We start from the raw sequence: 57,671 nt of genomic DNA on the forward strand, positions 1-57,671 counted from the left end.
AGGTATAGTACGTGAGGAAATTCAGACAAATTATGCACCTGAAAATATTGCCTTGATCACTGATAAGAAATCCGTCTTACTCGTTGACGACGATGAAGAACTCCGAAATTACCTCAAAGGATTACTCGAACAGCATTACATCGTTTTTCGCGCCGCTAGCGGAGAGGAGGGACTGGTCTTGGCACGCGAGAAAAGACCGGATCTTATTATTTGCGACGTTATGATGAGCGGCATAAGCGGGGTAGAGGTCTGTGAGCAAATTAAATCAACAGAAGCCTTGAGCTACATCCCATTCATATTGCTTACCGCCAGTACCGCTGCTCAGATGAAGCTTGATGGATTAAAAAAAGGCGCCGACGACTATATATACAAGCCATTCGATTCGGAGATCTTATTGGCGCGGGTATCGAATCTGCTGCATACCAGAAGCAATCTGCAAAAATATTTCTACAATGCAATTACTTTGAAAACTGATGAGATAGCCATTTCTGAAGAATATAAATTATTTCTGGAGAAATGCATCGAAGTTGTTGAATCCCACTTGACCGATCCTGACTTTAATGTAGGTGCGCTTTGTAAGGTTTTAGGAATGAGCCACTCTAATTTATTCCGTAAGGTTAAGTCACTTTCAGGATATAGTATCAATAATTTTATACGCTTTATCAGGTTGCGCAAGGCAGCAGAACTGTTGATACAAACCGATATGAATATCAATGAAGTTGTTGTTGAGACCGGATTCAATGACCTGAAATATTTCAGGACGCATTTTGTGAAACTTTTTAACATGACACCATCAGATTTCATGAAGACTAACCGTCCGCTGTTCAAAAAGCGTTTTAATCTTACTAAGTAACGTTTCTCGCAATATAATTAGCAATATAGGCTTTTACATCATAAAAAGGTCTGTTTACACCTACTATTTGACTGGTTTATCCCTGCTGTTTCTTTTATTTTCCGCTCAAATTCGTTGTTGGCGTCCATCCAAAATTTAGCCTGATCAAACTGATGCTTTCCTCAGTGCTATGACGCTTCGTGTCGTAACCAATTGCCAATTATGAATATAGATTTTTACTTAGCTGATCTATGGACTCAAACTATAGCCGGAGATCTCACTGCATATGGGAAAATACATGAGTTCATGTACCCTAAGCTTTATCATTATTTAAAGAAAATAATGGATGATGAAGACCTTGCGGAAGACCTGATCCAGGACCTATTTGTTAAAGTATGGGAACGGAAAGGCATCATAGACCAGATCCACAATGTTCGGTTTTATTTTTTTAAAGCTGCAAGATCAATGGCGCTGAACCATTTCAGATGGGAAAAACAACATGGACGATTATGCGATTATTTGACTGAGTCGGATCATGCAGAGTCATCACGTGAAGAGGTGATCGTTCAACAGGAAGCGTCGAGAGAATTATCTGAGAAGATGTCAAGTGCTCTTAAATCATTGCCTAAGCGGCAGCAGGAAATGATCGTTTTGAAATATTATGAGAATTTTAGCTATGTAGAAATATCTTCAATGACTGGTATCAAATATCAATCTGTTATCAATCATGTACATAGAGGGGTTTTGCAGTTAAGAACATTGTTTCCAAGTAATACCGCTTCCGGCGTTTTTCCAAATCAACAACAAGATTCTCAAATACGATCATTGGTTGTTTCGGAGCTATATTGATATCAATTCCATTATAACTTTTAAATATGATCACTACAAACAACGATCAGGTCTGATCTTAAAGATCATCTTCCTCTAATTTGCTATTTCACTAAAACGATTTTTGTACTCTTACACTATTGAGTAGTGATCTTTATACCAGACTTTTGGGATCACTTCAAATAAGTATGAAATAAATCTGTCAGTTTTCCTTTAACGTGTATATATGTTTGCTTATTAAACTTTCTTAAATTATATGGAAATGCTTAATCGATTTAGTATATATTTGTTTGCCGATATATTATCAACGTTCAATAGTTACGAAGACTTTTTAATCTATGTATCTCAAATCATCACTTATACCTAAAGCGATCGTTAGTTCACTCATTTGCATTGTATTCTTCCACCTTTGTTGTCAAGCTCAACAAATAAGGACTGTGGAAACAAGTATTAAGTATTGCCAGTCACAGGCTATCAAGACGTTGAAGCAAATTCCTGAAGGGGACGAAAACGACATACCCAGAAGTATTCAGCGACCCGAAAACAGCTGGCGTTATGTGAACTATAAAGATTGGTGCAGCGGATTTTGGCCCGGTGAACTTTGGTTGCTTTATGAGGGAACCAAAAATAAAGATTTGGGTATGGAGGCCGATCGGTTCACAAGGCAATTACAGCCCCTGGTTAATCATCCGGGGTACGATCATGATTTAGGGTTTCAGATCTTTAACAGCTATGGAAATGGATACAGGCTGACTAAAAATGAAGCATACAAAAAGATCATTCTGACGGCTGCTGACTCCCTTGCAAAGCTTTTCAACCCGAAAGTTGGGACAATTCTGTCCTGGCCCCAAAATGTAAACAAAATGGGGCCTCATAACACGATAATTGACAATATGATCAATCTTGAATTACTGTTTTGGGCTTCCAGGAATGGTGGTCCAAAACGGTATTATAATATCGCAAAAACTCACGCATCAACAACGATGAGAAATCATTTTCGTCCTGACTTCAGCAGCTATCACGTAGTCATTTATGACACGGTTTCAGGAAGGAAAATTAAAGGAATAACGCACCAGGGATATTCCGATTCCAGTATGTGGGCGAGAGGACAATCATGGGCAATTTACGGTTTTACGATGTGCTACCGGGAAACTAAAGATCCGGCGTTTCTAGACTTTGCGCAAAAGGTCGCCAATATCTACTTGAAAAAACTTCCCAAAGATTATATACCGTATTGGGATTTCGATGCACCTGGTGGACCTCAAAAGCCACGAGACGCCTCCGCAGCATGCGTGACCGCTTCTGCCTTACTGGAGCTTTCTACATTTGTAAAAGATAAAGTACTGGCCCGTAAATACCGAATGGTAGCTGAAAAGATGATCGGATCGTTATCATCACCGCAGTATCAAAGCCGAAGCTTGAACCCCGCAGCTTTAATGCACTCCACCGGTCATTTTCCTAATGGCTCTGAGATCGATGCTTCTATTATTTATGCAGATTACTATTATATGGAAGCCTTGTTGCGGCTTTCCAAACTTCAACGTGGATCCAACTTATATCAACCTTTGAAATGAAGAATGTTTTAATTTTTTTTTTGATGCTATGGTTATTGTTTCCTCAACTGGCTCATGCACAAAAAAATCTTCCGGGAGTTATATCACCGGGAGAAATCTGGAAGGATGACCGTGGTCAGCATATACAGGCACACGGAGGCGGTATAATAAAAATTAAGAACCTTTATTATTGGTACGGTGAGGAGCGTAGAGAGGGACTTGACACTAATTTTCGTTACGTCAGCTGTTATAGTTCCGCTGACCTTACAAATTGGAAACATTTGGGTGATGCCCTTAAACTATCAAAACCTGATACCGTGCTCGGAAAGTGGGTCTTAGAGCGACCAAAGGTATATTACAACCATAGAACGAAAAAGTATGTCATGTATATGCATGTCGACGGAAGCGTTAGGAATTTTAAGTCCAACGAACCTACCGTTACTGGCGGCTATAGTTATGCGAGGGTAGGAGTTGCTGTAAGTGATCTGCCCGAAGGCCCTTTTAAATTCATAAGGACTTTCAGACCATTAAACAGGGAAAGCCGTGACATTGGACAGTTCGTGGACGATGATGGACAAGCCTATTTAATATTTGAAAGCCGTCCAACCAAGGGCTTTTTTATTGCGAAGCTAAGTGATGATTTTTTAGATGTAAAGGAGGAAACCTGCTTTATACAAGCTCCTTTGGAAGGCGGTGCAATTGTTCATTACAAGGGTCTGTATTATGTGATCGGCTCTGAACTGACTGGCTGGCGTCCTAATCCCAATAAGTTTGCTACGGCAAAGTCGTTGTCAGGACCGTGGAGCGAATTCTTAGATTTTGCCCCATCTGAAACAAATACCTACTCTTCTCAATCAACCATGATGATCAAGATCTCGGGTAGCAAAAAGACTACCGTTATATACATGGGGGACCAGTGGAAGCCAAAAACTCAATGGGATTCGAGATATCTGTGGATGCCGTTGGAAATTGGTGACGGTAAACTATGGCTACCGAAACCCGCACCTTTTAAGATAAATGTTAAAACAGGGGAATCAAAGGTGTTTACGAACTAACCAAGGCTCGTTTCCAAGTTAAGTTATGCAACTTATTTAATGAAACGTCTCAGAAATATTTAAAAATACCCGACAGGACATTAGACAATTTCTGATGCGTACGACAATGTAAAATGGGGTAATTCTACAAATTTATAATACTGCAAATAAAAAAACAGCCGTTCGCTTAATAATGAAAACACTCACTTGCATTACCCCAGGACAATTATCTTACAAACAAATTGCTAAACCAGAACCCAGAATTGGTTATTCTATAATTCGTGTAAGACGGATTGGAATTTGCGGAACAGATCTCCATGCGTATCAGGGAACTCAACCATTCTTTAGTTACCCAAGGGTCCTCGGACATGAACTTTCAGGTGAAGTGGTTGATGGTATCGATAATTTTCAGGTTGGAGAGAAAGTAACCGTAGTTCCATATTTCAATTGCGGAAGGTGTATTGCCTGCAGATCTGAAAAGCCCAATTGTTGTACTGATATTGCGGTTTGTGGAGTACACATCGACGGCGGTATGGTAGAATTTCTCCAGGTGCCCTCAGATAAACTTATTTTTGCTTCTGAACTGAGTTTTGATGAACTCGCATTAGTAGAGCCACTGGCAATAGGTGCACACGGTGTCAGGCGCGCAAATGTTAAACCTGGTGAATTTGTAGCCGTGATTGGTGCTGGTCCGATAGGATTAGGAGTCATGGACTTTGCACGGATCGCCGGTGGCCGGGTCATTGCAATAGATATCAATCAACAGCGTCTGAATTTTTGCAAGGAAAGGAGCAATGTGCATCATACCATCAATGTGACAGAGGTCAACGCTTTTGATGAACTGAAGAATATCACCAACGGTGATTTTCCGACTGTTGTTATCGACGCGACCGGTAGTCAACGAGCCATAAATGATGGGTTTAAATACCTTGCTCATGGCGGCCGGTATGTACTGGTAGGACTGCAAAAAAATGAAATTTCAGTTAGCCATCCGGAGTTTCACAAACGGGAAGCAACTTTGATGAGTAGCCGTAACGCTACGCGTGAAGATTTTGAATATGTAATGGCTGCAATGAGAAGAAGAGAGGTGGACCCACTTAACTATATTACTCACCGGGTTAGTTTCGATGAAGTGGCCAATGAATTTCCTACTTGGCTTGACCCTGAAAATGGTGTTATTAAGGCGATGGTAAATCTATAGCCCTGTCAACTGATGAAAAAAAGTAATAGTTTCCTGTTAATTTTACTGACCTGCCTTTTTTTACTTGAGGGATTTTTACGAAACCTGGACCTTATAAACTTCTTTTAGATATTAATATGCAAAGCCTACCTAAAATCATCTTTGGAACAAGCAGCCTTGGAAATTTGTATAAAACGCTTGAACACCAGGAAAAAACTGCTATCATAAAAAGTATATTTAAGTATTCAAATGGCCCGGTAGTTTTAGATTCGGCCGGCAAGTATGGTGCTGGATTGGCATTAGAAAGTATTGGAGACGCTCTCCGTGAACTAAATATTAAACCGGGCCAAGTAACCATAAGCAATAAACTTGGTTGGCTAAGAACGAAGCTATCAACCCCGGAACCTACTTTTGAACCTGGAGTTTGGAAAGGCTTAAAATACGATGCTATACAAAAAATCAGCTATCTTGGTATTCTGGAATGCTTTGAACAGGGCCTCGACCTTTTGGGCGGTTATATGACCCAGATGGTATCTGTGCATGATCCGGATGAATACCTGGCTTCCGCAACAAGTACCGAGGAACAAGCCGAGCGATACCAGGATATTAAGGATGCTTATAGGGCTCTGTTTGATTTAAAAGCGGCAGGTAAGGTGAAATCGGTCGGTATCGGAGCAAAAGATTGGAAATGTGTACGGAATATTACGCGTGATATTAAACTTGATTGGGTGATGATCGCTAACAGTATGACCTTACATAGTCATCCAAAGGAGTTAATTCAATTTATGGAGGTGCTCAAAAGAGAACAAATACCCGTAATTAATTCAGCGATCTTCAACGGTGGATTTTTGCTGGGTGGAGATTTTTACAACTACAAATTTGTAAAGCCTGAAGATGATCAGGGAAAAGAATTATTATCTTGGAGAGAACGCTTTTTCAACATTTGCAAATTGTATGGCATTCAACCGGTAGCAGCTTGTATGCGCTTTGCTTTATCTGTACCAGGTACGCATGCTATTGCCTTAGGAACGAGCAGCCCTGACAAGGTTAGATTGAATCTTGAATACATTGATCAAAATATTCCTGAAAGTTTTTGGAATGACCTTGCGTTGAATCAATTAATAAGTTCCAAACTTTTAATCTAATAGATGAATCCTTTCCGCTTCGAATTCAATTACGCAAATCAAAAATAAAGAGATCATTATCGTAATCATTCCTTATATCTATGTCTAAGCTTATATGAATAGGTCGCATTTCATGATGAGATCAGCTTAGAACTGATTGCCTTAGAGTTTTGCATTTCACCTTATTCTTCTGAGATTTGATATAGAAACTTCTACTATAGTTATCGAAGTCAGGAGTTCATTCTTGTGTTTAATAAGCACGACACCTTCATCCTAAGAGGCTACTATTGATATGGCCAATTGCCATAATATTCTGAGAATTCTTGATCAGGCACGGTCACTATAAAGGGGGGGGAATTGCGACCAGATTTACATAGATAATAGGTGAACCAATAGTAAATAATATAGATGTTTTGAATATTAAAATATCCAGGTTCATGCCATTGTTTTCGATGTTTCGAACACACTCGATCGTACTGGTGATTCACATGCTGATGACCAAAAATAAAGCCATACGGTTCAAAATTGGTATATCATACAAGCCGCCCACCAGGTAAGCGAAACCTGCGCCAGAAAATAAGCTTTCGAAGTTTTATGTGTATCCCGGACAAACTCATTAATGTCAAGATTGCCAGAAGCACATCAAAGTTTTCTTTTTCTGGCTTATGAAGACTCTAAAAGGGATAGACACCTACAGTATTTAGCCTTATTGCCTTGGCCATATTTATTTACGTACGCCATGCAGCCCGGGGCATCCGAGGATAACGTATTGTACCAAACATCATCTAACAGGGATCACCATTCAGTAAAAATTAGGACTCCCCAAAGTGAAGCTATAGTTTAATCCCTGGGCATCTGCCTTAACATATATGATTAGCGGGATATTACTTAAATAAAAAATTTTAGTAAAATTCATGCTGATCAAGTTGGGAAAAAGCGCCTTAACTAATAGTCTAAGATATCATGAACAGGTTATCCTGCTCATGTGCCGAATCAAATTTCAAAAAAACTTACAAGATTGTTGCATCTTCCTCAGGCTACTGGTGTTTCACTTTGTAGAATTTAATGGCAAACAAAAGAATTATAACATAACATATGATCGGCAGATAGTAAGCATGTGCTACGTCCTGATCAGCGATCCTACCCATGAAAATTGGGAAAAAGGCACCACCTACAACCCCCATCGAAATAAATGATGAAGCTTGCTGCGTATGGCTGCCCAGATTTTTTAAACCGAGGCTGAATATTGTGGGAAACATAATGCTGAAAAAGAAGTTGATCATCAGCAGGGCAATGAAAGATGGCCATCCCCAGCTTTGCGCCACAATAATACAACTGATTATACTGCCTATAGTGAAGTAAGCCAGCAATTTATTTGGTGCAATAAACCGCATCAATGCCGTGCCGGCAAACCGACCCACCAGCAGGAGCCCCATAAAGAAAAATCCCATGTAAGTGCTCGCTTCTTTATCAGTCATACCCATCTTTTCATGACAATAGTTAATAAAGAATGCCCATGTTCCAGCTTGCGCAGCCACATTGAAAAGCTGAGCAATAGCTGCCGACACGAAATGTCGGTGATGAAATAACTTTCGTGAAGGTACCGGTAATTCTTCCATCTCAAAACCCTGTTTAACCGATACGTGGGGATCAGTTAAGGCTGGAACTTTTACAAATGAAAAAGAGAGGGCTACCAAGGCAACTAATACCCCAAGTACAATATATAATATTTTGATTGAAGAAAGCCCATCAGTGGTACTGTCCCCGGCTGAGCCGAAAACAAAGAAACCACCTATCAGGGGACCCAGCATGGTTCCTAATGCGTTAAATGACTGTGCGAAGTTAACTCGCTGATCACTGGTTTCCTGATGACCCAGAGAAGCCACAAAAGGATGTGCTACGGTTTCAAGAGTCGATAAGCCGCAGCCCACGATAAATAAAGCAAGCCTAAAAAAACCAAAGGATTCTGCATTAGCTGCGGGCACAAATAGAAACGCGCCGACAGCGAATAGCGATAAGCCAAGCATGACGCCCATTTTGTAGCCATACCGTTTCATAAATAATCCTGCAGGAATACCCATTATAAAGTAAGCTCCAAAAATAGAAAATTGCACCAGCCCTGATTCTGCTTTAGAGACATGCAACACTTGTTGAAAATGTCGGTTGAGTACATCTGCCAGCGAAATAGCGACTCCCCAGAAGAGGAAGAGGGAGGTTACAAAGACAAGGGTTACCAGAAACTTTGGTTCGGTAAAAGTAGGTTTATTATTTATAAGCATCTTATTCAGTTTTTTTTTAAGTCTTTTCAGCCCTTTCGCAACAAAATGCCGCTCCAATAAGCGCTGCATTGTCACCCAAAGTGGCAGGGCGAATCAAAATCTCGGGATAGGATTGCTGGATAGCAGAGACAATTTGGGGCAAAAAGAGATGATGTGATTTGGCAATATTGCCACCGATAACAATACATTCCGGTAGATTGTAACTTATTCGGCTTTTGATAAACGTAGCAAAGTTATCCGCGAATTCATCGAAAATAGCCTCAATTACGGGCCGTGAATGCAATGAGCGGACCATATCCCTGACATTTTCGAAGTCATGGAGGCCTTGCCTGCGGCTTGCCGAAAGAAACCAGCGAGAGGAAAAGTAATCATCTGCAATACTTTGTCTGAAAGGTAAACTTCCCCAGTTTGCATCGGCTGTTTTACCGTTATGGCTGGTTGCAGAGCCCATACCTGTACCTAAGGTAAAACCTACTACACGCTGTTGACCGGCCGCTGCGCCACTAATGACTTCACCATGCAAAAATGCTTCGGCATCATTTACAAAAAATATTTCTTCCTGTAAAAAATTGAGTGCAGTGGCCAGATGCTCCCTAACATTTATCTGATAGAGCGCTTCGTATTTGTCCAGTCCTGTTATAAGGGAAACGCCCGCTTCATAATCAAACGGCCCAGGCATGGCGATCGCCAGATGATCCAGATCGCTGCCGGAAAGTTGTTGAACCATTTGCAGGCACGAGATCCACTGTTCTAAAATTTCGGAATGAGAGGCATGGGAATTCACTGGCGAGCGGATCAAAGTTGATTCCAATACTTGCTTCAAATCCATGTCGATCACAGCAGCTGTTATATGTGAGCCACCTATATCGGCACTTAAAATAAATCGGCCATTTTTTCTCATATTATCATACATGTTTAGCATTTTACTTAACAGGTGTGAGGTACATGGCTTCGCCACCCGAGGCAAGCAACTTGATATTCATCACGGTCGCAGAGGTTACTTTCATCTTCTTTACGCTGACATGGGTATTCGTCTTAACAGTAACATCATCCGAATAAATGGTCGCGAGGTATGTTTTTCCCTTTGGTAGAAAGTTAAGGGATAGCGGAAGCGTCCGTGCATTGTTATTGGTCATAGTGCCCACAAACCATTCATCCCCCCTTCTTCTTGCTGTGCTGATATATTCACCTGGCTCCCCGTGTAATACGCGGGTTTCGTCCCATGATGTGGGGATCTTTTCCCAAAATTCTAATTCCGGCTCTCCTTGGTACTGACTCGGTTTGTCATACCAGAACATCGTCTGGATGGGGCTATAATAAACGGCTGCCATGGCTAATTGATGCGCATGGGTGGTTTGGATCCGTTTATTATAATAGCAGATGGTATAATCAGCGGCCCCGGCTAAATATCGGGTAAATGGTAATATGGTGTTATGTGTGGCATCGGGCATTTCTTCGTTACCCCTAATCCCTTCTGCTGTCATGAGGTTAGGCCAGGTCCGCTGTTCACCTGTAGGCCTCCAGTCATCATGGATGTTAACCATTATCTCGTTCGCAGCTGCTTGTTGAATAGCTTTTTCTAACCATGTTGTCCACCGATGTGAACCGACTTGGACAAAGCCGAATTTTACCCCTTTGATTCCCCATTTATGATAAACGGAGAAGAGGCTGTCACTCTGCGCTACCAGAGCCTGTTGATTTACATAAAGCCAAATCCCAACGCCTTTTTGCTTTGCATATTTTATGATCGACTGCAAATCGAAATTTGGGATACCCACCTTGGTCGCATCGGAAGAAAATGAGAGTGGATCACCATACCAGCAGCAGTCGAATAAGATATATTGCAGATGGTGCTGAACAGCGAAATCAATATTGGCGTAGGCATCTGCACTCGTGAGTGCGGCCACGCGCATGATTTTACCTGGTTTGATCCAGTCAGGTGCTTTTATCTGATTGGGCGTATTTAAATTTAACATCAGGTGGCTATTTTCGATCAGAATACCCGGTTTTTCTGCGATCATTATCACCCGCCATGGTGTTTTACAGGGAGATATAAGATCTGCTTTAGAATCCATGGAAGTGACGATGGTATTTTCCTTTGAAGGGCTTAGCTTGAATTTACCACGTGCAAAGTCGACCATTTGGGCCTCAGCTAAAGCAACATACAAACCGTTTGGCAATTTCAGCGTGAGCGGGCGTTCACTTTCTTCCTTCCAGTTTTTTAACGGCACCAGATGGTAAGGTGCCTGAGCCCAGGCTGCATGCCATCCAAGGGTGCCTGCCGGTAGCGAGAACTCTGTATTCTCCGAAGTTATGCTATAATAACTGCCCTTTGGATTTACCGGAAAATCATAACGGATCGCTACACCTTCATTGTATGCACGGATCTCTACATTGATGTTGTAAATCGTGTTATCATCTTTTTGAAGTTCGACCCGTAGGGCATTAAAATGGTCACGAATAACAGACCGTTCGCCGTAAAGCGGCGTCCATGATGTATCCTTATTCAGGGTAGTGAGCTTTTGCACTGTTAGGTTTTCAAACCATTTCGTATGCTTGTCAACCGGAAGCGCCATAGCCTGCTCTGAAAGACGGTTATTTAATTGTAGATCAAGTTCGGACTCATTGATAACGTTCTTTTGATCGAAGTCCACCTTGTAAAACAATGTTTTCTGACCGGTAGGAGAGGCCTTCTGGTAAAATCTGACAGTAAGCTTTTTGTCAGGCGATTGAATTATTCCCTCACTACCTTTTACAATATTTTGTCCTTTTGATGAAACAGAATGAAAAAGCAGTGCTATGAAAAATATTTTGACGATTCGCATATGGATTTTTATTTAGGTTTTAATAATCTATTCCTTGATTAAGAGTAAACACGTTTACAGGATTTCTAACTGTGATAATTGTTCGAGTACCTTTTGGGGGGGGTAAAAAAATACGTATGGTATGGAGTTTAAACAACTGTTCTAAGTCTGAAAAATAAGCCGTGATTCCATGATCCAACTTCAATTGAAGTCTCTCATGACCTTACTTGATTTCGGAACTGAGATGATCACTTTCCATGGTCAGTAAGAGCTCACTGTTCGAAATTCCATGCATTTAAGGTACTTACCCGGCTTCAGCTTTTAAACATTAATTTGGAATTTATGGGGCTAATAATTTCACCTGTTCTCAGCTGCAGAGATGGATAGTAGTCCATCCACATCTTTTTAAGTTTATGCTGCGCTGGATTTTTGACCGTTTTTGATTGGTGCGTTTTTGAAATTGGCATATGTGAGGAATCGCAATTCATTTTGCGTCTTTAGTAAAAATTAGGTTCTGACCCCTAGCATGATGTTTAAAAAGCTGATAGGCTCCTTGAACATATATTAATGGAATCATGGTTGTTGATATCAAATGTAGTATACTAAATCGATTTATTAAAATTTATGTTAATATTTTGAAGTGCTCCGTATTAACTACGTGGTTCGAGAGGTATCTCCGGCTGCATTGGTGCCCTTGATATTATAAACTTTGGTCTTCTCTTTAAAGTAAAGACGCTGTTGATATGGCCAAAGGAATGTTATTACGGTGCTGTACGGGTAAAGTGTAAGGCTCATATTTCTAAAATTGATCTTAACAAAATGTGCTATCAAACCATATTCATATAAACTCAATATATATGTTACTAAATCGTTTAATAATGAAATTTTAAAGTGTTTCGATAAATGCCACATCCTGTTTGAGAAGCGATAATTGTCTCAATCACCGTTATTAATATAATAGTGACATTATTCGAAAAATGGTTTATTCTTAAGTACACAGCCGGGTAATTGTAAAATTACCCGGCTATGTACTATCCAACGTAAACCGGTTATTTATCAGTTGTTATTTGACTGGGTTATGCCGCTTGCAATGCTATAGTTGAACAAAGAATTGCCGGTGGCTGTATTATTGACTACAGAGCCTGTAGAACCCTGCAATACCTGGATGCCACCTTTTGCGTTGTTGTTCACAATGTTATGATTTAACTCAATGTTCTTGGTGACAAGCCCGGCTTCCTGATTCATGATCAGTCCTACATTTCCATTACCATTAATGGTACAGTCCTTTACTTTGAACCCATCTGAATCTGCAGCCCGTATTCCTCTGAAATAATTATCATTTGCAGTACAATTACTTACAGTCACCGAGGTGCAATAGGAAAAATTCATACCGTTACCCGTAGTGGAATGATTTACCTGAGTTGAGCTGACATTGACGTTTTGGCAAGAGCGAATATAGAGATTGTGAAAGTACATCTCCTTGCCCGGTCCAGCATTGTCATGGAAATTACAATTTGTAATTGTTACTCCGTTTACCCTTTTCAAATGTACGCCCATACCTACCGAGGTAACCTGCACATTGTTTATCGCTACATTGGTGTGAAAAATGTTTAGAGATTCGATCAGAATACCATAGCAACTGATTGACTGTACGCCGGTAACTTTCAAGTTTTGAATAGTTACATTGGTCAAACCTTCGTTATTTTGTTGAATAACATTGAAATTCCCTCCGTTTATGGTAGTAGTGGCGTTGCCGGAACCATTTAGCGTCACATTGCTTTTTATCTTAAGGGGACTGGTAATGTTGTAGGTTCCCGACGCAAGATTTACCGTGCCACCACCACTTGCAGAAACCTGGTCAATTGCGTGCTGAATGTTTCCTCCTAAAGGGACGTTTACAATAGCAGTTGTTTTATACCTGGTCGCTTCTGGTGTTTGTGTGCTTTGCTGCTCAATAGTTCCTTTTTTGCAGGCTATCGAAGCCCATGTAAATAAAAGCACCGATAGATGCATTAATGATTTTCTTTCTCATTTCTTTTCGATTTATTTTGGTTGGTTGGATAATTCAGATTACACTGTATTAAATGAGGGGCAGTTGGTTTAATCAACGTTTCGTCTCCCGGGTTTTCATGATTGTTCAGAGACAAAAAACTGCCCCTGTAAATGTGGCTGACACGAGTTTGCTTGACTTTGATGGAAGAATATTTCTTCTGCTATATAAAAATCTCCTTCGACATTCTTCGATAGGGTCAGAAACCGTTTGTGCAGATGTTTAATTGACGAGATTTCACCTGATGTCGCTTTAGAACAATAATTCAAATGAGCGTAGTTCAATGAATCAGTTCAACAACTTTAGATTGTAAAAAGGCGCTCCTATATGCAGTAAAAAAGGGAATAGCCGATCAGGCTACTCCCCCGACATTAATTATTAATATTCATAGGTAAATATACTTAGGTAACTTTTATCTGGTTACCATCCCGGATTTTGTTGGACACCTTCTTTATTGGTCAAAAGATTGATCCATTGTATGGGCAGAGGACGCAGGTTGAATTTTGCATTGCCTGGTGTCATTAGGGTTTGTACGCCACCTGTTATATGCGTCACATCCCAATTATATTTCAAAACCCGCTCCGAAAGTTTACCAGTTCTCTGCAGATCATTCCACCTTGGCACTTCTCCAAATAATTCCTTTGCCCTTTCGTCAAGTATATCGTCTAAGGTAACAGTTTCGTTTTTTTGTAACGCGCCGGCTACTTTCTCTGCCCGGGCACGTATTCTGTTCAAATAAGTAAGCGCATTTGCATTATCGCCTTTTTTCACTGCAGCTTCAGCCGCAATCAGGTAGGTTTCAGCTAATCTATAGATATAGATGTCACGTGTTCCAGAAGCCGAATTGTTTTCATTATAAACAGTATTCGCATCTTTGAATTTCCATACGGGCAGCCAGGTCCTTGTTGTTGAGTTCGTTGTTTGGTATGCGGATTTATAGTAATCATCCTGCGAGAAATCAGCCGGATCTCCAGTAGGGTAATTGAATACTTTATATCGTACGTTGCTCTTTTGTCCATCGCTCCATATGCGGTACTGGTTATCAGTTGGAGTCGGAAAGTATAAAGCAGTGTCACCAACCGGAATAGGAATTGTCTTTCCGTTTATGACAACCGAAGCAGCAATAGTAGCTTGAAACCAATTTTTACCGGTACTCTTACCGTCAATTGAAGTAGCTGTATTTCCATTTAAAGGACTCATGAACGTTACTTCGGCACGCCTGTCCTTTTGCCAATCAAACAACAGGTATGCCAACTTGGTAGGTATACCGGCGACATTATCATTGCCATAAATGGCACTTTTTGATAACCCCGTGTATCCTTCCCGGTAAGGAAAAAGATACCAGGTTGGCCACGCGTTGGTATTATTATTAGCAGAAGTAGAAAAGCCGACAGAAAAAATGATCTCGTTATTGGTCTCGTTCGTCTGACGATGAACAGCGGCAAAATCAGCTTGCAGGGCGTGTCCTGAAGTATTGATCACGTCAACAGCATCATTATAAGCACTGTTGAAATCATCATTGGAGCCATAGTTTTGATAACCTCTGGTGAGATAAACTAATGCACGTAAATGCTTTGCAGCCGCTGCACTGAATCTGCCATAGTTAGCCCCGCTTTGTTTTTGTGGAAGGACAGCTATGGCTTCTGTCAGATCCTTTATGATTTGGGTATAGAATGCTGCCCCGTCGCTTAAGGTCGCTTCTCTCGTTGGTTCAACGGTTTCCTTAAGTATTAAAGGTGCTTTTCCCCAATTCCTGATGATTTCGAATAGGATCATGGCACGCAACGCCTTTGCTTCACCTACGCGCATTGCAAGCACTGCAGGATCAATGCCCTCCGGGGATGCGGTGTTTAGCATCACATTAGGTGCCCTGTCAAGCACAGCATTAATGTTTTTAAGCGCTACGTACAATGCCGACCAATAACCGTAGATATCCGAATTATTGGAGTCGAAATTAACCGTATATTGGTTTAATGGGTTGACCGCTCCGGAGAAATTCTGGGTAACGATGTCCGTTCCAAGCTCGGTTACGCTTTGATAAGATTTACTGTTATAAATGCTTCTTAAGCCGGAATATGCGCTTATTACCAAGCCTTCAAATCCGCTTTTTGTTGAAGCATATTGTGTAACAGAAAGCCGCGAATAATTGGTTTCGTCAAGGAAGCTTTTTTTGCAGGACGATATGGCGCCTGATAGTACAAGCAATGCTATAATTAAATGTTGATATTTCTTTTTCATAATTCATTAATTAAAATGTCACATCAATGCCGAATAGAAAGTTTCTGGTAATCAGGTCTGTTGATGCAATACTCACATTGGCCTGTTCAGGATCGAATCCCTTCCACGATGAAAACGTGAACGGGTTTTGCACGGTACCATATACCCTCAAATTGCTGATTTTTAATTTGCTCGTGAGCGACGTCGGAAAGTGGTAGCCAAGGTTGATATACTGGACTTTGAAAAAGTCAGTTTTTTGTACTACATGTGACACACTGATCAAGTTGCCATTTGAACTTTGATTAACATCGCGATATATACCCATATTGGATGGCTGCCCCATAGAATTGCTCGGGTTTTCCGGTGTCCAATAATCTTTAACTTGGTTGTTTAATGCACCGTTATTATTTTCTAATTGGTACGATACATAGAACTGGTTCCTGTCTCTTGCGCCTGTTTGAAAATACCCTTGAGCAGATAGGTCAAAACTTTTGTATTGAAGGTTGGTATAAACCCCGCCTGTCCAGTCCGGTGTGCGTTTTCCATCAAGGAATCTGTCCTTGTCTTGGTTGATAACGCCGTCATTGTCAAAATCTCTGACACGAAACTGACCAGGTTTCTGGCCGTATTTGGCTGCTTCCGTGGCCTGGTCCAGTTGCCAGATTCCGATCGTTTGTAAGTTCCAGTTGGAACGGATCGGTTGGCCGATAAACCACTTGTTGCCATAATCTCCCATGATGCCTGCTAATTGAGGGGAATATTTGCCCAGGTCTTCCTTAAACCCAAGATCTACGATTTTATTCCTGTTGTAGGCTGCAGAAAAGGTTGTTGACCATCGAAGATCTTTACCCTGCACATTCACTGTGGTCAATGAAAATTCGATGCCTTTATTTCGTGCAGAGCCTACGTTCGCTGCTGCCAGCGACGAATAACCGGTCGTAATAGGAATAGCGGATGGCATGATCAGGTCCTTGGTCAACCTGTTATAGAGCTCGATGCTACCCGAGATCCTGTTTTTAAAAATTCCAAAATCCAAGCCTAAATTGACTTCATAAGTTTTCTCCCAGCTTAAATTGGGGTTTGGAAGATTGCCCGGAGAATTTCCGATAACATCAGATCCAAAAGAATAATAGGTAGGGGAGGATATCAGTTGCGTAGATTGGTAGGGGTCGACAGAATCGTTGCCAATAACACCATAACCTAAACGCACCTTTAAATTATCCAACCATGAAATACTCTTTAAAAATTTCTCTTCGCTGGCACGCCACGCTAATGCAGCAGACGGAAATAATACCCATTTATGCCCGGCTGCCAATTTCGATGAACCATCATAACGTGCACTAGCTGTTAACAGATATTTACTATTCAGCGTGTAATTGACCCTTCCAAGATAAGATGCTAATTGCGATTGTGTGTAGCTTGAGCCGAAACTGGTCATTGTGCCACCCTGCAAGTTGTAATACAGCGAATTGAAGGTTAGATCTCTTGAAGCAGCATTTAAATTATCTGATTGGTTTCTTTGCAATGAGTATACACCCGTTACCTCCAGTTGATGGATGTCTTTGCTCCATTTATAATTGATAATATTATCAAATACCCAGTTTCCTACATTTGCTTTCGCGTACGAGGCTGTCGCGCCGGCGGCTGTTCCCTGGAGTGCCTTAGAGAATACGCCGGTATAATTGCCGGTCGCCGCATTAGTAAAGTAAGGAGAGAACGTGGATTTGATTTCCAGACCCTTTACCGGCCGTAAGGCAACGTAAATGTTGCCTAAAAGATTATTTGATTTAACGTCATTAAATACGTTTTGACTTGTAACCAGCGCATTAAACAGACCATTCGATGAATATTGAAAGGCCGGTGCGCCGGTTACTAAACTATTGGGAAATTGGGTAGGACGCAGGCGGAACATGTCTTGTAAAAGGTCATTGTTACCCAAAGCACGCTTTTCATTGGTGAAGTACATGCTTCCCCCAAAACTTAAAGCTTGCGTCGCCTTGATGTCTAACGAAGCCCGGAGATTATATCTTGTATAGGATTGTGGATACAGCATACCCTTCTCATAATAGTAGCCACCCGATAAAGTATATCGTATTTCTTCATTGCCACCGGTGGCGGAAAGTGTATGACTTGTCTGAGGTGCAGGGTTTGATACGGCGTTTATCCAATCAAAGCCTTGGTGTGTCTTTACTGCCTGAAGTTCTGATGGGTCAGTGAATACCTGATCGTCTGGCTTGTATACATTATTATTGGTCGCCCGCGCGGCTTCTCTTGCAAGCTGCGCAAACTCATCCACATTCATCATTTGAGGTTTGTTTGTATAGTTCCTCACGCCATAATAGCCGTTATAGGAGATTTTTGGTTTACCGGTTTGCCCTCTTTTAGTTGTCACTATGAACACACCGTTTGCACCTCTCGATCCGTAAATAGCAGTAGCGGAAGCATCTTTAAGTACATCGATCTTTTCAATATCAGCAGGATTGATCTTTTCGAGGTCTGCACCGGGTACTCCATCGATGACGACCAGTGGAGCATTTGATCCGGTAATGGAATGAACCCCTCTGATGTCTACTGTAAAGCCGCCACCGGGTTTATTGTTGTTTCGAATGATATTTGCTCCGGGAACAATGCCCTGCATGGATCCGATGGCGCTACTTTTAGCAGTTTTTGTTAATTGTTCAGTGGAAACACTGGCAACGGCTCCTGTTAAATCCGACCTTTTTTGAGTTCCGTAACCGATCACTACCACGTCGCTCAGATTTTTTGCATCTGTTTCCAGGCTAACATTCGCAGTCGGTCCGTTGATCGTGACCTGCTGACTTAAGTAGCCCACGTAACTGATGATCAAAATCCCACCGTTGCCTGCCTGGATTTTAAATTGACCATTCACGTCTGTTACAGTACCCTGGGTGGAGTCTTTTACCTTAATAACTGCACCGATAATAGCTTCTTTAGTTTTTGCATCAACCACTTTTCCCGTTACCGTTTGTTGCGCTAGCAGCAAAGTAGGGCAAAGGGATAGCAGTAGAAATAAAACGTAGCAACCTAGTTTTTTTTCAGGTCTAAAAATTCTCATGTCTACTAATTTGATTTATGGTGTATGACCGCACACAGGCATTCATTACCTGGTGCCATCTCAAGTTGTCGTCAAAACTATTCAACTTAATCGATTTAGTAAACTTTAAGTTGAAATTTGTTATAATGAGATGATTTTATTAGAATGTTTATGTTTTTTTTACTAAATCGATTATTTTATTATTAAAAATCAATTCTTAATAGTTTGAGAGATGAATTAGGGACTCAGGGAAGCCTTAGTTTATAATATAGATTGGTAGAGTTTTCCTGTGATACACGCTACAGGGTCAGAAAATTCACCTTGTTCAGTGGGTATTGAACTTGTTATTAATATAGAGATGAAAGAGCGGTTTGATCGAAGTCACCAGAGATAAACTCATTACATACATCAATAATTTAGAGACTGTAAATTGGTTAATCTGTTAATTGCAATACCAAAACCTAATAATTATATCTTTAAAAGTCTGTCAATGTAGCCCTACTGGGCACAACTTCTAATCAGTTTTTTTCATGATCAAAGCCCTGTCGAGGTGTACATAGCCACCATCAACATGAATTATCTGTCCGGTAGTGTGGCTTGATTTGTTGGAGAGTAAAAACGCAACCATATTAGCGATTTCCTCGGAGCTCGTCATGCGTTGTTGTAAAGGGATCTTCATGGTAATTTCTTTCAATTTAAGTTCGGGATGGAGCATAGAGTTCAACCAACTCTCGTATTGTGGCGTCCAACATTCGGCTACAACAACTGCATTAACCCTTATATCATATTTGAGCAGCTCAACGGCCCATTCGCGCGTAAGGGCGTTACGGCCGCCATTGGCTGCTGCATAACCTGAAGTTTCACCTTGACCGGTTTCAGCAGTTTTTGAGCCGATGTTAACAATGGAGCCTTTGTTTTTTTTTAATTCGGGTAAGGCATAATGAGCTAACAAGTAATAATGCACAAGGTTATTGTGTAACGAGCTTATAAACCCTTCGTAAGTGCCTTTTTCAAGTCCTACACCATCATTTAAACCGGCATTGTTTACCAGGCCCTCTATACGCCCGAAGCGTTGCAAAATGCTTTCTATAACACTTTTGCAGGATTCAGGCCGGTTCAGTTCGGCAACAACCTGAAAAGCCCTGCCACCTTCAGCCTCTATTTCGGCAATTGTATCGCGGTTATCGACTTCGTTTCTACCTACAATTACGGGTATTGCTCCCTCACCTGCTAAAACCTGGCTTATGCCTTTACCAATGCCCTTAGCTCCCCCGCTGACAATTATTACTTTATTTTCGAGTGATAAATTCATTATCGATAGTTAACTCCTAAAAGGTGAATGATTATTTGCTGTAAGCACGAACCGTTTGTTTCTGGGTTCCTAAAACGTCAATACCCAATTCCACAACATCACCGGGCTTTAAGTAAACGGGCGGGTTAAAGCCCAGCCCAACCCCGGCAGGTGTACCTGTAGATATAATATCGCCGGGTAGTAAGGTCATAAACCGGCTTACGTAAGAAATGAGGTAAGGAATTTTGAAGATGAGGTTAGCGGTTGTACCATCCTGCATCGTTTTCCCGTTAACTCTCAGCCACAAACGCAGATTATTTACATCTGCAATTTCGTCGGGCGTTACCAGGTACGGGCCAAGCGGCGCAAAAGTATCGCAGCCCTTGCCTTTATCCCAGGTTCCGTTACGCTCTAACTGAAACTCGCGTTCGGATACATCATTGTGCAGTAAATATCCGGCTATGCAATGTTCGGCCTGCGCTTCGGTTACGTACGATGCCTTATGACCTATTACCACGGCCAGTTCAACCTCCCAATCGGTTTTTACCGAGTTTTGAGGAATAATGATCTCATCATTGGGGCCGGTAACAGCGGTTGTGCTTTTAAAAAAGATGACCGGCTCGGTGGGTACCGTTGCATTGGTTTCGCGGGCATGATCGGCGTAGTTAAGGCCGATACACACTATTTTTGATGGCCTTGCCACCGGGCAGCCTAACCTTTCGGTTTTACCGATGTGGGCCAGACGATTATGATTAGCTTTAACGTATTCTTTAAGGCGTACCAGGCCATCACTTTCAAAAAATGCTTCATCATAAGTTTTAGCAAATGGAGATGTATCTAAAAGCTTTCCGTTGTGTATAACCCCGGCCCGTTCTTTCCCGGCATTGCCGTATCGTATCAGTTTCATTTAAGATCTATTAATTGTTAAGTTTTATAAAGCCGCCATCAATGGGATAATCGCAACCGGTTATAAATGAGGCTTCGTCCGAACAGAGGTACAGTGCCAGTGAAGCTACTTCATCGGGTTTGGCCATACGGCCAATAGGCTGGCTATGCGATAGTTTTTCGAACATTTCCTGCTCTTTGCCCGCATAGTTTTTAGCTATAAAACCATCCACGAACGGCGTATGCACACGTGCCGGCGAGATAGTGTTACTGCGGATACCATGGTGCAGGTAATCGCGCGCTAACGACATGCTCATGGCGTGTACGGCTCCTTTGCTCATGGAGTACGCAAACCTGTCGGCTATACCCACCCACGATGCAATTGACGCCATGCTCACCATACATCCTTTACCCCGGGCTTTCATAAGCGGTAATGCAGCATAAAAACAGTTGTAGGCTCCCTTAACATTCACATTGTATACACGTTCAAAATCAGCTTCGGTAGTGTTTTCAACGTTGCCCACATGAGCTATTCCGGCATTATTAACCAAAATATCTATATCACCTATCAACTGAAACACATCTGTGATTTGCTGCCGATCGGTAACATCGGCGCTATAGGCAAACGCCCGGCCACCGTTGGCTTCAATTTCGTGTACGGTTTGGGTAGCGGCACCAGCATTCAATTCAATAATATGTACGGTGGCGCCCTGGCGGGCAAACAACAGCGCAATAGCCTTACCTATACCACTGCCGCCGCCTGTAATAACGGCATGTTTTGCTTGTAAACTAAACATTATTGTGTTTGATATTTTTATAGTGAAACACCTCTTTTCCATGGTATAAAATCGTCTTGCCCCAGCAAAACGGCTTTGGGTTTGATATTGCCGCCCGCAACCTCAATTACGTAGTTAAGTATGCGATGTGCGGTTTGTTGAATGGTTTCTTCACCACTGATGATTGGGCCGCAATCAATATCAATAATATCGGGCATGCGGTTCAATAAAGCGGTGTTGGTTGAAAGTTTAATTACCGGCACGATGGGGTTGCCCGTTGGTGTACCCAGGCCCGTCGTGAAAAGCACGATATTTGCCCCTGCGGCTACTTCGGCCGTAGTGCTCTCTACATCGCTGCCCGGGGTGCAAAGTAGGTTGAGGCCGGGTTGGGTTACCTTTTGGGGATAATCGAGCACATCGGTTACGGGCGAGGTGCCGCCTTTTTTGGCCGCCCCTGCCGATTTTATGGCATCGGTTATCAACCCATCCCTGATATTACCGGGCGATGGGTTGGCGTAAAAGCCCGAACCGGCAGCCTCGGCCTGTGCATTATACGTGCGCATAAGGTGCATAAAGCGCTGTGCCATAGGTTCGTTCAGGCAGCGGTCACTCAGGTCCTGCTCTACCCCGCACAGCTCCGGAAATTCGGCCAAAATAATGCTTCCGCCAAGGGCAACCATCACATCAGACAAATAGCCCAACGCCAGGTTGGCCGATATACCCGAAAAGCCATCCGATCCGCCACACTCCAGCCCTATGCAAAGTTTTGATAATGGAGCCGGACTGCGCTGTAACTGGTTGGCCTGCATTAGACCCGCAAAGGTTTGCCTCAGCGCCTCTTTCATCAGCTTGTTTTCGGTGCCCATTTGCTGTTGTTCGAGTACAATGAGCGATTTATTGAACTGCGGGTCGCGCTTTTGTATTTCGGCCCTTAAAATATCGGTCTGTGCATGCTGGCATCCGAGGCTAAGCACGGTAGCCCCCGCAACATTCGGATGGGTAATGTAACCGGCCAGCAGCCCGCAAAGCGCATCCGAATCAGACCGTGTACCGCCGCAGCCCAATTCGTGGTTTAAAAACTTTACCCCATCAATATTGGGGAAAAGTTTAAAACTTTGTTGCTGAGGTGATGACTGTTGCAGTTCGGCCGATAGTATCTCTTCAACAGTTTTACCTGCCTTATACATCTCTATCAGGTCGCTCACCTCCTGTTCATAGCCTTTGGGCTTTTCAAACCCTAAGCGGGTATAAAGGGCTTCTTTAAGCACAGTTACATTGCGGTTTTCGCAAAACACCAGCGGTATAACCAACCAGTAGTTTGCTGTACCTACCTCACCGTTGCTGCGGTGATAGCCCATAAAGGTTTTTTTTGCAAACTCTTCTGTATCGGGCTTTTCCCATGTCGTTTTGCGTTCCCCTAAAGTAAAATCGGTTGAGGCATGATAAACATTGTTAACAGTAATGGCAGCACCACGTGCAATTGGCTGCGATGCCTTACCTACCAATACCCCGTACATGTATATCTCATCGTTCGTGTTGAGGGTACTAATTGTAAACTTATGCTTAGCCTCTACCGGTGTAACCAACTCAAAAACATCATCATTATGCTTAATGAGTGTTCCTCCGGGCAGGTTTTTGAGCGCTACCCATACATTATCAACAGGATGAATTTGCAAATAGCTTGAAGTTTCAGACATCATTATGGTATACAAGGTGAACGCGTGTAGCAACGAGATGCGAAACCGCATTGGCAAACAACGTTTATAATTAGTTTAGTGCAAATAAAGATGATTGCAAGCGCTGTTTTTTTAATACAATTACCATAATATTCAACTTAATTGGCATTATATACTTAAATTAGCACCAATAACTGTAAACCTGGTTTAACAACAAATGTGATATTATGTTAAACTTTCAACCATTCTGGTTTTTAAGCAATGAAACCTCAATTACTTAAGGTAGCTACCGGGCCGGCTCAATCATTTAGCGTACGGCGTGATCTTGTACCTTTTTTTAATAATAAATGGCATTACCATACCGAGCTTGAACTTATACATTTAGAAAAAGGTTCGGGAATGCAATTTGTGGGCGATAGTATTAAGAATTTTGGCAATGGTGATATTGTATTGCTTGGATCGAATCTGCCCCATTACTGGCGATTTGACACACCCCAGCTTATGCAGCACGAGCTAAGCGCCGCCGATATTACGGTTACTCATTTTAATGAAAGTTTTTGGGGCGACAAATTTTTAACCTTGCCCGAAACCAACGCCATTAAAAACCTGCTCGAACGGGCGCAGCGCGGCATACAGGTACTTGGGCACACCCGCAAGCAAGTTGCACTGCTTATGCAGAAAATGTTGGATGCACATACAATTAAGCGCCTGTTGCTGTTACTCGAAATATTGGAACGAATAGCTCAAAGCAAGGAAATAAGCTACCTCTCATCGGTGGCGTTTGTGCCTAACCTGCAAAAAGCCGACAATAACCGCATTAACGCCATTTACGAGCACTCGCTGGCTAACTATCGTAATAAGATAACGCTTAACGAAATTGCATCGGTGGCCAATATAAGCCCGCACTCGTTTTGCCGGTATTTTAAAACGCATACAGGTAAAACTTACTCGGGCTTTTTGCTCGAATATAAGGTGGGGGTTGCCTGCAAGCTACTCATCGAAGACAAACTTTCGATACAGCAAATATGTTACGAGACGGGGTTTAACAACTTTGCCAGTTTTTACAAATCATTCAAAAAGATCACAAAAAAAACTCCGCTTGCATATCAAAAAGATTTTAATAGCAATAGGAAGGATGATTACCTAAACGATAAAATTGTGTAAGTACTTACATCGGTCGCTATAATAATACCTTGCTCAAGTGTTGTACTAAATGAGGAGGCAATTAAAAGTGCTGTATTCAAGCCCTAAGTTCTTTAAGCCGATCCGAAATGGCAGGAGTGTTGATGCTGCCTCTCCTTGGTCATTTCGTTTAACAGGGTAAGAGCTATAGTTTGATCATAGTTCGGTTTAAAAAAGGTAGGTTTCCTACACCTTCAGCAAATCCGATGTAAAGATCTCAGCGTTAGACGCGGGCGGGAAATTACAGATCCTAACCGTCGACTGGGTTACAAAGTATTGCTTTCTTTCATCATGGAGGTCAACCGTTTGTTTGTGATCGAGGAGCGTGCCGGTCACAGCAATCGTTTTATTCATCGAGTGTAAAACCACAATACTCTGCATCATGTTTCATTGCAAGGTAGCCACCGCAAACGGAGCAATGAAAAAGTTATTGGATATTAATTAAATCGTTTTAGATCATCTAATAAACGGTGTTCCTGACACATGATGTATTTTAAGTGAATTTGCTCCAATAACGTTAGTCGAATAGACCGTTACAGGTGAAAAACTCAACTTCCCGGCCGTCGATCATTGCAACCGGAATGCAGTTTTCACACCACGCATTTAATATATAATATATATGGTCATCAACTTCCATGATGCCGAAATACGTCTTAATAGACCAGATATGTTTATCCTGAAATTTGATTAAGCACTGTACCTGCAGAGATCACAGCTCAAAAGTTTGTATTCGCGTTGGATTCTGACCGATTTCGCCTTGCAAATTGAATGAATTACACCCTGCGTATTTTATAAGTAAAATTTAATTTGGAGATCAAATATACCATTAGAATCAAAACATTCGTCGTCCTTGTGTCTTGCTAAGATGATCATAGGATACCGTAATGTGCAAGATCATTCTTTCGGCAGTAGCGCGATACGAATGCAGTAGGAAACTTGAAAAGTAAATATGAGCGAACAATTAAATGTTTATGGGGCACCGAGATCATCAACAATGGGCAGCAGATAATTATAAATACCTGTACAGTTTTGCTCAACGTAAGATCAATGATCCTGACCTTATCCGGGATTTGATACAGGAAACATTTCTTGTTGCGTTGGAAAGTTACCCGAAGTTCGAGCAGCGCAGCAGCGACAAAACCTGGCTCACTGCGATCCTCAAACATAAAATATTTAAGTTTTACCGTCACAAAGCAATAGTAGAAAGAAATCTGGCTGGTAAGCTATGCTTTAACACGACAAGGGAGGACTCCAGGGCAGCGGTGAATTATGAAGGTCATTTACTCAACAAAGAGTTTATTTTGGCTTTGAATAATTTCGTAAATACTTTTCCGGCAACATGGAGGCAGCTGTATTCATTGAAATATGAACAGGATTTCACATCAAAGGAGATCTGTGAAAAACTAAAACTGACCCCAAATAACTATTGGGTCGTCCATCACCGTCTGAAAGCTTCGTTGAGACGATGGTACCTACAGCATTGGAACTGACGATCAATTTTATTTTCTGTTGATGTAATGATTTCCTGTTTAGAATGCTAAATGTGGAATGTTTGTCGCCATCAGTCCAAGGTTATACTCTTGATGATCCGGTCGAAAAGTAATGACACTTCTCTATGTCCTGGTATGATCATCTGTGACAAAAAGAGTTCGATTATTCTATAATGAATATCTTGCTCAAGCAATACCGCCATTCAAAGCGGTGGACGCAATCAAATTAAGATATCAGTCACCTATACAACTGGAATCCCAAAACAACACACGTAGTATGTGTGAGGAACGTTGCGCCGTTATCAGAATAAAAAGATTCGGGAATCTCTACAGTATTTAAGTTGATCGATTATAATACCGTGTAATCCTCTTTAGAAAGGGTTATTTAAAGAGTATCGCTTGAGCTCGTTGATCAAGATTATTCGAATTTTTAATTTTTACATATCTCGTTTCACATTGACATCATTCGTCACATTACCGTTGATTAAAACGATCACCCATTTTATACTAGTAAAAGAATTGATCAGACCTTCATTCCGTACTATTCTTTATAGATCCGGATTTGAGATATTTTGGCAGTTTCAACCCCAGATTTTGGGCTATACGTCCCCCTTTTATCCTCGACTTTATTTATTGATTTGTAATAACGTTAGGTACTGATCTGGTCATTTTTCGGAAGATCAGCCAACCCATGTTTTAAACCAATTTATCAAATTATGAAAAAGATCAGATCCAATCCCAGTCATTGGAGGTGGTGCCCGCGCCTTACATTATTTCGAAGCTGTGAACCCAGATGAAAATTTTTTGTGCCGATCTGACTGAACTGCTTAGATAGGGATCGGGTGAATCTGATCAATTAACAAGTGTTCAGGATCAATCTTTCCGTTCGGTTTATCAAGCTATTATTTGATCTGTTCCGGCGGTTAAATGGCATTAGATACAGCTTTCGAGTATACACGGTCATCATCTGTCAGCAAGTGCCCAAGGCTCTTTTGAATAATTTTATAAATGGGTCTGTGGCCTGTACCAATCTAAACCTATGAACTACGATTAATGAACCAAATGAATCAAAATTTCCAAACAAACTAAAGTGGCATGAGAATTTTTACAATGATAAAGCATTGCAAGACATTGTTTTATGTGTTTCTTATATTTATTCCTATACTTTCCAGCGCACAAACCGTACAGGTGACCGGATTGGTGATCGATTCGCTAACCAATGAAGGGCTACCCGGCGCCAGCGTTTCAGTCAAAGGTAAATCTTTTCAGACCGCAACGACGATAGATGGTAAATTCACCATTTCAGCAAATCTGGAAGATATTCTACAGGTACATTTCATTGGCTATGTCACCAAAGAAGTCAAGGTCAAGGGGAGTGAAGTTTTGACCATAGCACTTAAAAAAACGCAAGGATCACTTGATGAAGTTGTGGTTATGGCCTATAACCCAACTGTTAAGAGAAAGGTAGTCGCATCCGTGACCAATGTGGATGTCAAACAAATCGAAACCTTAGCGGGATATAAAGATCTCGGCACTGCACTTCAAGGGCGGGTTGCTGGCGTGTTGATCACAAACACACAAGGTGGCCCGAATGCAAGCCCCGGCATCTCGATACGCGGCGCGGGAGACCCAATGTATGTTGTAGATGGCATTGTTCAAGACAAAGGATTTTTTCAACGATTGAACCCCCAGGATATAGAATCGCTTACCATAATGAAGGATGCGGCATCATCGGCCGTCTATGGCGCTACGGCGGCCAACGGCGTAATCGTCGTGCAGACCAAACGGGGTAAGACTGGCAGCACCCGGCTCAATTATACCTTAGATAATCAGTTTAACACACCAACTTTGCTGAATAAAAAATTGACGGCTTTGCAGCGCGCGCAGACCGACAATGCCATTTATGATTATATGGGCTCGGTAAAACCTTATTCGGATGATATATTAAATATTATCAGAAATGGCGGAAATAATCAGTACCCCAATAATGATTGGAATGACCTTTTAGTTAAAAAAAACGCTCTGTCGCAGCGCCACACCTTTACGCTCGATGGCGGTAATGAGACTACCCAGTACCGAACTTCGGCGATGATCTATAATCAGGGAACATTGCAGAAAAAGATCGCCGGTGATAATGACCCCATCGATTATAAGACCTACAGTGCCGATATAAATATGACCAGCAATTTCCGCAAAGCAGGGGTAAAGCTCGGATTTGATTTTAAGCCTTATCTGACCGATAACAAGGTATTCGGTGGAGATCCATGGCTTACCTTGCAGTCAGTCAGCGCTTTGGCTAAAGCTTATAACACAAATGGATCCTATGCCCCTAACAGTCCGGTCGCTGCTTTTGCAGATACGAGGGCAGGCTATGTAAAAGTCTTTAACTATGGATCTGATTTCCGTGGGAATCTTGACTGGCAGATTCCTTACATTAAAGGGCTAAAAGCAACTTTTACCGGTAACTTTGGATACGCTTCAGGTCGGACAAAGACCTGGTCAGCTTCTGTGCAGACCTACAATGAAGACGGGTCTGCGGTCACCATTCCTACACCTCAGCTTACCATGCTGAACAGTTATGGCTGGCGATATGAGATCAATACTGGCTTTGCTTATGATACTAAGATTGCAAAAGATCATAGTCTGAGTGCCGGGCTGTATTTTAACCAACGGGAAACTTATGATGAATCTACCACAGCCAAGCGTATCAACTACTTCGATAATCTGGATCAACTAAATGCCGGGCCGGTCGATGGTCAAACTACAGCAGGGAGCGCAGGAGAGTCAGGTCGATTGGGGTATATCGGCGTTCTAAATTATGATTACAAAGGGAAATATTTGTTAAGCTCGACCTTCAGGTATGACGGAACCGATGCCTATGCAGATGGCTCGAGGTGGGGTTTTTTTCCGTCGGCTGCCTTAGGTTATGTCATTTCCGAAGAAGGGTTTTTCAGATCCTTCAGAGACAAAACATCCATGGACCTGCTGAAGATCAGAGGGTCAATAGGTCAGATCGGCGAAACGTCGAGCCGTTTCGCCTACTTGTCCGGCTGGTCGGTCAACCCGACCGGAGCTTACATTGGTGGTGTTACTGTACCCACTATACTGCCTGGCCAGCTTGCCAGTTCAGATCTCACCTGGTATACGACCACCATGTGGAATGCCGGTTTTGACTTTGCTTTTTTCAATAACCGTCTGAGCGGTAGCGCGGATTACTTCTTTCGCCGCACCACAGGTTTTTTGATAAATCCGGTTAATGTCTACAACTCTACCTTAGGTAATCTTACCGGGACCAGTGGTTCCAGCTATGTATACGGGCTACCGAGGGTGAGATCTGACGATGCGTTCCGGAGAGCGGGTGCTGAATTCCAGATAAACTGGCAGGACAGGAAAGGTGCTTGGAACTACAGTATCGGTGCTAATCTGACCATGTACGATGAATTATGGGAAAAATATGCGGCTGTGGATGATGCAACACAAGTACTGAACCCAAAGACACGACAAACCTATCGGACAAAAGGGCTTGGCGGAACGGCTTATGATTATCTCGGCTTATTCAGAAATTCCCATGACCTATTAAACAATGTCATTGCAACTACAGGTGCAACCTTAATGGCCGGAGATGCCTATTACCGGGATATTAACGGAGATGGCCGGATCGATGCCGATGACCTTTCCTACGACAACAAACCACGTGGCGCCATCCTTCAGTATGGTATTCCTTTCAGCATCGGTTATAAAGGAATATTTCTTGAGGGCCTCATTCAGGGCACAGGTCCGCAATACGGCCTGGTGAACCCCAATATCCGGGGGACCGGCGCAGCAAGGCTTCATTTTCAGAATCAACTGGATTTTTACTATCCCGGTAATCCTAACGCACGGCTGCCCCGGGCTGATGATAACTTTGGAGCTTGGAACGGTGAAACGAACCGGGCAGATTCACAGCTCTGGATGGTCAACAAGACTTATGTCAGGTTTAAGAATCTCAATATCGGCTACGACCTGACCAATTTGCTTAAACGAAACCGGATTTTCACCAGGGCAAGACTGTCTTTTGCCGCAACAAACTTGTTTACCATTTCACCGGCCAATGACTATTATGACCCCGAAACCGGTGCGGACCAGCTGAGTGCCTATCCCATCACTAAAACATATTCACTGGTGCTGAATGTAGGCTTTTAAACCTTTAATGTAAAGAAAAATGAAACTTAAAAACATAGGGACGTGCTTGGCCGCAGTTCTCACGCTTGCGACCTCCTGCAAAAAAGTTATTGATAAACAACCTTTGGATCTGCGAACTGAAGAGACGGTATGGTCGGATCCCAAATCAGCTCAGGCTTATATGAACAGGATCTGGTACGCTACGATACGCACAGATTACGCATATGAGTCATGGTTCGGCTTATATGCCGGTCCGTTTAACACCGGCGAATACGTTTCCGATAATTCCGTGACCAGGGCGCAGCGCGGTACCGGCGGTTTTAAAGATGAAACCTCCGTAAAGGACGTAACGGCTAATATCGGTGCTTTCGACAGTTTCGTCGACCTTCGACGTGTGAATTTGGCCATCGATCATTTAAATGATCCTGAGACCCGGACTAAATTTACTCCATCGATCACCGATGATATGCTTGGACAGGCTTATTTTGCAAAAGGGCTGATCTATTTTGCACGGGCAAGAAATTTCGGAGGATATCCCATTATTGACAAGACATTAACGGTGACCGATGAGTTGAAGTTAAAGAGAGCAGGCATACAGGAAACCTATGATTATACCATCAGCCTGCTGGAAAAAGCTGCAACGCTTTTACGAAAACAGCCTCTTTCCGGAAGACCCAACAAAAGTGCTGCTTATGCGCTCTTATCTGAAGTTTGTATTCATGGCGCCGCTTACATCAAATATGATATGCTGAACGGCGGTAAAAGCGTCGATCTTACTCCATATTATAACAAGTCGATCGCTGCTGTGCAAAGTCTTACTGCAGAGGGTTTGTATTCGCTCGAACCTCAGGAAACCTACGGTAAAATGTTCAATGATCTGAGTTACGCATCTGGTTCACCAAAAGAGATCATTTTGGCACAGCTTACCCCACCAAATATTTTCCCTGTGTCAAATGATAAAGTGATCGAGCTTAATTGTTTTATCCCGGTATTCTTTAATGATCTTTTGACCGATGCCGTGAAAGCGAGGTATCCCGGAAATACCCCATTTACTGGATTTGTGCTAAATGCCGGCTTTCAAAGTATAGCGCCGGTCCCTAAGGTCGTTGATGAAACATTCTATATCAAAGATCTTGATGGGAAAGCCCGTCGCTGGCCTGAATCACAGCTATTTGCCAAATACATTACCGTGATAGGAACAAAATATACCTTGAATGCCCAAGCCAACGCGGATGGGATCAAAGATGTAACAGAGCTGATGTACAAGAACCGCGACATGCGGTTTTATTCAACGATCGCTTATGATGGATCCACTTATTTTAATAATAAAGTCGATATGAGAATAGGAGGCAACATGCACCCTCGTTCCTATAAAGTTTTGTCTAGTGCGCAAGGCGCCATCACCGGTTACCTCTATAAAAAGGGTATCCCCGAGACCCGATCATGGTTATTCGGAGATATTACCGGATGGTACAAGATCGGATTGCGATTATCAAGAGCTTATCTGAACGCTGCTGAAGCCTATATGATGCTTGGTGATAACGCCAAAGCGAGAGAGTTGATCAACCTGACACGTACCACGCATGGTGGTTTGCCGGCTTTGACCAGCGAGACCGGAAATGACCTTTGGAAAATATACATGGACGAACGGAACGCTGAACTTATTTTGGAGAACGACAGGTATTTCACACTGCTTCGATCAGGTATCAGAAATGGGGCGGAAGGTATTCCAGAATTAAATTTCGGTGCTGTAAGGGAATTGGAGATTGCCGCAGACGGCAAATCATATGAATTTGTGAACCTTCCGTTCGACGCGAACGTGAACAACTATAACTTTAACAGACACCGTTATCTTTTACCGGTGCCCAAGGTCATCACTGATCAAAACCCCAATTACCTCCCTAACAATCCAAGGTATTAAATCAACAATAACTGATGAAAATTTTTAAAACTTTCGGGACGTTGCTCAGCTTGTTACTGTTGCTGTCCTCTTGCTTGAAATCGGGTCTGGATGAGCTGCCTAATTCAGATCTGAATTCCATTTCTACCATAACCTTTGAACACCGCTGGATAGCAAACAATGCCAACGGTTATGAGACACTATGCCGCCAGGCTATGACGCTTAGCAACAATAAGCCAGGTGTGGCCCCATTGGACAAGGAAATCAAAACAACGATTACCGTGCCTGCAGCGAATGACGGAACTGCCTCCGCTCCATCGGCTTATAATGCGTTCAAAACACCCGTTAGAAATTCGGTTTCGCGTAGCCAGCTATACCTCTTTGCCGTGATTAGTCCGGCCGCAAAGATAGAACCGGTCGACGGTGCCCCTGTTATGGGACTGCCTGGTGATTTTTCCGCTGGTTCCTACAAGTACAAAGTGACTTCCGCGAGTGGCAAATCAGTTATTTATACGGTCACGATAGATGGCTTTATAAAATAAGAGACCCGCTGTCACGAACCGATGAAAAAGTATTGCTTGTTGCTATTGATCAGCATGTTCATGTATAAAAGTTACGGCCAGGTAGCCGTGGAGGCACATGCCATGCCTGCGGCTTCGGTTGTTCTTTTGCCTTCCTGGGTAAAAGAGCGGGAGTCGCTGAACATTAAATATGTACGTTCATTAGACCCCGACCGCTTGTTGCACAACTTCAGGGTACAATCCGGCTTACCTTCAAATGCCAAACCACTGGAAGGATGGGAATCCCCACGAATCGGTTTGCGGGGGCATTTCGTAGGTCACTATCTGTCCGCTACTGCGTCCATTATTCAAAATTATCATGATACGACGCTTACCCGTAAAGCCGCTTACCTGGTTGCTGAACTGGCCAAATGCCAGCAGGCATCAGGTGCAGGATACCTGAGCGCATTTCCGCAAGCGGATTTCGATAAGCTGGAGGCCAAGTTCGATGGGGTATGGGCTCCTTATTACACTTACCACAAGATTATGCAGGGTATGCTCGACCAGTACACCAAGGCAGGCAATAGGCAAGCTTATCAGATTGTATTGGCCATGGCTGAATATACAGCGCAACGTATGTCCCGCTTAAGTCCAGCCACGATCGACCGGATGTTTTACACCGTACAGGCTAACCCTGCAAATGAGGCGGGTGCCATGAATGAGGTTTTGTATGAACTTTACCAGGTTTCTAAAGATCCGAAACACTTGGCGCTTGCCAGATTGTTCGACCCCGAGTGGTTCGCCGCCCCAATGACAAGAAATGAAGACATCTTGAGCGGATTGCATTCCAATACCCATCTTGTCCTCATCAACGGCTTTGCAAAACGCTACGAGGTGACAGGCGAAGCTCGCTACCATAATGCGGCGTTAAATTTCTGGAACATGCTGACCAGAGATCATGCTTATGCGAATGGATCGAGCAGCGGCCCACGACCCAACGTGACCACCACGACATCGGCCACTGCTGAACATTGGAGTGTACCCGGGCAGCTGAGCAATACGATGAGTAAAGAGATTGCCGAATCCTGCGTGACGCATAATACGCAGAAACTGACCTCGACGCTGTTTACCTGGGACCCTCAACCCAGGTACGCAGAAGCATATATGAATACTTACTATAATGGTGTGATGGCCTTGCAGAGTGCCTCGACCGGTGCTGTAGTTTACCATCTGCCACTGGGTTCGCCCCGTAAAAAAGCCTGGCTGAAAGAAAATGATTTTAAGTGTTGTAACGGTTCAAGTATCGAGGCTTTCGCCGCGTTAAATACTGCCCATTTACTATCAAAACAGTTCGAATCTTTGGGTAAACCTGTATGTACCGTCTAAATTTGATTGGCGTGAAAAAGGAGTTCATATACAGCAATCCGGTAATTTTCCGGCAGACAGCGCGGTTGAATTGACGATCAAAGCTAAAAAGCGGGTTCGATTCAAATTAAATCTTCTGATGCCGGAATGGGCAGATGGTGCGGAAGTATACCTGAACGGCATCAAAGAAGACAGGCCCATTCTAGCGTCCACTTACTTCGGCATTGAGCGGGAATGGAAAAACACAGATCGGATAAAGGTTGTATTCTCCTATAATTTTCGTTTGAAAACAATGCCTGACGACAAGAACGTGTTCGCCGTTTATTACGGGCCCACCTTGTTAGCCTTCGAGCACGCAGCAGAACTGATCTTCAGAAAGCAACCCTTGTCCGTTCTTAAACATATTTCCAGAGTAGACGCTGATACGTTTATGCTGAACGATGACGGGAAAAAATATATCATGCGACCGTTCTATCTGATTGATGATCAAATTTACGGCGTTTATGCTACGGCACGCGATTATAAACTTTAACAAGCTTCGTTGTATTCCATCCCTTACCTTATCCGAAAAAGGGGACCAATGGGTCTCCTTTTTAAATTTATTTCCTTAGATGTTGCATTGTTTGAAAAGCTCAATGGAGGCAGGATGTTTAAAGATAGGTAGATGCTAAAACTATGTTAACTTGGCCAAGTTATGTTCATCATCGATGCAGCAGGAATGCTTACTGAAGGTCCCTGCGATCTGATCAGAGTGACTACACTTTGCGTCACTTACTTTATAACGGTCGCCGGGCAGAGCTATAACTTCTTAACAGTAGCGAAAAGGGCCCCGGTTTTCTGATGGCACAGGTTTGTTTGAAGAGCAAAGTTGCTAAAGTGCGAGAACTAAATGTCACAAGGCATATTGCTTTCACCGTTCAACTATCAGACTCTGCAAGATGGATAGTTCTTGGTCACTCAAATGATTTTCAGGTACTGTATTACTCGCTAGACAACTAATATGTTGATCGTTTAAGTACGGAATTATTAATGACTGATTTATAAATGCTGAGTGTGTGAAAATATTTGTATAAACTGTTGATGCAAAACAAACTACAGGTTACGAGCAAAAAGGCATTGCCGAGGTCCTTTTGTGACTGCTATACCGCTAAACTTTAAGAGTTATAGATCTGACAAGAAAAATTTGAAAAAACTTGTTATAAACCCTTGTTAATGATTAACGATCCCAGATAAGTGGGATTTTTGAAAATGCGTTCGAGAGAGATAGAGGATCATCATGATCAGATAATGAATCAAGACCCGGTTTTACGAGATGGGAGCGCGGCGCTTTGGGAATTCAACATGCGAACCAGTCAGCTGAAAGGATCCGCGGGGTTTTACGACCAGTTAAATTATGAGATCGTTGAAAAAGAAATGGACTATCATTATTTTATCAACACCATAGTTTATCATGAAGATCTGCCACTGCTGCTCAAAGTTGCGGCCTCTTGTGAGCCCGGTAGTTCCAAGTCCTTGGAATTGAGGTTGCTCACTGGTAGTGGATTTCAATGGTTCCAAAATACATTCCGCCGGGAGGAAGGCCCGGTGTTGACGGGGTATCTTATCAATATTCATCAGTTTAAAATCGTAGAGTTTGAACTGGCTGATGCCAATCAAAAGCATGCGGCCTTAGGCAAAATTTTCCGTTCCGGTATATGGGAAATAGACGTCCAGCATCGTTCAATCACTTTCAGTAAAGAAGCTTGCGAAGTTTTGCAAACACCTGGGCAAGCTATTATGCCCATAGCCGAATGGATCAGTCACTTTACCCCAGCTTATCGACCCGTCTTAACCAATAGCATAAATTACAGTATTGAAATTGGTAAGGCATTTGACCATGATCTACAATTCCGTACCGGGACCGGCCTATTGATCTGGGTAAGAATTAAAGGGTTGACTAAAATCGACAAATGGGGCAAAATTCTGTTTGTGAAAGGTGCCGTTCAAAATATAGATCATTCTAAGAAACAGGAAAAACAATTGTTATCATCTTTTGAATTCTTGGAGCTTCAAAACAAGCGTTTGCAAAACTTTGCTTACATGGTATCGCACAATCTTCGGTCACATACCAGCAACCTCAAGTACCTGGTACAGATGCACAAAGAATCAAACGAGGATGGAGAAAAGTCTGAAATTTTTGATCATATATCGACCATTAGTGATAGTTTGAATACCACCATTCAACATCTGAATGAGATCGTCAAGATGGAGGCTGATGTTAAGCAAAAACGTGTGCTGCTCCATTTCGAAACAGTTTATCGGAATGTTGTAATGGCGTTGGAAAGTAATATCGATCAGGAAAAAGCAGTAATCCTTGCCGACTTTTCTGCCTGTCCATCTATTGAATATATACCCGCTTATCTGGAGAGTATCTTCCACAATTTTATAACGAATGCCCTTAAATATCGACACCCTGACCGGTCACCCGAAATTCGTTGCTACAGCAAAATTGCTGACGAATATATTTGCCTATATTTTGAAGATAACGGAGTTGGCATCGATTTGAACCGCTATGGGCATAAACTGTTTGGAATAAATCAAACCTTTCATCAGCATGCTGATGCTAAAGGGATCGGTTTATTTATTACCCGCAATCAAGTAGAAGCATTAGGCGGAAATATTGAAGTGCAGAGCACTGTAGGTGAAGGTACCCAATTTTGCTTGAGACTGGTTAAATATATCGTTTAGAAGGGTTGCAATTTTAGCACTTTTTGTTTATTCGGTCGTTACGATTTTTGAGGAAGGTTCGTTAAGCTGCTTATGAAAATTGCCGTATATCATCTGCAAACTGTCCTTTTTCATAGGTTTGGAGATGAATCCATTGACAGATGGGAAAGTCAAAGAGCGTTCTTTATCCTGCTGACTCATAAACCTGCACCCTTTTGGAAAGGGAATCATATAACGCATTAAAATGCAGGAAATCCCAACCATTAAATTCAGGCATGTGCAGATCTATCAAAATAATATCCGGCAATCCAAGTGCATCAGGCAAAACCTCCTTCAACCGGTTAAGCATTGGCCTGGCATCTGAATGATTTGTAATATCCGCAAACACTAAAGTTTGCTGGCAAAGCTTTTCCATGATTATGTGTTCCAAAGGATTATCATCGATCATAGCGAGCTGACAACCCAACAATCTTTTTTCACCCATCTGCGGATATTGTCTGAATTATTCTTTTTTTAAGGCCTGATGAAGCCGAACCAAAGTTTTTATTGAAATTTAATTACTCCATAAGCGGCAGGTCGATCTCGTCAACATGCTCCGCTAATCAATATGCATCATGAGGAACCAAGCGTAAGTTCGCTGTATGTGCTTCTTTAAAATGGTACCGGCCTTACTGAATTCAATTTATATTATCCTGAACTTGCACATTGCCTGATCTCTGAAATAGCCAATAGGCTCTTTGGCAAGATAATCATCCAGGACCTTTGCAAACCCTTCTTTAGGTTCATCGCGGAAGGCTACCTTAAGCGCATGAAGGGTCTTATCCCCCCGATGAAACTCCGATACCAATAATCCTACACGTTCGGAAAACGTTTTTGTACCGTCCGGTATCATACCCATTTGTGCTGTGATAGAAGCCAATAAAGGTTCATAATTTAGTAATGAGGGATTCCTGTCTTGATAATGCTGAACATACCATTGCAGAATAAACAAGATCTTATAGAATTCTGCGCCTGGATCATTTAGATAGTTTAAAACAAAGGGTAACAATTCTTCCTGCCTTCCTGATGTTTCGCTTGTCTTAGCGGCACGGTTTATAACAACATAATAGATAGGATGGTGCGTTGGTAAAGTTTTTAGGATAGAGAGATCGATGCTAAGGGACCGGTCAGGAAAATTATTAAAGGAGTATATAGCGCTGATCAGGCTTTCGCAACGCAATTTGATCTCGTCATGATCCTGATGGGCAAAATATTTGTCGGATAATGCTTCCACTTCGGCAACAGCATGCAAAGGATAGTGTGACAGCACGACCTTTTTAAAAAGCGCTTGATATTGTTCGTTAATGGGTCCTGATTGTTCCATAACTCTTGCGTTTATTAAGTAAATAATTTAAAATAAGTGGGGGAGACTTAAATACCGATCTTTTTTAAGCACTACGATCATTATACCATCCACAGACATTCACCATAAACTTTGTCGATTCCGTTTTCCGAAAAAGCAAAAGGTGAAACGCACAGAACTGGATTCGATACCATGGATTAAAATAAGTATCCGCCGATAAGCCAGAATTTAATCTTTGCTGAGAAAACAGAGTTGCCTAAAATGTGCATTGTTCAAGCTATTGCAGACCAAGCCTCTACGACTGAATTACAGTATCCCGTATAGATAAAGTTTGTTAGTTACTTATTTCAATAAATCTTAAACCGGATCTACTCTGTTGATGCTATAAAATAACATGTCGGCTACTACCCAATCGGTTTTACAAGTGCCTTGCTCTATTTCTCTTAATTCACAAAAAAGTATGATCCCTCAAATGATCTATTTGTTTCTACTTCATCTCAAATATAAGTATTATTGGGGTCCTATTATAAGCGAATTGATCTCAAAATAAAACATAATTATGTCCGCAATCTGCTTGTGTTCGGTATAGTAGGCCGTGATAGTAATTCGCGTTTGAAATGCTTCTTCACCGTCTAAAATTTTCAAAGACGATCAAGTTTCCCTAGACATTTAACTATTTGTAAAGGGAAACTGAAAGTCGTATTGCTTTTGTCGGCATTGGTTTAGCGGATCGTGTACACGGGACATCGCATAAGGTCAGATATGATATTGCGGCGACCATTACGACGCGCTATTAATGGCAGAAAAAAACAGGTATTTAACTTGGTATCGTTATTAAGTGAATGAAAAAGCGGCATTGGAATCCGATAGATGAACCTAACCGTCTACTTCGATATAAAAGATAAATATCCAAAAATCAGACCGTTTCACGGTCTATATAAAAAAATACTTAGTATAAATTGTAGTCCGTGAAGCCGGCCGTAAGGGTTTAAGTAAAAAAAGGATTCTCCAAATGTTTCAATGAAATAATAATTACGGCTTAATTTTAACGGCAGGCCGTAATTGATTTGATGATCTGATCAAGTAAACAAGTTGAATTGGTATATTATTCCTACGAAAATAGGTCTACTTTTGAGCCGTCGACACATGATCAAACGAAGTCGTATTGACATTACCAGGGGTCGTCGTCTTCGCACATACCGCCAGACCGGCATAATAGTTGCCGGCCATGGCAAAAGTACTTGAACCAACGGCATACCAGTTTACACCATCAGGGGATTGAAACCCTGTAAAGACGTTTCCGACGCGTTGCAGTTTGAACCATACCGGGATCCAGGTGTACGCATTGCCGTATTTCCAGGTAGTTGCAGCGCCGGTCGATGACCGTACGCCAAACTGTGCCTGACGACCCGTTAGCAGAACGGTAAGCATGGCCGAATTAGCGTTCAGCGATTCACGCATGACCAGCCCCCACTTATAACCACCTGATGCCAGATTTACATTGGCCAGCCTTGTCGTTATGGTAAAATCTCCGTTCGCGCCCGTATATGCGAAACTGTAAGAGTCTGCCATTCCGCCAATATCCATGCCCGAACCGCTGACGATAAAGGTATTGTTGCCAACAGGGGCATAATTAGCAGCGCCGACAGTTGCAACAGTACCAATATCTGACCTCGACCAGCCGGCTGGCAATGCTCCTGCTGCAACCGGCGTTGCATGAACCTCGGCAGAATGATCGCTGGTACCTGATTGATTATTAGCCTGGACCACATAATAATAGTTTGTGCCATTAACTGCGGTTTTGTCGATATAGTTAGGGAGTGTATTGTTGGACCAAGAGGCCAGACTGGTATAAGGCCCACCGCTGGTTGTAGAACGCAATATGTTGTAACCCTGTGCAGTTGCAGCTGTTGGCGCAGTCCATTTTAATGAAACTTCCGAAACCCCGGCAGTGGCTACCAGCCCTGTAGGCACAGGAGCAACAGGGGAAGGGGGATATGGAGAAGCGGTAGCATCCCGTGTAAATGTCAAGGTGCCATAACCAAAATGGTCAGTACTGCCATGCTCCGGTCTTATCAGTTGGGCCATTTTTTTAACATTTGGCGTGCTTAAACCTTTAACGACAGCATAATGATTGTAAATTAATTCGTAAACCGGGCGGTCATCAATGCGGCCAAGCCCATTTATAGAAAGGTAATTTTGATTAACATTATCGCAATTATTGTAAGCCTGGTAAGGAACATTAAGCGACATGTTGGTCCTGGCTACATACTCAGCTCCGGCCAAAAGACGGTTGCTGTTGTATCCGAACAGATCCGTTCCCTGGTTCCAGGCCACCTGGCAGGCCGAACCTAAAAAACCCACACCTAATTGGGCATGCTCCTGGTCGCGCCCGCTTTCCTGCCATTGACCGAGTCCGTTGGGATGGATATACCAAACTGCATTATTAATGCTGCCGTTACCTGCACCGTTTTTAAAATAGTTTACCCCCTGATCATACTTCGCCCTATCGTCGCAAAGCACCCCGATAGTGAGAACTGCGCCGATATTACAGGCGTCCCAATTGGCCCAGTAATGGCTGATACAGGATCCGTTATGGCTGACCAGAAAATTGTTACAAAGCGGATACCAATAATTAAGCATCATGTTTTTAAACCGGGTAAAGTCCGCCGGAGCCCATCCGGGATAGGTCCGCAACACCTCAGCAGCCATAGCAAAATCAAACACAGGAATGCCGCCCAGCCCGGAAATATCATTACCTGTAGGGATCTGATTTACGGTCGATGACCAGGCATTACATATCCTGACTGCACAGTTTGCGTAACTGGTATCGCCGGATATGTACCAGCGGATGGTATTAAGGTAGGCGGCATGGGCATCAGCATCAGCCCGCTGTCGGCTGACGCCCATATTGGCCGCCGGCGCAGCCTTGTAGGTATTTTGCGCCAGCTTATCCTTAACGAGTAAATTCCAGTCGTCGATCCATGGGTGGGCGCCTGCGGCCACCTTGGCTTTCATACGATCCAGATCGGCCTGTGTGTGCAAGCCTCCAGGGTGCACAAAAGTCTGGGCCCGAGTGTGAAGGACCATGCTCATGCACGAGATCATTGTAAAAAGGATCGTCTTATAATATTTTGATTGATTATTCATGTTGTATTGTAGATAGATGTAAATTATTTAGTGTAATGCTCTGATCGTTATTGCTCGCCCGCAGTTATACACGGTCAGGTTGAGTGATCATGGATAGCTGTTCACAATTTACGGTTCCTGTCGGCTCTATGTGACCGAATGTCCTTGTCGCCATGATGAAGTAGTAGTTGCGCATCTCATAATTTAAAGACAATAAATCAACATGATGATACTCATCATTTAGCAATTAATTCGGAGGCGTTTCTATTCATAGCTGACAGACTTGATGGCTTCAGATTCCAACCGGATGGGGATGCGTTTAACGTTTGATCCGGCAAATGGATCGGCGCTAAAGTAGGTATATACTGCACCCACAGCACGCAGATCAATGATTCGGGCTATGCCCATTTTGACTGGTTCAGGGTAACATCAAACGAAAGGTAAGTTGATATAAAATGATAACAGCAAAATTTAAATTTCAATCTTTTGCTTTCATGAACATGTTCACTTTATCAATGATGACAATGGCGATAGCTTTTGGTCAGCGTAATGTTGCTGGTCAAGTGTTGAGACATTGTATTCAAAATAATGGCGGCAACAGACTAATGAGACGGTGACAAATGGTTGTAATAACAGGATTGTTTTTTCTTTAGATGAACCTATTCACCATGTATTTAGCATGCTTTACCCTGGAGCAGACGCGGTTCTTATGAATGATCGCTGCATGAAATTGGAGCCTTTCAGGGGCATGCCGCTGGATATACCGGAAATATCGGGGTGTCATCTTAGGAATGTAGGTTGTTTTTATTGCTTACCTTGATGAGCAAGGCGCCAGGATCAACAGGTATACCTTGCCTATTGATGTAAAAATATACGCATTGTATTTTTGATAGTATTCCACGGCAAAGGCAAGTTGTTGAAAGTTCCAAATTAGCAGATCACAACCTCCCTGAAAACTGAACTTTAATTTACTCGGTACTATGCTAAATTAACTTCGTTCACCAAAAAAAATACACTTTTCGGGGCTTAAAATGGAAGAAAGCTCAGTCATCAGCTATTAAGACCTTAGAACCCGTAAGCTCAAACTAAAAATCCATTAGTTCCTTTAAAGGGAGGTCCAGTGCGCTGGCCAGGTCCACAAGGCTCAGCATGGAAGGGTTGATCTCTCCCTTCTCGTACTTCTTCAGGTTGCTGTAATCTATGTTGCACCGCTGCGCAAGTTTACGGAACGACAAGCCCTGACGCTTACGCAGCAGCTCCAGGTGCTTGCCGAACCTGTTCAGTGTTTCTTGTTGCGCTTCGCTATACATGCCGGTTACGGTAGCGAAAATTGCAGTTTGACACCTTAAAAGTGTTGGTTTTTAAACCCACACTTGGTGTATTTGATCAAGGGTTTTTGGAAGCGTGATCTTGACGAAAGCCTTAACTATCCTATATGCCTATGCTTGACAAGTTCAAACGTGAGCCGACCGGTAATGACCGAAGCAATAGTAAACGCAGGGAACAGTTCTTATTCGGTATAGGCTTGCTTGTACTATGGCTACTAGTTTACATGTTCACCAGAAAATGAACGGCACACTCCCTCTGGCATTCGTAACCCTATTTGAGTCTGCACGAATCGTACAAATGTTTTATGATACGCAAAGCACTACCTTTGGCCTTTTCGCTGAAAAGAATGACCTGAAGACAGTTGGAAGCTTGCTTTGCAGGCAGGTCACCGATCTTTTTGTAAATCCGGGTAGGAATCTTTATGAGCTGGCACTTAATATTTAGGGCGTGTAGGCCGGTTATCGTATTAAGCCGAAAGCTGATAAAGGTCCTGCTCCAGGTCAAAAATAGCGGATCTGTCAAAGCCTGACTTTTGGAGCACTTTCAAGGCCGCAGTATTATTTCGGTTGACTATTGCCGCAATATCTTGTATGCCACTGGATCTTAACAACCGGATCACCTGCGGCAACAGGCCCGACATCAATGATTTGCCGGTCACGGACTTCCGCAGGTAAAACTCTATAAAATAAGGGTAGTTGTTCAGCTGGTAATGTTCCTTGGCAACCGCAGGTGGAATAATATCGATCACTCCGATCAGTTGGTTCTTCTTTTTGGAAATGATCAGATGGGTCTGGTTTCTGCCGCATTGCAGGTTAAGCAGGGTAGACCCAAGCCATGATTCAGCATCATGCACCGATTTGACCCGTTTTTCGGGTAAATACCGGAGCAGTTCTTTTTCTGAAAGCAGCTCGAATATGTCCATCGCCAGGCCAACCCTTGTTAATTGCTCCGGCGTATCCGCGGGACAGATCAGCAGATCGCTGCGTTCAATGTAAATGTGTTTCATAGATGTCAGCGGCAAAACGGGTATCTTTTATACCGCAACGGTAATGTCAGGGTATATGTTTGCCTTGTGGAAAAATCGGTTTTATGACGGTGTTAGGCTGATTGCCGCTCCGCCAGTTGACGGGCAAGAAAGATCAGTGCTGTTTCTAAAGGCACGCCGCTGGTACGGGAAACGAACTCAACCGGCCCGCCCTCGTCACCGCACCCGAAACATTTGTAAATGTTCTTGTCCGGGCTAACCATCAGGGAATTCGATTGATCAGCGTGGAACGGGCAATTGCCCTTCATCCCGCGGCGGCTGGTTTGTAACGGCAGGTATGCCGAAATCACGGTGACGATGTTGCTTTGTTGCTGCACCAGGTCGTACAGTTCTTGTTGTTCAGGAGAAATCATAGTCTGGCTAAATATAAACAACCAGTCGTTTTAAGCCAAGCGAGGGGAGTGAATTGTGGAAAAATCGGTCGGTCGGGTTTTTGAAACCGATGTTGGCTTATGCCGTGTTTCTTTCATTCTGTTGCTGAGGATAGCCGGGCAGGGGAAGTATGAGTGAACGGGTTGAACGGCAGTGATCGGGGGAGATGTCAGAGCGGGGCAAGTGCGGTTTTGGAAGGGTTTGCTGTGCTTTTGGTTACCGGCATTTATGTTTACCGGTAATGAAAGTTTCGTCGGGGCACGGGGAGGATTTCGTTTCAATTTATGGAATTTTTGACTTGTCTGCAGTTTTTAGCCCCTATGGCATCCCCTTCGGGCCGGGCTATCTGTTCTATCTTTTCTCCGAAAAGGATGCCACGGTTATCCCTGATGCTTTTATTTACGCTTCCGCACTTTTGCTGCGCTGCAAAAGCGGCCGCGGAACGTGCGCAAAACCATAAAACCAACCTTCACTTTATGCTGCCACGCTCCCGCCGTTCGCCGGGCAGCACGCCGTTCGTCAGGCTTTATGATTTTGTAATTGGCCGGGGAGGGTGGCTGCTTGTATTTTTATTAAAGCAGGCATACTTTCGCTCCGCTGCAAGTATGCCTGCTGAAGGTTTGAAAACCATGCAGCGTGACTTACCGCGCCTTTTATCGAAAGCGAATTAATTTTGCCTCTGCAGTTTTTTTCTGATTTTTGGGGATAGGGACTTACCATTAATCGTCATCCATGACCGCTAAACTTCTGTTATTTGTTGGCTCACTGTTTTGCTGTTTCAACCTGTTTGCCGTGGCAGCTCCCGGCAAGCTTAACATTTCCATAGATTTTGAAAGTGCCCGTTTAATTTCGGCATTGATGGCTAAAAACAAGGTCACAGATGCTGAACTTGAAAAAGTAGTGAATGCTTTTGGAAGCAGGCAACTTATAGAAAAAGTAAAAGGCTACAGCGGGGCAGATGTGAACGTTTTTAAATCTACCCTGCGTGAGATCATTGAAACCGGTACTTTAAGAGGTAGCGACCCGTATAACTGGAAGGAAGTAAAAGCCAACCTCAAGGCCATTAACCAACTGCTTCATAAATTATCGGTTTCGCCCGACGCCTTCATCAACGATATTAAGCTGAAGATCACCGACTATACTTCGGATATAATCAATGCGGACATTAAAGCTTGCTTTATCATTGGTGGCGGGTCGCTGGGCTTCACCCAGGGTGACGGTATGACCTTTAACGTCGCTTTACAGAAAATAGGGGATGACGTGGAAGGGTTGAAATTGTTGGTGGCACACGAATTATATCACAGCATACAGGTAGCCGGGCAGGCCAGCCGAAATATCCGCAAAACAGCCATCCCGTACCATGTGAAAGCCACTTATGCTTTGCTCTATAGTCTATGGTCCGAAGGTACCGCCAGTTTGGTCGGTGATTTTTCAGGCATGAGATTCCCGGCCGCGTTTTCAAAAAGCCAGCTGGATGAGTATGAGAAGAACGCGGTCCGCAAGCGGGAAAATTTTGCGCTGTTTGAAGCCTTGGTTTATAAATGCTTTACGGATAGTGCCTCCCGGTCCTACGGCTCGTTCTACAATATCGGTTTCAGCACCGCGTTTGACGAAACCTCCTATTATGTGGGATATGAAATGAGCAAAAAGATAACGCAGTACTTAAGTAAGCAAGCCATCGCAGACGGGCTGACGCAGGACCTCTTGGCTTTTGCTGAAACCTACATTAAATTATACAAAAACCACCCGGAAGACAAAACGTTTATACGATTTGATATTGCCACCGAGAACATTGATCAGCAATTAGTGGTGTGGCGGGATAAAGTCTAACCTTTTGATTGGCTTTCAAGTGGATGGGCGGAATTGAATTGTCCATCACAATTGTTGAATTCTTTACAATTTATTCAACAAGTTATTTGCTTCCTCTATAAGTTCGATCGGAAGTGATTTTGACAGTTCTACGCCATCCGTGTTGATACCCTGGGCTATGTTCAGTGAATTTACTTCTATTTTTTCTAGCTCAAAATAATCGTATGTATACTTTCCCTTATCGGTTTTACTCAGGTATTTAATCATCTTTTTACTATTATTGACGATCATCAGGTAATCGATATTATCGAAATAGAGATCGATATTCGGATGGATAAACTTGTATTGATCTGCTTGTCGCAAATTATTACGAATAGTGGTATGATCAACTAAAAAATCTATCCTGTCTTTTTTGATTCGCATATTACATCGTTTGCAGGAAATATTGAGGTTGAAAAGCTCAAACATTAACTCATCAAAGTGGATCTTCGGGAGTATATGCTCAATATCGATGACCATGTTGAATTCATCCGTCATGTCCCTTCTGCAATAGCAACATTGTTCATTTCCTTCAGTACGGTAATGCTCTTTTATCTTTCTTTTAATTGGGGCCAGCTTTTCGTTTTCCCACACTTTACCGCCTTCCGCGATGACCTCTTGAATTAATGCAAGGTCTTGATTGTTAAATAGCATAGATTAACGGTTGTCAGCGATTTTTCTCCCCAGTTCAATAACATTATTTAAAACCACTTTTTGGTTATCATCAATCGAGTTGGATGATAGATCGCCAATGATATGCTGGAATTCTGAAAAATCGATCTCACCTTCGGCCAATTGGTTCATTTTTTTTGCGATGTCCTCAGACAAATATCGGTTCTCCGGCGTAGTTACATCAAAGTAATCGATATATGCCTTCTCCATATTGAAAACAGTATTGTCCATGCGCGTAAAACTGCCCTGCGTTCCCTTGAATATTTTAATATTGCTTGTGGCAATTTCCGCACTTGAAATTAATAAAGGAGAATGGGTGGCAATCACAATTTTGGGACGGTACAGATAAATAAGATTAGTGATCATCTTAACATATTCCGCCTGCCACTTAGGATGCAGGCTGTTTTCCGGTTCGTCTACAAGCAGGACAGCGCCGGATTTCATTACTGTCATTAGATAAACCATGGATGTGATTAACGTCAGCTCGCCGGAGCTACCGCTGTTAACAGGAATATACCTGCCGAGTCTCCGAAGGAATATCTCCACTTCTTTGATCACCTTAAGATTCCTTAATTCCTTTTCAAATCGAAGGACGCCAAGTAGGGCATTTTCCCGCAGATCATAGAAATTACTTTTAGAAAGGCTGACGGGTATGATGTTATCGCTGTTTCCGCGGTCAATAAGGATTCTTCGGTCCCTTTCGAAACGATCCAGAATGTAAGTCATTTCCTCTTTAAGCGGCGGAGCGATAAGCGACGACTTATGGATAAGCTCCTTCCAGTTGTTAGTCTGAAGTTCAAGTCGCAAACCGATGGTATCATCGAAGTTGACATAACGTAAAGTTTCCGAGATGACATTATAACGGCGATTATCATCAGCGGAAAGCATCAGCAATGCGGACTTAAGTGTTTTCTTAACCATTTGCCTACCGGACGATGCTTTCAGTGAATGATAGTTCGGTCCGCGGACTTTAAATTTATCATGGATTGTATTGGCTATCGCAATAACGGTATTTCCCCGGATGCGTGAGATGTCGGCTATATCATTTAACATGGTACTCTTACCGCTGCCGTTTTCGCCGATAAGGATGTTGATGTCGTCTTCCGAGGTTGGCGATTGCAGGATTTCGTTAGGGATATTTAAAAGATTGCTGTATGACATTGTTTTAATTTAATTTTCTGTCAGTTTTGGCTATTAATCGGTAAATACTTTGCATCCCGTTCAAACAATCGCTTTTTAACCGTTTTAGGAGAGTCGGGTGAGAATTTTTTATCGAGGTCTCGAAGGAGGTTTTTGATGCTTTGGTCAGATAACATCCAGTTCATCGGAACGTCCCTGTCTTCTTCGTCAAGTGGCTGGTCAATTAAAATGCCATTGTGCTCTTTAACAAATTGATTCACTTGAGCCATTGACGTGAAGCTACGCCCGATCCTGGTATTATAAATACCGCAAATTATTTCAAACAATTCATTGGCTGATCTGATGTTTTTGGCCCCGGTATTGTCATTATTGCTGAAACGCAGATATATGACCACTGGGATCACCGACCTAAAGAATGGTGATCTTTTCTTTAGCAGTTCCAACAGTTCCGCTGTGGAGCCCGCGCCGGTATTTTCTACATATCCTCCATCTATGTAATGGAATCGGCCACGAATAGTATCCTTTGCGATCGTATCAATTTTCGCAGCTGGAGAGAATAATGGGAAACGGGTACTAAAGTTCACACCGGTACTGTAGCTGATTCTCCTGACCTTACCCGCCAACAAGTCGCGCTTGCTCCGATACGCAAGACTGTCCGGTTGAACATTACTGATCCAGCATTGGTATCCTGACTCGACCTCCGCAGTGTTGATTATTAATACAGGTTGATCGAGTTCGGTTTTCGTACTGATGAAATCTTGTGCGAAACGATTGGCCTCACCCTCTGCCCGCACACACTCGTAAGCCTGCTGCCAGCTGTCTTCGAGGGCGGCCGCCCGGTCGAATAACGGGATGTGAACAGGGAAGAAGAGATTTAAAAATTCGCCGAACAACATCTTACCTATAATCGGTGAAAGCGAATCATATTTATAAAAACTGATAGCTTTAATCATATCTGATCCGGCTGATGGATCTTTAATCCCGGCACCGAAAGCCTTTGCATTGTAGTAGGATAGTCCCAATGCCCCGCCCGAGACACCAGACAACGAAAAAATTGACCGCTTAAAATTATAACCCTTTTGTTGCATTTCTTTTTGCAAACGGGTAAGGTATAGACTGGTGAAGGCTCCCGTACGGAATGCGCCGCCTTCGGCACAGATAAATACTACGGGGTACTTTTCAATGCCATGGTGTGCCTTATCCATTTCCGATTTGTACTGACGAAACCAGGTGTTGAATTGGGATACAGCGGTTGGCCTTAAGGGATTCGGCATATCGGCCATCTTGACTGGGTGGTCCTGGTTATAATATGAACAGGCCGCAAGCAGTATTACCAAGGCAAACCTGATAGATACTATCCTATTTGATTTCCAGCCATAATCCAGGTACAGCAGACCTGAGTATATTCCTGAATAACTTGCAAAGGCAAAGGCCAGCAACGCAGGGGCGCCGATTACACTGAATATGTTACTGCTTGCGGGTACGAGAGAAAAGAACAGTAAAATGGTCAGTGCGGTGAAAACAGTTATCCGTAATTGAAAATGAAGCTTTTTAAAGAAGCGGTTAGGGATTTTATAACGCCATTTAAAACGGTCGCCACGCCTTGTATAGATATTTCCGCTGTTGATGAGCTCAAAATTCTCATCAACGATCCTTAGGCTTGACATTACATCAGGGTTTTTTGGAAATTTGTTCTGATTATCTAAATCTGCCGAGGTGATATACCTGGTAAACGTTGCCAATGCTCTTTTGTAGATACCCTTAAAATTGGTAGGTTTTGGGAAGTCGAATACATATTCATTGTATATACCATACAGGCGGTTTATCCATTGATACTCTTGAACAGGAAGTGAGCGGGCTCCTAAAATGGTCGCTGCAGGTGCATTGCCGGTACGTTTGAAACGACGGAAATATAATTCGCTCAATAGGCGCAGGACGGACAGAACGAAAAGGCCAAAGGTTAAAAAATTCAGGATCTTAGTGCCCTTGCTCATATAGTCAGCATTGTTGAAAATAGATATTAACGAAATTAGTATGAATAGTCCTGGAGCAAACAGGCAGAATGCTGCCAAGAAGCGTTGAGCAAGCTTTCGGGAATAAACCCTGGAATCGCGAAGACTTTTACCGGAGTTGTCAGCAATAGATGTCGCATAACGAACACTGAACTCTGCCGACATACTCCAAATCGTCATCGCGATTATGAAGAACAACAACTGCCAGTAGTCGCCACTGTCCATCTTTTCAACTACCAGCAATATCGTATCACGGCCTTGGGGGAGCGCCAAAAAAATGAACCCGCTAAGAATAGCCGGGATCAGAACAAAGCCTGCATTCCTGGTTACCCGGAGAAAGTCAGCGACAACATCTCTAAAAATAAATTCGTCGCCGATACCCTTTTTCTCCTTTTTAATCTCGCCGAGGGATTCGACAACAGGGCCTAGTAGCAGTGTAAGAAGCTTTTTCATTGTGTAAGGATTGGTTCCCTAAATGTAGTTAACAAAAGGGTTTGTATCAACTTTAACATTATTTTCTTCAACACGAACTAATTCCAGTTACAAACTCGAGAAATGATCGTTTTTCATGCAAATCTCGTTCTCAAAATCAATTTAAAATAGATTATACAAGCTATGGGAAACATACTGATTGGAAGTTATGGTGTCATGCGGGAAGGACATAATACAGCACGATGTGTAGATTTTTTCGGTGGTTCCGGGGTGGGCGTTGGATTAGCAACTGTCACCTAGATACAAGTTTCGGCAAGTATGGCGTATTGGCTCATCCTTTAAATGTCTGTAAATGATGAAATTCTGAGTGAATCCGATAAGAAAAATATACTGGCTTTGAAGATTCGGGAGGAAATGATTCGATTCTATCATCGTGTGGGAACCTGAATACCTAATATTTCAGACGGTGGAGAGGCTTCCGGTTATAAAAATATTTCTTGGACCGGACGCCTCAAAAATACAACCGGTTTGATGCTGAGCCGGACAGTTTGTCGTCAACTATACTTCCCTGCTATTATGATTGGTTGCATGGTGATAACGATACTGCCGCCAGATGGGAGAGGAGCAACCCTGTCGCCTTTAAAAAATAGCGACGCGGCAGCCGTCAAACTAAATATGCTAACACCAAAAGCCGTTCTACTTCCCGGCAAACTGCCTTAGCCCGGTAAACCGGATGTCTTAACAGTATCACAGAACTTTCTACATTCGCCATAAACAATAGTATCTTATTAATAATGGTATTAAACCTTCTCCTTACACAATCTCTGGTCGGGCGTGAAGGGGCCTATCGCAGGTGGTAAAGGTTCGGCGAAATGAAGCCATTTCGTTTTCGTACTTATCGGATGGAACGGGAGCATTATAATGGAATATGATCAAATATTCATTATCAGTGCTTTTTGTTGCCGGACTAAGCCGATTTAGCGTTATTGATTTTGCCAAATATTTAATTGCAAAGCACGCCAGTTCATGCGTAATCCTGTAGAAACAATGGCTGTACATGATTACAAAATCACATTAACCTCTTTTCACGATCTCATTAAAGATTATCTTACTGTTGTTCCAGAAAAGTGACCGTAGTTCCTTACTGTAACTATCACCTATGTTCACTCTTTGCCGCGTCGGTGTTTCGCCGCGGACTTCCTCATAATCAACTATGGTAACCTCAAAAACCTTTGGTCTTCCCTTGAACTCGGCTTTTACCTGTATAAAAAAGGGTTCTGTCGCATGCTCATATTCATAGGTCATCGCGTTGAAGCGATATCCACTCTTAACTGACTGTTTTACAAACGGGTTCTCCCGTAAGTTTTGTCCCTGTAATATAGCTTGGGTAATTCCAACGAGATCCTCAGCGTTTGCAACTTGTTCAGTTTCCTCAGGGTTTTCCAATGTTCCCGATGCCGAAGAACCTTCTTTCAGGGTTAGATGTCTTACTGTTTTAAAATTCCATTCCGCAGACATTCCGGAAGTGGCTAATTTGTCAAAGTAAAGAATGGATGCTTCTGTATTTAATAGTGCTTGTTCAATATCCTGAATGACCGTATTGGTATCAAGAACCCCGTTGAGCAGGTCTTTTAATTCCTTAGAATCTGTCGACCGGTTCCCATCTACCTCAACCTGCCAGGTTCCTGGCGATTTCTCTTCAATGTAAAAGTCAAAATGCGTTACTTCATCCTGAAGAAATTCAATTCTTCCGGCCCTTTTTTTATTGTATTCTATGGAACCCTTATAAATATTTGTGCCTTTAATCCTGACTAATTGATTCAATACTTGCCCCATTTTCTGTTTGCCATCGTCAAACAAGGATTGGTAATCATTTTTTAAGTTGAAATCTTTGTTTTTGGATTTCAATACAAAACCTGATAGAGCATGACTTGAGTTGTTATTATAGGCTTCTTTTCTTATCGACTCTAGGTCGTCATTATCAAGAAATAAATTGGATATTTCTTTAGCCAGCGTTGCGGTGTCCACATGAGTGATAAATATTCCTTTATTTTGAGCAAAGACATTTAAAAACCCCCGGTTAGTGATGGAAGTCAGCACTTCAACCAGTTCATACTTTGTCGGATAAATATTAATTTTTGCCATGTTACGAACGCATGAATTTTGGTAAATCGCCTAGTATTTCCATTTCCCTTAATTCCAAATGATCTTTAAATAACTTGATGACGTCTGGTCTTACTTTTCTAAACTCCTCATCATCTCGCAGATAAGTGTAAATAATGAGTGGTTTGTCATCGTCTAAGTAACTGAATGTCACCAACGCATGCTTCAGGCGCTGAAAGCTCTCAATATTCAGGCTGCCGAAATAAAAAACTACCTTGTTTTCCGTACCATTTTTATCGGCAAAATCCCCGAGTATAAATTTGGAGAGCATATAATTCAAATTTAAGGTCCTCGACCTTTTCGCAGGATGCAGATCTACCGAAGGATAATAGAATTGAAATTTGCCTCCTGATTCTGTATCCAGTTCCTTGATGCTCATATGTAATGATGCCAGTCTTAAAATTGCATCGTTTTCCAATACATAAATTTTGTTGGAACTTTGGTTTTTCCGGCTGACTTTGACTCCTGCCAGGTAAGTTTCAAAAGTTGACCTGAAGTTGTGGTATTCCTTGAAATTATGAAACCATATCACAATTAAACCAGTCCGTAATGGTATGTCTTTCAATACCGGAAATTTTTCCTGTAGCTCTTCAGAATTTTTAAGGTTCGTCAGCTTCCTATCCAGGATCGTGATCCAGGTTTGTAATGATGATGATGTAAAGCTGTCGGTTTTGTATCGCTTTGCTTCGACAATAACAGCTTCCGTAAAAGGTTTTCTGAGGGAGTCAACATAGGTGAATAAACTATCTACACCACTTTTTCCCTTCTCTTCATTCGGCAAATCTATATTGGAATCGCCCAATTTTTGCCAGTTAAATTGCGTCAACAATGCCGTTGCCTGGTCATTCCAGTAATCACCATTGACACCTTGATCTTCAGCCATTTTTTGTAAAAATTATTTGTTTTATAAAATCCAGGATTAAGTCGTAGTTCTCCTCCTCAGAGAGGAACTTCAGCACCCCGTTCGGAAAGATTTGAAGAGTAAAGCTCTCCCTTTCGTTGATTTTAATTAAGAAAGATAGTTTGACTATATCTGATTTGTATGATTCTATCAGTTCTGAAGCAATGGAATAATTCAATACCGTTCCTGCAAATCTACCCACAAGCTCATTTTTATAATTAAAATGATTTATGGTAATATGGTCAATTTTGGCGTTGATCTGCTTTTGAGCCAAGATTTTATAAAAAGCTGATATGCTGAGATCCACTGGCGCTAACTCGTAATCTTCGGAAATAATTGTGCGGAACAAATATTTGACATAATTTAATTGAGTAATTCCACCTAACACGCATAAGATTCCAAGCTCAAAGTCAATTGAAAATATAAAGTCACTGTAAACATTGATTTGTCTTCTCGAAAATTGATTCTGATTAATGTCAAAGTCGTTGATGAATGATGCTGTTCTCTTGATCGCTTTAACCGTTAATGCATCAGTCGATGTTTCTATAAAAGAAAGTCCGTAACCTATTTGTTCATTAAAGCCAAAATCGGAAATAATATCAATAAAATGGTTTTTAAAAGAGTCCGGTGCAGGAAAGCTAATAGAATGGAAAACCAAACTTTTGACCCTTTTCATATAATTGTGTATGTTACAGTTCAGGAATATTTCGGTATCGCAATTATATTAAATATCAATTTAATATTTGATAAATATTGAAACTTTTTTTCTTAAAGCTAATGCCTGCTTTATTAGGAACCTATGGAAACGCCAACACGGTATTCAATTGCCAAATCCGTTCACCTCGATAAATCCATTGATCAATAAGTAGCTTTATTAAGGGCGGGTAATCTTACGCCATATCGGTTGTGAAGTGAGGAGGAGGTAGCCTTCATGAACTAACGCGTTGGATGCACTTGAGGAAGGCTACATCGCCGAACGGTTTGGGCAGGTATTCAAAAGGATCGTCTTGGAAGGTCTCTTTAACCTTCCATGGCAGCGCGGTCGTAAAAACAATCCGGGTGAGGGTTTTCACCGCTTGTGCAAAGTCCAGTCCATGCATGCCGTTCATATACATGCCCACGAACACAAGGTCTGGTGCCCCCGCTCCCTGGAACAGGGGAAGCGCCTCGAGCGGAGTTGTTGATGATCCTACCAAACGTAATCCTTCCGTGTCATCGACCATTTCCGCTATCTGTCCGATCACATAGTTTTCACTATCCAATATATAACAGGTCAGTTCGCCTCTGAAAATAGCTGCCATTTCTCCCTGGTTTCGTGTTTCTGCAAAATAAGCAGAATATCCTTAATTCCCGCCTTTCATCGGTCTACACGCTGTTCGCGCTTTTATAGGGTGCCATGCTTTGTCCATTAATTTTTTTGCGAGCAGGTCTGCTGGAATCAATTCATCCGTTGGGTGATCATGTTTTCGCATCCTTTTTTTTAAAACAACGGGTTAAAAGGCAGCTAAGTTCCTGCCGGCAGGTCGGCGTTGGGTTTGCAAGTAAAAATCCGGCATAATTCGGCCGCTCGTTCCTCACGTCCTCAGCCTCCGGCACTTATTCCGTTTTTTCCTTGCCCATTCCGTCCGGCAGTTCCCATTGCTTTCTTTTCACCCTTATGTCTTTTAAAAAATAACGAGGCAAAAACAAATGGGAAAGGGAAAGCGGACAATTCACAAATAGTTTAAAATCATTAATCGCTATTAAAATGGGACACAATTTAAATCAGAACGAAGCCACAGGCGCGTACAGCTTTTTCAGTGTTAAAGAACGTGCATGGCACGGCTTGGGCACCATCGTTGACCAGTACCCCACCAGCGCAGAGGCTATCCGCTTTGCGGGGCTGGACTACGAGGTCATCAAATCCCCGCTGTTTACACACGAACGTGATCAGACCATCGGCGACAGCGGCGAAATGGTGGAGGGCGGTCTTATTCCCGTTCCTCATCACTATGCGACCGTACGGACCGACAACAACGCGGTTTTGGGCGTGGTGGGTAAGGATTACGAAATTGTACAGAACGCGGACGCCTTTGCCTTTTTTGACGAGATAGTCGGCGGCGGGGACGGCATCCTGTACGAAACCGCAGTCGCTTTGGGCAAGGGTTATGGAAAGTAATAGATTATGTAAAGTCATACTATAAAAGCCGCTGACTTCTAAAATTCAGCGGTTTAACTTCATTTCTACTTTACATTATTTTGTTGGCGGCAATAATGCCTAACGATAAATAATGTGATTATGAAAGAAAACCAAACCATCGACGAACTTTTAAATGAGTTTGAAAAACATCTCCGTACCCTACAACGGGGCAGGTATACTCTCCGAGGATATTGGCAGATATGGAAGCCCCTAAAGCGGTTTATGGCAGCGGAAGGGATAATGTATTACGATAACTCCGTTGGCGACCAGTTTATTAAGTCAAAGCTGGACGAGTATGATTATGCTTCCCTAGACCGCATGCAACGGCATTTGGTTAACAAGGTGGATGCACTTTATGTGTTCCAGTCTACTGGACAAGTGTTTTTCGGGACTGCGCCATTAAGACGAACCCCACCAAAACTGTTGACAGGTGAAATAGGTGTTGCCATGCAGAATTTTATCAGCTACAAAGCGGCAACTTTTGCATTGTCAAAATCTACCCAAAACCATCATCTGAACGCACTGCATGGCTTTCTTACTTTTTTGAGTAGCAAAGAAGTAAAAAGCATAGTCGATATAAATGAGGTATATCTGGTATCGTTCATGAAAAGCCTTGACCCGACAACTCTTGCCACGAACCATTCCAAATTGGGCGTTCTCAAAAGTTTCTTAACCTATCTCTACACGGAAAAAATCCACAATAAAGATTATTCTGATGTGATACAGCGGACGAATTACAAATCACAGCCAAAGCTGCCCTCGTTTTTTTCTGCCGAAGATATTGCCTGCATCATTAAAAAGATAGACCGAGGCAACCCATCGGGAAAAAGGGATTATGCCTTGGTATTGCTGGCGGCAAAACTTGGTTTGCGGGTATCTGACATTGCACGGCTAAAGTTCGAGAACATCAATTGGGATAAGGGCGTCATTGAGATCGTGCAGTTCAAGACCCAAAAAGAAATCGTTCTCCCACTCTTGCCCGAAGTAGGAAATGCAATTATTGATTACCTAAAATATGCCCGTCCAGTATCCAATGAACCATATTGCTTTGTTCAGCACATCTACCCATTCAAGCCGATAACGCCTGAGGATGTTACTGGTAAAATAGGCATCTATATACGCCGTTCGGGTATCGTTCTTAAAAACAGGCATAAGGGAGCGCACGCCCTGCGGCACAGCTTTGCCACCCAATTGCTTGAAAATAAAACACCGCTCCCCGTAATATCAGAAGCATTAGGGCATACTCATACCGCTTCGACCATGCTTTACCTGCGCGTAGATAAACAACAGCTTAAACAGTGCGCCCTTGACGTGCCAATGGTTGCGCCTGCCTTTTATCAGCAGAAAGGAGTGTTTGTATCATGAGCGCAATAAATTATTATAGTATATACAAGCCCTTAATCGAGGAGTTTGTTGCGCTAAAAAGGCATCTGGGCTACAAATACATGACTATTGAATATGCTTTTATGCAATTTGACCAATTGGTTTATGAACGGGAGGAAACAGCTATCGGTATCAATAGGGAACTATGTGATGAGTGGTGCATCAGACGGCCAAACGAATCGGACAAAACATGGTACAACCGCATTCAGGCCATGCGCCAGTTCGGTACTTATCTGAACAAGCTTAATTACCCATCTTATTTACCTGTGCTTCCGAAAATCAAGCCATCAACCCATACACCTTATATCTACACCAAAGAGGAAATGGCCGCCATATTTGAGGTAACAGACCAATTGAGTACCCATAGCACCTGTTATAACTCCATGGTCTTGGTGCTTCCTGCATTGTTCAGAGTATTATATGGTACTGGGCTGCGCATAGGCGAAGCTTTGTCCCTATCCTGCGGGGATGTATATCTTAAAGAACAGTACTTCATACTTCGGGACACAAAGAACGGAACGGACAGGATGGTTCCTATCTCCGATACGGTAACCCAGGTGGTTAGGCAATATATGGATTGCAGAGAGAACTTTCCAGTGGTACGAAAAACAGACCTGCTTTTCATACAGCCCAATGGAGACTGCTGCGATAATGGCCGTGCCTATACTTGGTTCAAAAAAGTGTTGTATAAAGCTGGTATCCCACACCGTGGTAGACGTCAAGGTCCACATGTGCATGACTTGAGGCATACCTTTAGTGTGCATTCGCTGGCAAAAATGGCAGAGGATGGTATAGATCTGTATTATTCACTACCAGTGCTTTCAACCTATCTTGGT

Annotated in this window: 44 protein-coding genes and 1 pseudogene (2 of these 45 only partly in view); 21 read left to right on the top strand and 24 right to left on the bottom strand. The window is 42.6% G+C overall.

Going from position 1 to position 57,671, the window contains the following annotated elements; translation table 11 throughout:
* The 6 genes from QE417_RS01235 to QE417_RS01260 form a co-directional block, all read left to right on the top strand.
* Window positions 1-853, top strand: partial view of a two-component regulator propeller domain-containing protein gene (locus QE417_RS01235; RefSeq protein WP_311947024.1) — the 3' end only. Its footprint begins 3,275 nt before the window's first position; only the last 853 of its 4,128 coding nucleotides appear in the window; the start codon falls outside the window, past its left edge; the stop codon is at window positions 851-853.
* A gap of 201 nt (window positions 854-1,054) precedes the next feature.
* Window positions 1,055-1,681, top strand: coding sequence for an RNA polymerase sigma factor (locus QE417_RS01240; protein ID WP_311947025.1), 627 nt, complete (start codon window positions 1,055-1,057; stop codon window positions 1,679-1,681).
* A 416-nt stretch (window positions 1,682-2,097) separates the two neighbouring features.
* On the top strand, window positions 2,098-3,234 hold the full coding sequence (locus QE417_RS01245) for a glycoside hydrolase family 88 protein (RefSeq protein WP_311947027.1): 1,137 nt from the start codon (window positions 2,098-2,100) through the stop codon (window positions 3,232-3,234).
* Complete coding sequence (locus QE417_RS01250; protein WP_311947029.1) at window positions 3,231-4,268, top strand: family 43 glycosylhydrolase; 1,038 nt, start codon at window positions 3,231-3,233, stop codon at window positions 4,266-4,268. The genes QE417_RS01245 and QE417_RS01250 overlap by 4 nt, the downstream gene beginning before the upstream one ends.
* A 172-nt stretch (window positions 4,269-4,440) precedes the next feature.
* A complete protein-coding gene (locus QE417_RS01255) occupies window positions 4,441-5,448 on the top strand; it encodes a zinc-binding alcohol dehydrogenase family protein (RefSeq protein WP_311947030.1) in 1,008 nt (335 codons plus the stop codon).
* Between the two features lie 116 nt (window positions 5,449-5,564).
* Window positions 5,565-6,572, top strand: a complete 1,008-nt coding sequence (locus QE417_RS01260) for an aldo/keto reductase (protein ID WP_311947032.1) — start codon at window positions 5,565-5,567, stop codon at window positions 6,570-6,572.
* Between the two features lie 1,016 nt (window positions 6,573-7,588).
* Here the strand turns inward: QE417_RS01260 and fucP are convergent.
* The 11 genes from fucP to QE417_RS01315 form a co-directional block, all read right to left on the bottom strand.
* Entirely contained in the window at window positions 7,589-8,899 is a 1,311-nt protein-coding gene (gene fucP / locus QE417_RS01265) for an L-fucose:H+ symporter permease (protein ID WP_376717518.1), read from the bottom strand.
* Window positions 8,847-9,731 (bottom strand): ROK family protein, encoded by an 885-nt coding sequence (locus QE417_RS01270; RefSeq protein ID WP_311947034.1) that lies wholly within the window; start codon window positions 9,729-9,731, stop codon window positions 8,847-8,849. Before QE417_RS01270 ends, fucP begins: the two co-directional genes overlap by 53 nt.
* 22 nt (window positions 9,732-9,753) lie before the next feature.
* A complete protein-coding gene (locus tag QE417_RS01275) occupies window positions 9,754-11,655 on the bottom strand; it encodes a glycoside hydrolase family 97 protein (RefSeq protein ID WP_311947036.1) in 1,902 nt (633 codons plus the stop codon).
* Between the two features lie 633 nt (window positions 11,656-12,288).
* Complete coding sequence (locus tag QE417_RS01280) at window positions 12,289-12,429, bottom strand: hypothetical protein (RefSeq protein WP_311947038.1); 141 nt, start codon at window positions 12,427-12,429, stop codon at window positions 12,289-12,291.
* Between the two features lie 261 nt (window positions 12,430-12,690).
* The gene (locus QE417_RS01285) at window positions 12,691-13,635 is read right to left on the bottom strand and encodes a right-handed parallel beta-helix repeat-containing protein (protein ID WP_311947040.1); all 945 of its coding nucleotides are present in this window, start codon (window positions 13,633-13,635) and stop codon (window positions 12,691-12,693) included.
* A 469-nt stretch (window positions 13,636-14,104) separates the two neighbouring features.
* Window positions 14,105-15,922 (bottom strand): RagB/SusD family nutrient uptake outer membrane protein, encoded by a 1,818-nt coding sequence (locus QE417_RS01290; RefSeq protein ID WP_311947042.1) that lies wholly within the window; start codon window positions 15,920-15,922, stop codon window positions 14,105-14,107.
* A 10-nt stretch (window positions 15,923-15,932) separates the two neighbouring features.
* Complete coding sequence (locus QE417_RS01295) at window positions 15,933-18,977, bottom strand: SusC/RagA family TonB-linked outer membrane protein (RefSeq protein WP_311947044.1); 3,045 nt, start codon at window positions 18,975-18,977, stop codon at window positions 15,933-15,935.
* Window positions 18,978-19,470: 493 nt separating this feature from the next.
* Window positions 19,471-20,268: an SDR family oxidoreductase gene (locus QE417_RS01300; protein ID WP_311947046.1), complete on the bottom strand. Its 798-nt coding sequence runs from the start codon at window positions 20,266-20,268 to the stop codon at window positions 19,471-19,473.
* Window positions 20,269-20,299: 31 nt separating this feature from the next.
* A complete protein-coding gene (locus QE417_RS01305; protein ID WP_311947048.1) occupies window positions 20,300-21,154 on the bottom strand; it encodes a fumarylacetoacetate hydrolase family protein in 855 nt (284 codons plus the stop codon).
* Between the two features lie 10 nt (window positions 21,155-21,164).
* On the bottom strand, window positions 21,165-21,929 hold the full coding sequence (locus QE417_RS01310; RefSeq protein ID WP_311947050.1) for an SDR family NAD(P)-dependent oxidoreductase: 765 nt from the start codon (window positions 21,927-21,929) through the stop codon (window positions 21,165-21,167).
* A gap of 17 nt (window positions 21,930-21,946) precedes the next feature.
* Window positions 21,947-23,608, bottom strand: coding sequence for a UxaA family hydrolase (locus QE417_RS01315; protein WP_311947052.1), 1,662 nt, complete (start codon window positions 23,606-23,608; stop codon window positions 21,947-21,949).
* 237 nt (window positions 23,609-23,845) lie between these two features.
* Between QE417_RS01315 and QE417_RS01320 the strand changes: the two genes are divergently transcribed.
* From QE417_RS01320 to QE417_RS01355, 8 genes are all read left to right on the top strand, one after another.
* Window positions 23,846-24,748, top strand: coding sequence for an AraC family transcriptional regulator (locus QE417_RS01320; protein ID WP_311947054.1), 903 nt, complete (start codon window positions 23,846-23,848; stop codon window positions 24,746-24,748).
* A gap of 989 nt (window positions 24,749-25,737) precedes the next feature.
* Entirely contained in the window at window positions 25,738-26,256 is a 519-nt protein-coding gene (locus QE417_RS01325) for an RNA polymerase sigma factor (RefSeq protein WP_311947056.1), read from the top strand.
* 1,095 nt (window positions 26,257-27,351) lie between these two features.
* The gene (locus QE417_RS01330) at window positions 27,352-30,438 is read left to right on the top strand and encodes a SusC/RagA family TonB-linked outer membrane protein (protein WP_311947058.1); all 3,087 of its coding nucleotides are present in this window, start codon (window positions 27,352-27,354) and stop codon (window positions 30,436-30,438) included.
* Between the two features lie 19 nt (window positions 30,439-30,457).
* Window positions 30,458-32,338: a RagB/SusD family nutrient uptake outer membrane protein gene (locus QE417_RS01335; RefSeq protein WP_311947060.1), complete on the top strand. Its 1,881-nt coding sequence runs from the start codon at window positions 30,458-30,460 to the stop codon at window positions 32,336-32,338.
* Between the two features lie 14 nt (window positions 32,339-32,352).
* Complete coding sequence (locus QE417_RS01340; RefSeq protein ID WP_311947062.1) at window positions 32,353-32,859, top strand: DUF5018-related domain-containing protein; 507 nt, start codon at window positions 32,353-32,355, stop codon at window positions 32,857-32,859.
* A gap of 21 nt (window positions 32,860-32,880) precedes the next feature.
* A complete protein-coding gene (locus tag QE417_RS01345) occupies window positions 32,881-34,203 on the top strand; it encodes a beta-L-arabinofuranosidase domain-containing protein (protein ID WP_311947064.1) in 1,323 nt (440 codons plus the stop codon).
* Between the two features lie 28 nt (window positions 34,204-34,231).
* Entirely contained in the window at window positions 34,232-34,714 is a 483-nt protein-coding gene (locus QE417_RS01350; protein WP_376717538.1) for a hypothetical protein, read from the top strand.
* A gap of 755 nt (window positions 34,715-35,469) precedes the next feature.
* Complete coding sequence (locus tag QE417_RS01355; protein ID WP_311947066.1) at window positions 35,470-36,909, top strand: PAS domain-containing sensor histidine kinase; 1,440 nt, start codon at window positions 35,470-35,472, stop codon at window positions 36,907-36,909.
* Window positions 36,910-37,072: 163 nt separating this feature from the next.
* Here QE417_RS01355 and QE417_RS01360 read toward each other — a convergent pair whose 3' ends face one another.
* The 3 genes from QE417_RS01360 to QE417_RS01370 all read right to left on the bottom strand — a co-directional run bounded on the left by QE417_RS01360 (window position 37,073) and on the right by QE417_RS01370 (window position 41,326).
* Window positions 37,073-37,303: a hypothetical protein gene (locus QE417_RS01360; RefSeq protein WP_311947068.1), complete on the bottom strand. Its 231-nt coding sequence runs from the start codon at window positions 37,301-37,303 to the stop codon at window positions 37,073-37,075.
* A 267-nt stretch (window positions 37,304-37,570) separates the two neighbouring features.
* Window positions 37,571-38,251, bottom strand: coding sequence for a hypothetical protein (locus QE417_RS01365; RefSeq protein ID WP_311947070.1), 681 nt, complete (start codon window positions 38,249-38,251; stop codon window positions 37,571-37,573).
* A gap of 1,104 nt (window positions 38,252-39,355) precedes the next feature.
* Window positions 39,356-41,326: an alginate lyase family protein gene (locus QE417_RS01370; RefSeq protein WP_311947071.1), complete on the bottom strand. Its 1,971-nt coding sequence runs from the start codon at window positions 41,324-41,326 to the stop codon at window positions 39,356-39,358.
* 393 nt (window positions 41,327-41,719) lie between these two features.
* On the opposite strand from QE417_RS01370, the gene QE417_RS23605 reads away from it, so the two are divergent.
* Entirely contained in the window at window positions 41,720-41,803 is an 84-nt protein-coding gene (locus QE417_RS23605) for a hypothetical protein (RefSeq protein ID WP_376717539.1), read from the top strand.
* Window positions 41,804-42,444: 641 nt separating this feature from the next.
* Here QE417_RS23605 and QE417_RS01380 read toward each other — a convergent pair.
* The 3 genes from QE417_RS01380 to QE417_RS01390 form a co-directional block, all read right to left on the bottom strand.
* Window positions 42,445-42,669: a helix-turn-helix domain-containing protein gene (locus QE417_RS01380; RefSeq protein WP_311947073.1), complete on the bottom strand. Its 225-nt coding sequence runs from the start codon at window positions 42,667-42,669 to the stop codon at window positions 42,445-42,447.
* Window positions 42,670-43,154: 485 nt separating this feature from the next.
* Window positions 43,155-43,694, bottom strand: coding sequence for a GNAT family N-acetyltransferase (locus QE417_RS01385; protein WP_311947074.1), 540 nt, complete (start codon window positions 43,692-43,694; stop codon window positions 43,155-43,157).
* A 92-nt stretch (window positions 43,695-43,786) separates the two neighbouring features.
* The gene (locus QE417_RS01390; RefSeq protein ID WP_311947075.1) at window positions 43,787-44,086 is read right to left on the bottom strand and encodes a CHC2 zinc finger domain-containing protein; all 300 of its coding nucleotides are present in this window, start codon (window positions 44,084-44,086) and stop codon (window positions 43,787-43,789) included.
* A gap of 260 nt (window positions 44,087-44,346) precedes the next feature.
* On the opposite strand from QE417_RS01390, the gene QE417_RS01395 reads away from it, so the two are divergent.
* The 3 genes from QE417_RS01395 (at window position 44,347) to QE417_RS01405 (ending at window position 45,935) form a co-directional block, all read left to right on the top strand.
* On the top strand, window positions 44,347-44,565 hold the full coding sequence (locus QE417_RS01395) for a hypothetical protein (RefSeq protein WP_311947076.1): 219 nt from the start codon (window positions 44,347-44,349) through the stop codon (window positions 44,563-44,565).
* Window positions 44,566-44,581: 16 nt separating this feature from the next.
* Window positions 44,582-44,776 (top strand): hypothetical protein, encoded by a 195-nt coding sequence (locus QE417_RS01400; RefSeq protein WP_311947077.1) that lies wholly within the window; start codon window positions 44,582-44,584, stop codon window positions 44,774-44,776.
* A 61-nt stretch (window positions 44,777-44,837) separates the two neighbouring features.
* Window positions 44,838-45,935, top strand: coding sequence for a DUF5700 domain-containing putative Zn-dependent protease (locus QE417_RS01405; protein WP_311947078.1), 1,098 nt, complete (start codon window positions 44,838-44,840; stop codon window positions 45,933-45,935).
* 63 nt (window positions 45,936-45,998) lie between these two features.
* Here QE417_RS01405 and QE417_RS01410 read toward each other — a convergent pair whose 3' ends face one another.
* The 7 genes from QE417_RS01410 to QE417_RS01440 form a co-directional block, all read right to left on the bottom strand.
* Complete coding sequence (locus QE417_RS01410) at window positions 45,999-46,607, bottom strand: hypothetical protein (protein ID WP_311947079.1); 609 nt, start codon at window positions 46,605-46,607, stop codon at window positions 45,999-46,001.
* A gap of 3 nt (window positions 46,608-46,610) precedes the next feature.
* Window positions 46,611-47,786: an ATP-binding protein gene (locus QE417_RS01415; protein WP_311947080.1), complete on the bottom strand. Its 1,176-nt coding sequence runs from the start codon at window positions 47,784-47,786 to the stop codon at window positions 46,611-46,613.
* A 20-nt stretch (window positions 47,787-47,806) separates the two neighbouring features.
* Complete coding sequence (locus QE417_RS01420) at window positions 47,807-50,230, bottom strand: hypothetical protein (protein WP_311947081.1); 2,424 nt, start codon at window positions 50,228-50,230, stop codon at window positions 47,807-47,809.
* Between the two features lie 1,053 nt (window positions 50,231-51,283).
* Entirely contained in the window at window positions 51,284-52,354 is a 1,071-nt protein-coding gene (locus QE417_RS01425; protein WP_311947082.1) for a hypothetical protein, read from the bottom strand.
* A gap of 1 nt (window position 52,355) precedes the next feature.
* Window positions 52,356-53,255, bottom strand: coding sequence for a hypothetical protein (locus QE417_RS01430; protein WP_311947083.1), 900 nt, complete (start codon window positions 53,253-53,255; stop codon window positions 52,356-52,358).
* Window positions 53,248-53,949: a hypothetical protein gene (locus QE417_RS01435; protein WP_311947084.1), complete on the bottom strand. Its 702-nt coding sequence runs from the start codon at window positions 53,947-53,949 to the stop codon at window positions 53,248-53,250. Before QE417_RS01435 ends, QE417_RS01430 begins: the two co-directional genes overlap by 8 nt.
* 253 nt (window positions 53,950-54,202) lie before the next feature.
* Window positions 54,203-54,574 (bottom strand): LytR/AlgR family response regulator transcription factor, encoded by a 372-nt coding sequence (locus QE417_RS01440; RefSeq protein WP_311947085.1) that lies wholly within the window; start codon window positions 54,572-54,574, stop codon window positions 54,203-54,205.
* Window positions 54,575-55,020: 446 nt separating this feature from the next.
* On the opposite strand from QE417_RS01440, the pseudogene QE417_RS01445 reads away from it, so the two are divergent.
* From QE417_RS01445 to QE417_RS01455, 3 genes and pseudogenes are all read left to right on the top strand, one after another.
* Window positions 55,021-55,419, top strand: a pseudogene (locus tag QE417_RS01445) (DUF932 domain-containing protein); the annotation flags it as partial.
* A 132-nt stretch (window positions 55,420-55,551) separates the two neighbouring features.
* The gene (locus QE417_RS01450) at window positions 55,552-56,817 is read left to right on the top strand and encodes a tyrosine-type recombinase/integrase (protein ID WP_311947086.1); all 1,266 of its coding nucleotides are present in this window, start codon (window positions 55,552-55,554) and stop codon (window positions 56,815-56,817) included.
* Window positions 56,814-57,671, top strand: the 5' portion of a protein-coding gene (locus tag QE417_RS01455; protein WP_311947087.1) for a tyrosine-type recombinase/integrase. It continues 129 nt past the right edge of the window; the window shows 858 of its 987 coding nt (coding positions 1-858); it begins with the start codon at window positions 56,814-56,816; its stop codon lies beyond the right edge, outside the window. The genes QE417_RS01450 and QE417_RS01455 overlap by 4 nt, the downstream gene beginning before the upstream one ends.

Source organism: Mucilaginibacter terrae, assembly GCF_031951985.1.
Classification (GTDB): domain Bacteria; phylum Bacteroidota; class Bacteroidia; order Sphingobacteriales; family Sphingobacteriaceae; genus Mucilaginibacter; species Mucilaginibacter terrae_A.

Bases quoted from the DNA above. Each gene is read 5' to 3' on its own strand.
- QE417_RS01240 (WP_311947025.1), top strand. From the start codon at position 1,055: ATGAATATAGATTTTTACTTAGCTGATCTATGGACTCAAACTATAGCC.
- QE417_RS01250 (WP_311947029.1), top strand. From the start codon at position 3,231: ATGAAGAATGTTTTAATTTTTTTTTTGATGCTATGGTTATTGTTTCCT.
- QE417_RS01255 (WP_311947030.1), top strand. From the start codon at position 4,441: ATGAAAACACTCACTTGCATTACCCCAGGACAATTATCTTACAAACAA.
- QE417_RS01260 (WP_311947032.1), top strand. From the start codon at position 5,565: ATGCAAAGCCTACCTAAAATCATCTTTGGAACAAGCAGCCTTGGAAAT.
- fucP (WP_376717518.1), bottom strand. From the start codon at position 8,899: ATGCAGCGCTTATTGGAGCGGCATTTTGTTGCGAAAGGGCTGAAAAGA.
- QE417_RS01270 (WP_311947034.1), bottom strand. From the start codon at position 9,731: ATGAGAAAAAATGGCCGATTTATTTTAAGTGCCGATATAGGTGGCTCA.
- QE417_RS01275 (WP_311947036.1), bottom strand. From the start codon at position 11,655: ATGCGAATCGTCAAAATATTTTTCATAGCACTGCTTTTTCATTCTGTT.
- QE417_RS01280 (WP_311947038.1), bottom strand. From the start codon at position 12,429: ATGAGCCTTACACTTTACCCGTACAGCACCGTAATAACATTCCTTTGG.
- QE417_RS01290 (WP_311947042.1), bottom strand. From the start codon at position 15,922: ATGAAAAAGAAATATCAACATTTAATTATAGCATTGCTTGTACTATCA.
- QE417_RS01295 (WP_311947044.1), bottom strand. From the start codon at position 18,977: ATGAGAATTTTTAGACCTGAAAAAAAACTAGGTTGCTACGTTTTATTT.
- QE417_RS01300 (WP_311947046.1), bottom strand. From the start codon at position 20,268: ATGAATTTATCACTCGAAAATAAAGTAATAATTGTCAGCGGGGGAGCT.
- QE417_RS01305 (WP_311947048.1), bottom strand. From the start codon at position 21,154: ATGAAACTGATACGATACGGCAATGCCGGGAAAGAACGGGCCGGGGTT.
- QE417_RS01310 (WP_311947050.1), bottom strand. From the start codon at position 21,929: ATGTTTAGTTTACAAGCAAAACATGCCGTTATTACAGGCGGCGGCAGT.
- QE417_RS01315 (WP_311947052.1), bottom strand. From the start codon at position 23,608: ATGATGTCTGAAACTTCAAGCTATTTGCAAATTCATCCTGTTGATAAT.
- QE417_RS01320 (WP_311947054.1), top strand. From the start codon at position 23,846: ATGAAACCTCAATTACTTAAGGTAGCTACCGGGCCGGCTCAATCATTT.
- QE417_RS01325 (WP_311947056.1), top strand. From the start codon at position 25,738: ATGGGGCACCGAGATCATCAACAATGGGCAGCAGATAATTATAAATAC.
- QE417_RS01330 (WP_311947058.1), top strand. From the start codon at position 27,352: ATGAGAATTTTTACAATGATAAAGCATTGCAAGACATTGTTTTATGTG.
- QE417_RS01335 (WP_311947060.1), top strand. From the start codon at position 30,458: ATGAAACTTAAAAACATAGGGACGTGCTTGGCCGCAGTTCTCACGCTT.
- QE417_RS01340 (WP_311947062.1), top strand. From the start codon at position 32,353: ATGAAAATTTTTAAAACTTTCGGGACGTTGCTCAGCTTGTTACTGTTG.
- QE417_RS01345 (WP_311947064.1), top strand. From the start codon at position 32,881: ATGAAAAAGTATTGCTTGTTGCTATTGATCAGCATGTTCATGTATAAA.
- QE417_RS01355 (WP_311947066.1), top strand. From the start codon at position 35,470: ATGAATCAAGACCCGGTTTTACGAGATGGGAGCGCGGCGCTTTGGGAA.
- QE417_RS01360 (WP_311947068.1), bottom strand. From the start codon at position 37,303: ATGGAAAAGCTTTGCCAGCAAACTTTAGTGTTTGCGGATATTACAAAT.
- QE417_RS01365 (WP_311947070.1), bottom strand. From the start codon at position 38,251: ATGGAACAATCAGGACCCATTAACGAACAATATCAAGCGCTTTTTAAA.
- QE417_RS01370 (WP_311947071.1), bottom strand. From the start codon at position 41,326: ATGAGCATGGTCCTTCACACTCGGGCCCAGACTTTTGTGCACCCTGGA.
- QE417_RS01380 (WP_311947073.1), bottom strand. From the start codon at position 42,669: ATGTATAGCGAAGCGCAACAAGAAACACTGAACAGGTTCGGCAAGCAC.
- QE417_RS01385 (WP_311947074.1), bottom strand. From the start codon at position 43,694: ATGAAACACATTTACATTGAACGCAGCGATCTGCTGATCTGTCCCGCG.
- QE417_RS01390 (WP_311947075.1), bottom strand. From the start codon at position 44,086: ATGATTTCTCCTGAACAACAAGAACTGTACGACCTGGTGCAGCAACAA.
- QE417_RS01395 (WP_311947076.1), top strand. From the start codon at position 44,347: ATGAAAGTTTCGTCGGGGCACGGGGAGGATTTCGTTTCAATTTATGGA.
- QE417_RS01400 (WP_311947077.1), top strand. From the start codon at position 44,582: ATGCTGCCACGCTCCCGCCGTTCGCCGGGCAGCACGCCGTTCGTCAGG.
- QE417_RS01405 (WP_311947078.1), top strand. From the start codon at position 44,838: ATGACCGCTAAACTTCTGTTATTTGTTGGCTCACTGTTTTGCTGTTTC.
- QE417_RS01410 (WP_311947079.1), bottom strand. From the start codon at position 46,607: ATGCTATTTAACAATCAAGACCTTGCATTAATTCAAGAGGTCATCGCG.
- QE417_RS01415 (WP_311947080.1), bottom strand. From the start codon at position 47,786: ATGTCATACAGCAATCTTTTAAATATCCCTAACGAAATCCTGCAATCG.
- QE417_RS01420 (WP_311947081.1), bottom strand. From the start codon at position 50,230: ATGAAAAAGCTTCTTACACTGCTACTAGGCCCTGTTGTCGAATCCCTC.
- QE417_RS01425 (WP_311947082.1), bottom strand. From the start codon at position 52,354: ATGGCAAAAATTAATATTTATCCGACAAAGTATGAACTGGTTGAAGTG.
- QE417_RS01430 (WP_311947083.1), bottom strand. From the start codon at position 53,255: ATGGCTGAAGATCAAGGTGTCAATGGTGATTACTGGAATGACCAGGCA.
- QE417_RS01435 (WP_311947084.1), bottom strand. From the start codon at position 53,949: ATGAAAAGGGTCAAAAGTTTGGTTTTCCATTCTATTAGCTTTCCTGCA.
- QE417_RS01440 (WP_311947085.1), bottom strand. From the start codon at position 54,574: ATGGCAGCTATTTTCAGAGGCGAACTGACCTGTTATATATTGGATAGT.
- QE417_RS01450 (WP_311947086.1), top strand. From the start codon at position 55,552: ATGAAAGAAAACCAAACCATCGACGAACTTTTAAATGAGTTTGAAAAA.